The 57,671-nt window shown below is 48.0% G+C and carries 44 protein-coding genes (1 of these 44 cut by a window edge); 30 read left to right on the top strand and 14 right to left on the bottom strand.

The window, feature by feature from the left end:
- The 4 genes in view from HHL16_RS15015 to HHL16_RS15000 are tightly spaced (at most 26 nt apart) and all read right to left on the bottom strand, a layout consistent with a single transcriptional unit that may run on beyond the window.
- A protein-coding gene (locus HHL16_RS15015; protein ID WP_346766841.1) for a glycoside hydrolase family 3 N-terminal domain-containing protein crosses the window boundary here: on the bottom strand, positions 1 to 1,743 show its 5' portion. 663 nt of this gene lie to the left of the window's left edge; only the first 1,743 of its 2,406 coding nucleotides appear in the window; its start codon is at positions 1,741 to 1,743; its stop codon lies beyond the left edge, outside the window.
- A gap of 18 nt (positions 1,744 to 1,761) precedes the next feature.
- Positions 1,762 to 2,580: an ATP-binding protein gene (locus HHL16_RS15010; RefSeq protein ID WP_169425998.1), complete on the bottom strand. Its 819-nt coding sequence runs from the start codon at positions 2,578 to 2,580 to the stop codon at positions 1,762 to 1,764.
- A gap of 26 nt (positions 2,581 to 2,606) precedes the next feature.
- The gene (locus tag HHL16_RS15005; protein WP_206022439.1) at positions 2,607 to 4,757 is read right to left on the bottom strand and encodes an alpha-galactosidase; all 2,151 of its coding nucleotides are present in this window, start codon (positions 4,755 to 4,757) and stop codon (positions 2,607 to 2,609) included.
- Positions 4,758 to 4,770: 13 nt separating this feature from the next.
- Positions 4,771 to 5,637: an AraC family transcriptional regulator gene (locus HHL16_RS15000; protein WP_169425997.1), complete on the bottom strand. Its 867-nt coding sequence runs from the start codon at positions 5,635 to 5,637 to the stop codon at positions 4,771 to 4,773.
- A 681-nt stretch (positions 5,638 to 6,318) separates the two neighbouring features.
- Between HHL16_RS15000 and HHL16_RS14995 the strand changes: the two genes are divergently transcribed.
- The gene (locus HHL16_RS14995) at positions 6,319 to 7,977 is read left to right on the top strand and encodes a UxaA family hydrolase (protein ID WP_169425996.1); all 1,659 of its coding nucleotides are present in this window, start codon (positions 6,319 to 6,321) and stop codon (positions 7,975 to 7,977) included.
- Positions 7,978 to 8,018: 41 nt separating this feature from the next.
- A complete protein-coding gene (uxuA, locus tag HHL16_RS14990) occupies positions 8,019 to 9,191 on the top strand; it encodes a mannonate dehydratase (RefSeq protein WP_240966176.1) in 1,173 nt (390 codons plus the stop codon).
- 22 nt (positions 9,192 to 9,213) lie between these two features.
- Here the strand turns inward: uxuA and HHL16_RS14985 are convergent, their stop codons facing one another.
- Positions 9,214 to 9,648: a helix-turn-helix domain-containing protein gene (locus HHL16_RS14985; RefSeq protein ID WP_169425995.1), complete on the bottom strand. Its 435-nt coding sequence runs from the start codon at positions 9,646 to 9,648 to the stop codon at positions 9,214 to 9,216.
- 74 nt (positions 9,649 to 9,722) lie between these two features.
- Between HHL16_RS14985 and HHL16_RS14980 the strand changes: the two genes are divergently transcribed.
- The 6 genes from HHL16_RS14980 to HHL16_RS14955 all read left to right on the top strand — a co-directional run bounded on the left by HHL16_RS14980 (position 9,723) and on the right by HHL16_RS14955 (position 17,044).
- Positions 9,723 to 10,463: a 3-oxoacyl-ACP reductase family protein gene (locus tag HHL16_RS14980; RefSeq protein WP_169425994.1), complete on the top strand. Its 741-nt coding sequence runs from the start codon at positions 9,723 to 9,725 to the stop codon at positions 10,461 to 10,463.
- A 148-nt stretch (positions 10,464 to 10,611) separates the two neighbouring features.
- Positions 10,612 to 10,956, top strand: coding sequence for a hypothetical protein (locus HHL16_RS14975; protein ID WP_169425993.1), 345 nt, complete (start codon positions 10,612 to 10,614; stop codon positions 10,954 to 10,956).
- Between the two features lie 86 nt (positions 10,957 to 11,042).
- Positions 11,043 to 11,744 carry an ABC transporter ATP-binding protein gene (locus tag HHL16_RS14970; RefSeq protein ID WP_169425992.1) on the top strand — a complete coding sequence of 234 codons (702 nt, stop codon included), beginning with the start codon at positions 11,043 to 11,045 and terminating at the stop codon, positions 11,742 to 11,744.
- 15 nt (positions 11,745 to 11,759) lie between these two features.
- Positions 11,760 to 14,243 (top strand): TonB-dependent siderophore receptor, encoded by a 2,484-nt coding sequence (locus HHL16_RS14965; RefSeq protein ID WP_169425991.1) that lies wholly within the window; start codon positions 11,760 to 11,762, stop codon positions 14,241 to 14,243.
- An 11-nt stretch (positions 14,244 to 14,254) separates the two neighbouring features.
- On the top strand, positions 14,255 to 15,685 hold the full coding sequence (locus HHL16_RS14960) for a DUF3526 domain-containing protein (RefSeq protein ID WP_169425990.1): 1,431 nt from the start codon (positions 14,255 to 14,257) through the stop codon (positions 15,683 to 15,685).
- A gap of 3 nt (positions 15,686 to 15,688) precedes the next feature.
- Complete coding sequence (locus HHL16_RS14955) at positions 15,689 to 17,044, top strand: DUF3526 domain-containing protein (RefSeq protein ID WP_169425989.1); 1,356 nt, start codon at positions 15,689 to 15,691, stop codon at positions 17,042 to 17,044.
- 134 nt (positions 17,045 to 17,178) lie between these two features.
- Here HHL16_RS14955 and nagB read toward each other — a convergent pair whose 3' ends face one another.
- Both nagB and HHL16_RS14945 read right to left on the bottom strand, forming a co-directional pair.
- Positions 17,179 to 19,080, bottom strand: a complete 1,902-nt coding sequence (gene nagB, locus HHL16_RS14950; protein WP_169425988.1) for a glucosamine-6-phosphate deaminase — start codon at positions 19,078 to 19,080, stop codon at positions 17,179 to 17,181.
- Positions 19,081 to 19,209: 129 nt separating this feature from the next.
- Entirely contained in the window at positions 19,210 to 19,794 is a 585-nt protein-coding gene (locus tag HHL16_RS14945; RefSeq protein ID WP_169425987.1) for a sigma-70 family RNA polymerase sigma factor, read from the bottom strand.
- Between the two features lie 133 nt (positions 19,795 to 19,927).
- On the opposite strand from HHL16_RS14945, the gene HHL16_RS14940 reads away from it, so the two are divergent.
- From HHL16_RS14940 to HHL16_RS14930, 3 genes are all read left to right on the top strand, one after another.
- The gene (locus HHL16_RS14940) at positions 19,928 to 20,935 is read left to right on the top strand and encodes a FecR domain-containing protein (RefSeq protein WP_169425986.1); all 1,008 of its coding nucleotides are present in this window, start codon (positions 19,928 to 19,930) and stop codon (positions 20,933 to 20,935) included.
- 291 nt (positions 20,936 to 21,226) lie between these two features.
- Positions 21,227 to 24,736, top strand: a complete 3,510-nt coding sequence (locus HHL16_RS14935) for a SusC/RagA family TonB-linked outer membrane protein (protein WP_169425985.1) — start codon at positions 21,227 to 21,229, stop codon at positions 24,734 to 24,736.
- Between the two features lie 27 nt (positions 24,737 to 24,763).
- Positions 24,764 to 26,371 carry a SusD/RagB family nutrient-binding outer membrane lipoprotein gene (locus HHL16_RS14930; RefSeq protein WP_169425984.1) on the top strand — a complete coding sequence of 536 codons (1,608 nt, stop codon included), beginning with the start codon at positions 24,764 to 24,766 and terminating at the stop codon, positions 26,369 to 26,371.
- Between the two features lie 277 nt (positions 26,372 to 26,648).
- Here the strand turns inward: HHL16_RS14930 and HHL16_RS14925 are convergent, their stop codons facing one another.
- A complete protein-coding gene (locus tag HHL16_RS14925; RefSeq protein WP_169425983.1) occupies positions 26,649 to 28,553 on the bottom strand; it encodes a CocE/NonD family hydrolase in 1,905 nt (634 codons plus the stop codon).
- A gap of 63 nt (positions 28,554 to 28,616) precedes the next feature.
- Here HHL16_RS14925 and HHL16_RS14920 point away from each other — a divergent pair, with 63 nt between their 5' ends.
- Genes HHL16_RS14920 through HHL16_RS14910 form a run of 3 tightly spaced genes read left to right on the top strand, consistent with a single transcriptional unit; the run spans position 28,617 to position 30,871 of the window.
- On the top strand, positions 28,617 to 29,102 hold the full coding sequence (locus tag HHL16_RS14920) for a nuclear transport factor 2 family protein (protein ID WP_169425982.1): 486 nt from the start codon (positions 28,617 to 28,619) through the stop codon (positions 29,100 to 29,102).
- A gap of 30 nt (positions 29,103 to 29,132) precedes the next feature.
- On the top strand, positions 29,133 to 30,134 hold the full coding sequence (locus tag HHL16_RS14915) for a N(4)-(beta-N-acetylglucosaminyl)-L-asparaginase (protein WP_169425981.1): 1,002 nt from the start codon (positions 29,133 to 29,135) through the stop codon (positions 30,132 to 30,134).
- Positions 30,125 to 30,871: a copper homeostasis protein CutC gene (locus HHL16_RS14910; RefSeq protein WP_206022434.1), complete on the top strand. Its 747-nt coding sequence runs from the start codon at positions 30,125 to 30,127 to the stop codon at positions 30,869 to 30,871. The genes HHL16_RS14915 and HHL16_RS14910 overlap by 10 nt, the downstream gene beginning before the upstream one ends.
- 526 nt (positions 30,872 to 31,397) lie before the next feature.
- Here HHL16_RS14910 and pyk read toward each other — a convergent pair.
- The 3 genes from pyk to HHL16_RS14895 all read right to left on the bottom strand — a co-directional run bounded on the left by pyk (position 31,398) and on the right by HHL16_RS14895 (position 35,431).
- Complete coding sequence (gene pyk, locus HHL16_RS14905; protein ID WP_169425980.1) at positions 31,398 to 32,891, bottom strand: pyruvate kinase; 1,494 nt, start codon at positions 32,889 to 32,891, stop codon at positions 31,398 to 31,400.
- Positions 32,892 to 32,934: 43 nt separating this feature from the next.
- Complete coding sequence (gene pfkA, locus HHL16_RS14900) at positions 32,935 to 33,918, bottom strand: 6-phosphofructokinase (protein WP_169425979.1); 984 nt, start codon at positions 33,916 to 33,918, stop codon at positions 32,935 to 32,937.
- 403 nt (positions 33,919 to 34,321) lie between these two features.
- Positions 34,322 to 35,431, bottom strand: coding sequence for a DUF2911 domain-containing protein (locus HHL16_RS14895; RefSeq protein ID WP_169425978.1), 1,110 nt, complete (start codon positions 35,429 to 35,431; stop codon positions 34,322 to 34,324).
- A gap of 349 nt (positions 35,432 to 35,780) precedes the next feature.
- On the opposite strand from HHL16_RS14895, the gene HHL16_RS14890 reads away from it, so the two are divergent.
- Positions 35,781 to 37,211 carry a hypothetical protein gene (locus HHL16_RS14890; protein ID WP_169425977.1) on the top strand — a complete coding sequence of 477 codons (1,431 nt, stop codon included), beginning with the start codon at positions 35,781 to 35,783 and terminating at the stop codon, positions 37,209 to 37,211.
- A gap of 90 nt (positions 37,212 to 37,301) precedes the next feature.
- Here HHL16_RS14890 and HHL16_RS14885 read toward each other — a convergent pair whose 3' ends face one another.
- Positions 37,302 to 39,713 (bottom strand): transglycosylase domain-containing protein, encoded by a 2,412-nt coding sequence (locus HHL16_RS14885; protein ID WP_169425976.1) that lies wholly within the window; start codon positions 39,711 to 39,713, stop codon positions 37,302 to 37,304.
- A 181-nt stretch (positions 39,714 to 39,894) separates the two neighbouring features.
- Positions 39,895 to 43,014 carry a hypothetical protein gene (locus HHL16_RS14880; protein WP_169425975.1) on the bottom strand — a complete coding sequence of 1,040 codons (3,120 nt, stop codon included), beginning with the start codon at positions 43,012 to 43,014 and terminating at the stop codon, positions 39,895 to 39,897.
- Positions 43,015 to 43,152: 138 nt separating this feature from the next.
- Here HHL16_RS14880 and HHL16_RS14875 point away from each other — a divergent pair, with 138 nt between their 5' ends.
- The 5 genes from HHL16_RS14875 to HHL16_RS14855 all read left to right on the top strand — a co-directional run bounded on the left by HHL16_RS14875 (position 43,153) and on the right by HHL16_RS14855 (position 45,796).
- Positions 43,153 to 43,548 (top strand): hypothetical protein, encoded by a 396-nt coding sequence (locus HHL16_RS14875; RefSeq protein ID WP_169425974.1) that lies wholly within the window; start codon positions 43,153 to 43,155, stop codon positions 43,546 to 43,548.
- 45 nt (positions 43,549 to 43,593) lie between these two features.
- Positions 43,594 to 44,010, top strand: coding sequence for a polymer-forming cytoskeletal protein (locus tag HHL16_RS14870; protein ID WP_240966173.1), 417 nt, complete (start codon positions 43,594 to 43,596; stop codon positions 44,008 to 44,010).
- An 80-nt stretch (positions 44,011 to 44,090) separates the two neighbouring features.
- The gene (locus HHL16_RS14865; RefSeq protein WP_169425972.1) at positions 44,091 to 44,498 is read left to right on the top strand and encodes a hypothetical protein; all 408 of its coding nucleotides are present in this window, start codon (positions 44,091 to 44,093) and stop codon (positions 44,496 to 44,498) included.
- A complete protein-coding gene (locus tag HHL16_RS14860) occupies positions 44,491 to 45,120 on the top strand; it encodes a SprT-like domain-containing protein (protein WP_169425971.1) in 630 nt (209 codons plus the stop codon). Before HHL16_RS14865 ends, HHL16_RS14860 begins: the two co-directional genes overlap by 8 nt.
- A gap of 169 nt (positions 45,121 to 45,289) precedes the next feature.
- Positions 45,290 to 45,796: a hypothetical protein gene (locus tag HHL16_RS14855; protein ID WP_169425970.1), complete on the top strand. Its 507-nt coding sequence runs from the start codon at positions 45,290 to 45,292 to the stop codon at positions 45,794 to 45,796.
- A 258-nt stretch (positions 45,797 to 46,054) separates the two neighbouring features.
- Here HHL16_RS14855 and sucC read toward each other — a convergent pair whose 3' ends face one another.
- Positions 46,055 to 47,266: an ADP-forming succinate--CoA ligase subunit beta gene (gene sucC, locus HHL16_RS14850; RefSeq protein WP_169425969.1), complete on the bottom strand. Its 1,212-nt coding sequence runs from the start codon at positions 47,264 to 47,266 to the stop codon at positions 46,055 to 46,057.
- 76 nt (positions 47,267 to 47,342) lie between these two features.
- Here sucC and HHL16_RS14845 point away from each other — a divergent pair, with 76 nt between their 5' ends.
- From HHL16_RS14845 to HHL16_RS14800, 10 genes are all read left to right on the top strand, one after another.
- Positions 47,343 to 48,167 carry a purine-nucleoside phosphorylase gene (locus HHL16_RS14845; RefSeq protein WP_206022432.1) on the top strand — a complete coding sequence of 275 codons (825 nt, stop codon included), beginning with the start codon at positions 47,343 to 47,345 and terminating at the stop codon, positions 48,165 to 48,167.
- A 109-nt stretch (positions 48,168 to 48,276) separates the two neighbouring features.
- A complete protein-coding gene (locus HHL16_RS14840) occupies positions 48,277 to 50,325 on the top strand; it encodes a putative porin (RefSeq protein WP_169425968.1) in 2,049 nt (682 codons plus the stop codon).
- A 73-nt stretch (positions 50,326 to 50,398) separates the two neighbouring features.
- The gene (locus tag HHL16_RS14835; RefSeq protein ID WP_169425967.1) at positions 50,399 to 50,785 is read left to right on the top strand and encodes a hypothetical protein; all 387 of its coding nucleotides are present in this window, start codon (positions 50,399 to 50,401) and stop codon (positions 50,783 to 50,785) included.
- A gap of 71 nt (positions 50,786 to 50,856) precedes the next feature.
- A complete protein-coding gene (locus tag HHL16_RS14830) occupies positions 50,857 to 51,327 on the top strand; it encodes a cation transporter (RefSeq protein WP_206022430.1) in 471 nt (156 codons plus the stop codon).
- A gap of 27 nt (positions 51,328 to 51,354) precedes the next feature.
- Entirely contained in the window at positions 51,355 to 51,900 is a 546-nt protein-coding gene (locus HHL16_RS14825; protein WP_169425966.1) for a heavy metal-associated domain-containing protein, read from the top strand.
- A 10-nt stretch (positions 51,901 to 51,910) separates the two neighbouring features.
- Positions 51,911 to 52,771, top strand: coding sequence for a hypothetical protein (locus HHL16_RS14820; RefSeq protein ID WP_169425965.1), 861 nt, complete (start codon positions 51,911 to 51,913; stop codon positions 52,769 to 52,771).
- An 86-nt stretch (positions 52,772 to 52,857) separates the two neighbouring features.
- A complete protein-coding gene (locus HHL16_RS14815; protein ID WP_206022428.1) occupies positions 52,858 to 55,092 on the top strand; it encodes a heavy metal translocating P-type ATPase in 2,235 nt (744 codons plus the stop codon).
- 11 nt (positions 55,093 to 55,103) lie between these two features.
- Positions 55,104 to 55,673: an AraC family transcriptional regulator gene (locus tag HHL16_RS14810; protein ID WP_169425964.1), complete on the top strand. Its 570-nt coding sequence runs from the start codon at positions 55,104 to 55,106 to the stop codon at positions 55,671 to 55,673.
- Between the two features lie 195 nt (positions 55,674 to 55,868).
- Complete coding sequence (locus tag HHL16_RS14805; RefSeq protein WP_169425963.1) at positions 55,869 to 56,081, top strand: heavy metal-associated domain-containing protein; 213 nt, start codon at positions 55,869 to 55,871, stop codon at positions 56,079 to 56,081.
- A 55-nt stretch (positions 56,082 to 56,136) separates the two neighbouring features.
- Positions 56,137 to 57,483, top strand: a complete 1,347-nt coding sequence (locus tag HHL16_RS14800) for a hypothetical protein (protein WP_169425962.1) — start codon at positions 56,137 to 56,139, stop codon at positions 57,481 to 57,483.
- Positions 57,484 to 57,671: the final 188 nt, after the last annotated feature.

Below are 57,671 nucleotides of genomic sequence, written 5' to 3'. Positions count from 1 at the left end.
CGGCTTGCCTGTTGCCTGCATGGCCTGCAACAGTTGCAGCTGACGGGCTGGAAGATCAAGTCCCGTTCGGGTTTTGCTTTCTCCCACCATTTGTTCGTTCTCGCCTAACGCTACCACAATGGCATCTGACTTTTTCGCAAGTGCAACGGCAGAATCAATCGTTGCCTGTTCTGATTTTGTAATCGGAGAAGGAAGTATTTCGCTTTCCGGCCAGTTAGGATCTGTGATGTCGCAACCTCTTGCAAACTGCACTTTGAATTTGTTGCCGGCATATTGCTGCAATCCTTCGAGAACAGAGATCACATGCACGTTCGACGGACCATAACGACTGATGGAATGATTCGTCTCCGCTGCAAGCGGACCGGTTACCAGCAGATTCTTAATTTTCTTTACATCGAGTGGTAAGGTGTTGTTGTCATTCTTCAGCAATACCAGCACTTCTCTGGAAAGCTGCTCCTGCATGGCTTTGGCTGCATCATTAAAAACAATTTTGTCGGCATCTGCAGGGTTTGCCACATATGGATGATCGAACAATCCCAGTTTGAATTTTACACGCAATACACTCGCTACGCGCTGATCGATGGTCTGCATGCTCAACGATCCTTCGCGGATCAGTTCGCGAAGCGGCAATACATAATCTTCGGGTTTGGTGAAATCGGTTCTTACATCGAGACCTGCTTCCACTACCTGTCTGATGGCTTCTTTGTAATCCGCTGCCACCTTATGTTTCTTGTACAGGAATTCCACAGCACGGCTGTCAGAAACTACGTATCCGTTAAACCCATATTGCTGGCGCAGCAATTCGGTGAGAAAGTAATGACTGCCGGAGACGGGAACACCATCGTAATCGTTGTAACTGCTCATCACACCAAGTACATGGGCTTCTTCAATTACCCGGCGGAAAGGGTAGAGATGCATCTGATGCAGCTCACGTGGAGCAATATGCGGATCTGTTCTGGCATCACCATCGCGGCCACCTTTGGGCATGCTGTAAGCAGCAAAATGTTTTACTGTGCTGGCAACTCCCTGGCTTTGGATGCCCAGCGCCATTTGTTTGCCGAGCTCCGCTATATGGAACGGATCTTCTCCGTAGCACTCTACAACCCGCCCCCAGCGCGGATCGCGGGCCAGATCGAGAATAGGCGCGTATACATTGGTGTAGCCAGTGGCTGCTGCTTCGCGGCCTACGGTTTGTCCTGCACGGAATACGAGTTCTTTGTTCCAGCAGCTGCCGATGGCAATCGGTGCAGGAAGGAGCGTGGCTCTGTCGTGGTTGAGACCATGAATGCCCTCATTGGTGAAATCAACCGGAATGCCCAGACGTGTTTCTTCGATGAACCAGCGCTGAACAGTATTGATGGCATTGGCATGTTTGCTCTGCGGATAAGAATATTGTGAAACTGCTTTTTTGTTGTAAGGCAGACTGTTGAGGTGTTCGTCGATATTGGCGATGCCATCTTTCCAGAGACTTTGCTTCCATGCGTCGGTAGGCAGTTCGTCTTTCAACACACGACCGAACCCATACAGCGTGATCATCTGGCAGGTCTTTTCTTCTACATTCATCTGACTAATGAGATCGGCAATCCGTTTCTCGATGGGTTGCAGCTGATCTTCATACACATCGCGTTTTCCGTTCTTGTTGAAATCGATCCAGCCCTGGTGATAGATGGAACCAGTCTGCGCCTGCAAAAAAAATGGTACTGCAATCAAAGGCAGTACCATCGCGAACAAATGTTTCTTCACAATAACTTGAATTGATGATTATTTCAATTGGTAAGCAGCAACGGTTTTTCCGTTGAAAGTGGGTACGTACACTATTTTTTTAAGTGGATCGTAACCGATATCTGCTGTGTTCTTTTTCTGTGGATGCGTTTCGAGCAGGGTATCTACCTTGCCATCTTTGTGCACGTAGAAAATATATCCGGCCCATGCTGTTACGATGAAATCCCCGTTGCCAACAGGTTCTACGCCATCACCGCTTTGTGGAAGTTCTGCTATGGGAGTGATTTGTTTGCTGGCATCTGCCTTCACGAAATTCTTTCCGGCTGCGATGTAGAGATCACTGCCGATTGCTTTCAATCCGTTCACCCCTTTCTGATTTTCGAGATAGAGAGTAGCAACATCATTCTCCAGTTTGTAGATGTTTCCGGCACGGGAGTCGGAGATGAATACGATGCCTTTATCGTTCACGGTTATGTCGTTGAGCGCTTTGGCGCTGTCGATTCTGATCTTCTTTTCAACGGCTCCTTTTTTGATATCGATGATCACCACATCGTTGATGTCTGCTACGAAGAGACGATTGCCGGAAATGCCCATGCCTTTGGGAGCGTTCAGGCCGGTGATCCAGTTGCCGTCGTATTTCTTTCCGTCGAAACTCAGCTTGCCTACGCCGCCCTTGCCGTCGGCCACCCAGCCGGGTCCGTCGATGAGCGACACAAACATTGTTTTTCTGGTGAAATCAGGATATACAGATTCGGGAATGGCAACGATTGTATCGGTCTCCCAGATCTTCTCCAGCTTTTGCTGTGCAGATGCGGTCAGGGAAATAGATGTGATCGCAAGGAATAAGAGCTTTTTCATATAAAGGTGTTTATGGTTAACCCAGACTATTGTGCAATGATCTCAAACACGTTGCTGGTCATTGCTAATCCTCTCGGCGCAATATTCAGGCCAATGCTCATCAGGTATTCGCCCGAATAGGTTTTATCGTTCTCAGGGTTATTGCTCTTTGTACCGGGATAAAGATTGATCTCGCGAATGCGATAGTTTTTCCCTCCATCAAGCCCCTGCAGTTTCACATTGGTAAATATATTCTTTCTTCTCGGTGTAGTGAAGTACTGGAACAGGATAGCTTTTTCTTTCTTTTCTTCTGCGTACATCACCACGGCACGATCTTCTTCGTAAGGAGATACCAGTCTGTATTGGTCTCCCTGCTGAATAACCGGTGAAATCTGCTTGTAGGTTTTGATGGCGTTGTTGGTGAACTCGATATCTTCTTTGGTGAAATTGTTGGTGCGGATATCGTATCCGAGTCTTCCCATCATAGCCACATCTGTTCTGAATTTCAGGGATTGGTTCTTGCCCATGCTGGTTACATGCGCAGAGATGGTGTTGGCAGGGAAGAAGTAAGAATATCCCCATTGAATGAATATTCTTTCGAGTGCATCGGTATTGTCGCTGGGCCAGAACTCCGTGAAATATTTCATGGCGCCGTAATCTGTTCTGCCGCCACCGCCTGCGCATAACATAATCGGCAGCTTCGGGTATTTGGCGCGGATGCGCTCCAGAATTTTGTACAGCGATCTGGTGTACTCGATGTAGAGATGCGATTGTTTTTCTTTGAGGTAAGGAGCATAGGCATTGGTCATGCTGCGATTGCAATCCCATTTGATATACGCCAGTTTAGGGTTCTGAGTGAGGAGGTCGTTCACGAGATTGTAAATGAAATCCTGCACTTTGGGGTTGGTGAGATCGAGCACCAGCTGGTTTCTTCCGTAGTTCTCTTCGCGGTTGGGAAGCTTCAGGATCCAGTCGGGATGCGCTTTGTAGAGATCGCTTTTGGGGTTCACCATTTCTGGTTCGAGCCAGATGCCGAAATGGATGCCTCTTTTTTCAGCTTCGTTTACGAGGTAACCGATGCCGCTGGGAAGTTTGGTTTTATCGGGCTGCCAGTCGCCGAGACCGGTTTTGTCGTCGTTGCGGGGAAAGGTATTTCCGAACCAGCCATCGTCGAGCAGGAAGAGATCAACGCCGAGTTTTTTGCCTTCGTCGAATAATTCTGTCAGGCGTTTTTCGTCGAAGCTGGTATGGGTGGCTTCCCAGTTGTTGAGCAGCACCATGCGTTCGCCTTTTCCGTCGAGTACGGCATAGTTGCGCGCCCATCGGTGGAGATTGCGGCTTGCCTGTCCTTTTCCGTTGCTGCTCCAGGTGAACACCATTTCGGGAGTGGTGAAAATTTCATTGGGAGCAAGGTAGTATTCGGAGGCATAGGGGTTGATGCCACTGCGAACGCGTAATGCATTGCGCTGATCTACTTCGAAGGTGAACTGGAAATTGCCGGTCCAGTTAAGGGTTCCGGCGATCAGCTCTCCGTTATTTTCGTCGGAAGGTTTGTTGAGGGAGAGAAAGAAGAACTGGGTTTGATAGAAATTTGTTCTGGCACCCAGCTTGCTGTCGAGCGATTTGATGCCGTGCGTAAGTTTTTCGTCCACCATATTCACTTCGCGTGCCCAGTCGCCATGAAACTGTGTAAGCCAGTATTCATCGGCATTGAAGTGAAGCATGCTGGATGCATACTGCGTAAGCATCACTGGTTTTTTCTCCTGATGTTTGATGATGGCCTGGCAACTGAAAACGTCTTCAGCTTTGTAGGCGGTATAGTGGAGTGTTACATCCACAGGATACACGGGATCGCGCATCACCACATCCGTAGTAATTACATTGCCGTTGGTTTGTGAGCTATGAGAAACGTAACGCAGTTCCAGCGAAGGATTGCCATCGTTATGCACCATGCGGATAGCGGGTTCGAACTGGTTTTCCATCCCTGCGGTGAGGTAGGCCTCGCGTCCTCCGCCGAGTTTGTCGATGATCGGCTGGTTGATTTTTTTGCCCAGATATGCCTGCTGCACGCGCTGGTTCCCGGATACTGTAAGCACCAGGCTGGCATTTTGAGTTTCAATTACGATAGGTGCAATGCGTTGAGCCTGGAGCCGGATGCAGGTGAATGCAGCCAGCAACAATACCGGAAATCTGATCATAAGGGATAGTTAGTTAGGCCATAAATTCTTTCTGATAGTTCAGCGGACTCTTGCCGGTGATCATCTTGAAATATTTATGGAAGCTCGTGAAATTATTGAAGCCGCTTTCATAGCAGAGCTGCTTGATGCTGAGGTTGTTTTCGATCAGCAGTTTGCAGGCCTGGCCCACTCTGATCTCAATCAGAAACTGTGAGTAGGTTTTGCGGGTTCTCGATTTGAAGTAGCGGCAGAACGAATTGGGACTGATATTCGCTACAGCAGCAATTTCTTCCAGCTGTATTTTTCTTTTGAAGTTCTTGAGACTGTAATCGTAGATGGCGTTTACGCGGTCGCTTTCCGCTTCTACCAGTTCCTGCTTGAATCCGATGGAAGAGAGCGAGTCGAGCTGCTTGCATTCTGCGATGGTATTGAGTGCTTCCATCAGCAGCATGATGCGCATGGTGCCGTCGGTGTTGAGCAATGCTTCGAGCAATTCGCCCACGTGCTGGCGGGTTTTGCCGGAGATCTGCAAACCGCGTCTCGCTTTTTCGAGCAGGGTTTTGATATTGGTGTTCTCCGGCAGTTGCAGAAACTGATCTCCCCAGAAGTTCTCGCAGAAATGCACTACGCGAACATCTGCCTGCAGGGTATTGCCTTCTTCGAAATAGGTGTCGTCGAAACGCCAGTAGTGGGGAAGCTGTGCACCCACCATCACAATATCGCCGGATTTGAACCTTTTGATATTGTCACCGATGAACTGGGTGCCTTCACCCTTCTTAAAATGGATCAGTTCAATTTCTGGATGGTAATGCCAGCGGTTGTTCACATAAGGAACAATGTCTTGTCTTACGCTGAATGAGTGCCGTGGCGCTTTTGATACTTTCAGTAGTTGAGGTCTCATTTCAAAAGGGTTTAGTGGTTAAACCAGTTTGGTGAATGCCAGACCCGAATTGCCGTTGAGCAGTCTGCTGGTCCGTAAGTGGAGCAGGAGGGGAGAATAAATGGGGATACCAAAGCAGTCCCGGTTGCCGGGTGGCTGAAGCAGGTTTTCGCGATGGTTTCCGTCTGTAATTTTTCTCGTTGCATGGCAAGACGGTTTGATGCTGGTCGATGTAATAATCTCTCCCTACAAATTGAAATTTTTTTTGCCAGAGATAGTCAGTTTGCCTCCTCTTTATTTATGCAAACGTTTTCGTACCAAATGTGCATAAAACGTTCAAAACCTTGACGGTAGGCTTTGTTTGGGCTTGCAGGTTTTCGGAAACATGCCCATTTTCGCAATTTTTGGGAGAAGAAAACAATCGCAACTATTAACCCCATCGGACAAGAAAAATGATAGAAACAGTAGGTTAATAAATGAACAATTGAGGTTAAAAACAGATTCGGTTGTGTATATGGGTTAGTGTGATGTTTCAAGTGCTGTTCTGCAATAGTTCCGAGCTTCGCTGCAATTGGGTAATTTTGCATTACGCAAACGATTGATCAGGCTGCTGCCAATTCAGCTTATAATTAGGATAATTGCATGGGTTTTTCAACAGCTTGATAGTTATTTATTTGTATTAAGTTTACTACAACCATGATTATGCAGGCTACTTACAAATATCTTCAGATACACCCCGATGACAATATCCTCGTTGCATTACAGGATCTTCCACAGGGCACTCCGGTTCAACACAATGGCAAGGAATTTTCTCTCGTGGAAAAAGTTGCCGGCAAACATAAATTCACTATGAGCGATCTGGCTCCCGGTGATGAAATTTATATGTATGGCGTACTGGTAGGAAAGGCCGATAAACCCATTCCGCAGGGCGCTGCCATCACAACAGAAAATATCCACCACGCTACCAACGATTTTACATTGGGCGAAAGAAAGCTTCAGTGGAAACAACCCGATGTTAGTCAGTGGAAGAATAAACAGTTCATGGGCTATCACCGTGCCGACGGATCAGTTGGTACTGCCAACTACTGGGTAGTTATTCCACTCGTATTCTGTGAGAACAGAAACGTGGAAGTGCTGAAAGAAGCCCTGATCGAAAAGCTCGGTTACAGCAAAGTGAAAGCATTTGAGAGCGATGTGGAAACCCTCGTAAATATGTACCAGCAGGGCGTTTCGGAAGAAGAGATCCTGAACCTTGAATTCACCGAAAAACCTGCTGTTGTAAACAATAAGAAGATCTTCAAAAATATCGACGGCATTAAATTCCTCAATCACGAAATGGGTTGCGGCGGTACCAAGATGGATGCAGAAGCTTTATGCGGACTGCTTGCCGGTTATGTTACGCATCCCAACGTTGCAGGAGCTACCATACTCAGCCTTGGCTGTCAGCACGCGCAGGCGAGCATTCTGAAAAAAGAGATCATGAAACGTGATCCCAATTTCAGCAAACCCTTCATTTTGCTGGAACAGCAGAAAGAGGGCACCGAAAGCCAGCTGCTGACGAAAGCCATCAAAAAAACATTCGCAGGCCTGATGCAGGCCAATAAGAACGAGCGCAAGCCCGCTCCCCTGAGCAAATTGTGCATCGGTTTGGAATGCGGAGGCTCAGACGGGTTCTCCGGCATCTCCGCCAATCCTGCAGTTGGTTATGTTTCTGATATACTTGTTACACTGGGATCGTCTGTGATCCTTTCCGAATTCCCTGAGCTTTGCGGCGTAGAGCAGGAGTTGAGCGATCGTTGTGTGGATGCTCCTACAGCACAGAAGTTCATGGATCTGATGCGTACCTACAATGCCCGTGCGGAGGCTGCGGGTTCGGGCTTTTACGCCAACCCCTCGCCAGGCAATGTGCGTGACGGACTCATCACCGATGCCATCAAATCGGCAGGTGCAGCCAAAAAAGGCGGCACATCACCGGTAGCGGATGTACTGGATTATCCGGAAAGAGTAACCAAGCCCGGACTCAATCTGCTTTGCACTCCCGGTAACGATGTGGAAAGCACAACAGCTGAAGTGGGTTCAGGCGCCAACATTGTTTTGTTCACTACGGGGCTGGGAACACCCACCGGCAATCCTGTTGCTCCTGTAGTAAAACTCAGTACCAATACAGCTTTGTACAAACGCATGCCGGATATTCTCGACATCGACTGCGGAACAATTATCGAAGGCACAGAAACCATACCCGAAACAGCTTCCAGAATAATGGACTATATCATCGATGTGGCCAGTGGCAATGCAGAACCCAAAGCAGTAAAGCTTGGCCAGGATGATTTCATTCCATGGAGAAGAGGCGTATCACTTTAATTTTCATCAGAACTTCTAAATAATTCAATCAACATTCTTCTATGAACGTTGCAATGGAGCAATCATTCCGCTGGTTCGGTCCTTCAGACCCGGTAAGCCTCGCGGATATCAGACAGGCAGGAGCTACAGGGATCGTTACGGCGCTGCATCATATCCCTAACGGAGTGGTATGGACGAAAGAGGAAATACTCGCGCGTAAGAAAGTGATCGAGGAGGCAGGCCTCATCTGGAATGTAGTGGAAAGCATTCCTGTACACGAACATATCAAAACACAGCAGGGAGAGTACCTGCAATATATTCAGAACTATCAGCAGAGCATCCGCAATCTGGCGGAATGCGGCATACATATCGTTACATATAACTTCATGCCTGTGCTCGATTGGACGCGCACCGATCTGGCATATGAAGTGGAGGACGGATCAAAGGCACTCCGCTTTGAACGCGCCGCCTATGTTGCGTTCGATACACTGATGCTGCAACGTAAAGGAAGCAAAGACGAATATTCAGCCGCTGAACTGGCTGCTGCTGCAGCGCGTATGGACAGTATGAGTTCCGAAGAAAAACAGTTGCTGCAACGCAACATCATTGCCGGACTTCCCGGATCTGAGGAAAGCTTTACGCTGCAACAGTTTCAAAGCGCGCTGGATCAGTACGAGGGAATTGATGCGGCAAAACTTCGTTCCAATCTGATCTTCTTTTTGCAGCAGATCGCACCTGCTGCGGAAGAAGCGGGCGTACAGCTGGCTATCCATCCGGATGATCCTCCGTATCCCATCTTCGGATTGCCACGCGTAGTGAGTACCGAAGCCGATGTGAATGCTTTGTTCGAAGCCGTGCCATCAAAGGCAAACGGATTGTGCTTCTGTACGGGATCTTTCGGCGTACGTGCCGATAATGATCTGGCGGGCATGGTAGCGCGACTGGGCAGCCGCATACACTTCATTCACCTGCGCAGTACGCAGCGTGATGAAGCCGGCAATTTCTACGAAGCCAATCACCTCGAAGGAGATGTAGATATGTACAGTGTGGTAAAGAATATCATAACAGTGATGCGCAGTCGTAAGGCGTCAATTCCTATGCGTCCGGATCATGGACATCAGATGCTGGACGATCTGAAAAAGAAAACAAATCCGGGTTACTCGGCCATCGGAAGGCTGAGAGGGTTAGCCGAACTGAGAGGTCTCGAACTCGGCATTGCCCGCGGACTACAATAGTTTCTCTGACATCAAGCATTGATTAGGCGACAGCTTCCTTTTTGGAGGCTGTTGTTTTTTTTACACCAACAGCAGGCAGATTGTGTACCGATTCCGAATCGTCTGATTGTATTATCTGGCGGTGCTTGTTACCCCATGCGCTCATATGACGGAGCATCGGTGCAGTTTCCATGCCCATGGTAGTAAGTTCATATTCCACTCGGGGTGGTACTTCAGGATAAATGATGCGTTTTACCATTCCATCGTCTTCCAGTTCGCGAAGCTGCGCTACAAGCATCCTTTCTGATACTCCGGCAATGTTTTTCCTCAGTTCGCTATACCGCATTTTTCCTTTCAGCAGGGTAAAAAGGATAGCTGGTTTCCATCTTCCACCAAGCACGGAAAGCGTGTAACTCATGCCACATCCGTGTTTCAGGGCTTCTTCGTTGATGGAATTGGTGGAGTTTTTCTTACGCATACTTACTTTTTTGTTAGTACTTAACAATTTTAGCTGTACCTGCAAATATACCAACAGCATTTTAGATTTGCGGTATGAAAAATTTATCAAACAAAACAGCCCTGGTAACAGGAGCAAGCCGCGGAATAGGAGCGGCCATTGCAAAAAGACTGGCAAGAGAAGGTGCGAACGTTGCCATCACATATAATTCCTCACCGGATCGCGCCGAAGCAGTAGTAAAAGAGATCGAAGCAGCAGGCGGTAAAGCCATTGCCATCAAGGCAGACAGTTCCGATCCCAATGCAGTGAAGGCAGCGGTTGACAAAACAGCTGAAACATTCGGAGGATTGCATGTGCTGGTGAACAACGCAGGCATCGCCATGCTGAAATCGGTGGAGGATTTTACTCTGGAAGATTTCGATCTGCACACTTCAGTAAATATCCGTGCAGTGTTTGCGGGTTCACAGGCGGCGATCAAACATCTGCCCCGTGGCGGACGCATCATCACTATCGGCAGTTGTATGGCAGAACGTGTTGCTGGTCCCGGTGGTTCTGTGTATGCCATGAGCAAAAGTGCATTGATCGGTCTCACCAAAGGAATGGCGCGCGATCTCGGCCCCAAAGGAATCACCGTGAACCTGGTTCATCCCGGACCAACAGATACCGACATGAATCCTGCGGACGGTGTAGGTGCTGACTGGCAGCGATCCATGAATGCACTCGGAAGTTTTGGTTCTGTAGAAGATGTTGCAGCAATGGTTGCATTCCTCGCCGGACCTGAAAGCGGCAATATCACTGGAGCCGGCATGCTGGTGGATAGCGGCAACAATGTATAAGAATAATAGTCATGAAAAGCACAGGACTGTTTCGGAAGAGGCAGTCCTGTTTTTTTTTGATGATGTATGCAATTCTAAAAAATATCTGAACGGGTGTTGGAGGAATACTGATTACCTCTATATTTGCAACATTGATGCAAAATAAAATTTGAACATCCGCAAACGATACCGGTTCCTTCTTGCAGTTTTTCTCACTGCGTTGTATGCGTTCATTGCAACGCCGGTACAGTTATGGCATCATCATGCAGACAGGCAGTTGCGTACCGAAAAACTTACTTCACCATTTGCTGCAATTTCGAAAACAGTGGTGGATGCTGAAGGAGGTGATTGTTCTGTTTGTTCGCATCATTATTCTGTGTACGCAGATGATGCATCTTTCTCCGTTGTTTTCTTTCCACAACAATATGCGGTACTGAAAGCATTTGATCAGCTCACGGTTGCTGATCCGCTCTGGTACTGGCTTTCCAACAAAGGGCCTCCTTCGGTGGCATAATGCATTTTCTTTTCTGAGCAACATGCAGCAGGCGATCCGTCTGCCTGTATTGCTTTCTACCTGATACATTTCAAAATCAAAACATCATGGCAGTATTGCAAGCGATCTCGCTTGGCAGGCAGTACAATGGTATTGCTGCGCTGAGCAATCTCAACTTATCGGTTGAGAAGGGGGAAGTATTTTGTCTGCTTGGCCAGAATGGCGCAGGAAAATCCACCACCATCAATTTGTTTCTGGGTTTCATTGAACCAAGTTCAGGATCGGCATTGATCAATGGAAGAGAGATCTCCCGCAGTGATGCGGAGGTGAGGCGGGCACTGGCCTACATACCCGAAGTAGTACAGTTGTATGGAAATCTTTCAGGTATCGAAAACCTCGATTTCTTCAGCCGCATTGCAGGATTCAGGTATACGGAAGATGAGCTGCGCGCCTTTCTGCTGAAAGCCGGATTACAGCAGGATGCGCAGGCGAAAAAACTTGGAGCCTACTCCAAAGGCATGCGGCAGAAAGTAGGCATCGCCATTGCTTTGGCAAAGAATGCAGATGCCATTCTGATGGACGAACCTACATCCGGTCTCGATCCGCAGGCTACTGATGGTTTTACGCAGATCTGCAAAGAACTGGCAGCCGATGGTAAAACCATCTTCATGGCAACACACGATATTTTCAATGCGGTGAATGTGGGTGCGAGAATCGGCATCATGCGTCAGGGAACGCTTGTGCACACTGTGGCTACACACGATATTTCCGCCAGCGAATTGCAGCAACTCTATCTCCGCACCATCTAAAACCGATTCATCAACATGAAATATTTTTTCTGCGTTATCAGTTGCTGGCTGATCAGTTTTGCATCAAGGGCACAAACTCCGCTTGCAGGACGTGTGGTTGCAGAAAGCGGCGAACCGGTTCCCGGAGCCATCATCTTAATGCTGCAAAAGAAGCAAGAACTTAAAACTGTGAGCGATGAACAAGGGTATTTTCAACTGACAATATCCGCCAGATCGAACTGCAGGTTGCAGGTATCTGCCATGGGATTTGAAACATGGAGTGGAATTGTTGTTGCTTCGACTGAACAGGATTCAATGCTGATAAGGCTTACGTCGATTCCCAAAGAACTGCAGGCCATCGAAGTGGTGGGCAGAACATCCCGCAAATACAGCAGTGACTATTCTTTCAGCGCTACAAAATTCGCGGTTCCGAACAGAGAGATACCGCAGGCAGTATCGTCGATCACCAAAGAACTGATTGCCGATCGCAATGCATTTCAATTGTCCGATGCAGCGAAGATGGCGAGTGGAGTGATCCCATCGAGTTACTACAATCAGTTTTCGATAAGAGGCATCAGTCAGAATGAGGAAGGACAAATTGTGAATGGCATGCGTACGCGCCAGTATTATTTTCTGCAACCACTCACTGCAAATATCGACAGGGTGGAAGTGGTGAAAGGTCCGGCCAGCGCCACATTCTCCAGTGTTGATCCCGGAGGCAGCATCAATATCGTTACAAAGAAACCATTACCGGTTGCACGAAGAGAGATCAGTTTATCGGCCGGAAGTTTCAGCACTATTCGCGGTGCGCTTGACTTTACAGGACCGCTGAGCAAAGACAGGAAATTACTCTACAGATTGAACGGCGCTTATCAGGAAGCAAAAAGTTACCGCGATCTGGTGGGCAATAAATCGTTCCTGCTTTCTCCTTCTTTTTCGTGGGTGCCCGATGCGCGAACCTCGCTGAACACCGAGCTGATCATCAGCAGCATGAATGGAAATCTGGACAGAGGTCAACCCATCTTCGGAGCAGTAGCAGGCGCAACAGATCTGAAAAGTACGCCCATCAGCCTCAACCTCGCAGGTGCGGATGATCATTTCATTTCAAAAGAATTGATACTGATGGGGAACTTCTCGCATAAATTCAGCGATCGCATCGCACTGAACCTCTCGTACATGAAACAAACATGGAAAGAGGATTTGCAGGAACACCGCACCACCAATGCATTTGGTCCCGATATCAACAATAACCCGGTGTCTTCTTTGGCTGCAATGCAATTCGTTCAAAGACGGCAAACATGGAATACGGATAATCTTAACAGTTATATCAGTTTTCGTTTCTCTACCGGTCCCATCACACATACATTGCTGTTTGGCTACGATCTGCATCGATGGCAAAAGCTAAAAGGCGGAGGACAAAACGCAGCACGAGGATTTATGCTAAAGAACGGGCAGGTGGCCGCAGCATTCGACCCCGTACGTGCTTCAGAGTATCAAACTGTCGCATACGGAAATCTTACATTGCCCAAACCGAACGTACCACATTTCGATCTGAACAGGTCCGATTATTTCATTCGCAATAGCAGCGATTATGTATTCAATAACAGAACAGCATTGCCGGCTGCGCTGACAACTACACAGGCTGTATATGTGCAGGAGATGTTGCAATGGAAACCTTTTACCTTATTGCTGAGCCTGCGTAAAGAATGGTTTGAAGATATCACCAATTACAAATCTCCCAATACCATCAAAGCCAGCAACACTGCGTTGCTGCCGAGAGTGGGGCTCACATGGTCAGCCACCAGAGACTTGAACTTCTATGCCAGTTTTATGAAAGGGTTTCAACCACAATCCAACACGGTTACGCTGATGCCAAACACCGGGAGTCTCAAGCCTGGTGCACGTTTTGAGCCATTACTCAGCGAACTGAAAGAGTTCGGAACAAAAGCACAACTCTTCGATAATACCATCAGTGTAAGTGCGGCTGTGTATGAGATCGGGCAGCAGAATATTCTCATCAATGCGAACATACCTGCATATCCTGATTCTCTCATAACGCGGGGGGAGGAGAGAAGTCGTGGATTCGAAATTGAAGTTGCTGGATTTGTTTTACCCGGATGGCAGGTGAACGCGAGCTACAGCTATATCGATGCACGGATCATCAAAGAAAAAGATGCTGCGCTCGAAGGTGCACGCAAACAGAACACACCATTCCATAGCGGCAATCTCTGGACGCGCTATAATTTCTCCGGCAATAGTTTGTTCAAAGACCTGGGTATCGGGCTTGGACTGCAATACAGCGGCAATAAAGTTCCCTGGTTTACCCGCGCGTTTACTGTGCCTGCGTATACATTGCTCGATATGGCTTTGTACTATCAGCCGGCGAAAAGCAATATCCAGCTGGCATTGAATGTAAATAATCTGCTCAACGAAACCTGGTGGCTGGGCGCACAAAGTTATCTGCGTCTTTTCCCCGGATCTCCGCGGAGCCTGATGTTCACGGCCACTTATAAATTCTGATAAACATTTGTATGCGAAAAAATACATTGTTCCTGTTTGCCCGGCAGGGATTTTCAAAAGCCTTTGCAGGCAGGGCGAATAAAGTATTGATGTGTGTACTAAGCATGCTTATTGTGTATGCAACATGGAATGGATTATCAGCCTACACGCAGCAAACAGCAATTCGTAAAACCTACGAGCGTGAGGTTCGGCATAACTGGGAGAAGATGCCCGACAAACATCCGCACCGGATGGCTCATTACGGTTATCTCGCCATCAGACCCAAACACCCGCTCAGCTTTTTTGATCTGGGGATGGAAAGTTATACCGGTAATATTATTTTTCTGGAAGCGCATAAACAGAACAGCGCCAATTTTTCCGAAGCCGGTATGAGTACAGGTTTGCTCCGGTTTGGTGAGATCAGCATTGCCATGATTTTGCAGGTGCTTCTTCCGCTAGTCCTCTTCTTCATAGGATTCAGCACCATTGCGGGCGACAGAGAAAACGGCACATTGAAAATATTGCTGTCCCAGGGCGCTTCGTGGAAAGAGATCATCTTCGGGAAATCCATAGGGCTGCTTGCTGTAGCTATGGTATTTCTTTTGCCGGTGATAGCGCTGCTGCTGGTTGTGTGCATGGCAATTGGTGAAGCATCGGCAGATGTGCTGAGCAGAATCGGCTGGCTGATGTTGTTCTTTCTGCTCTACTACGCCATCGTGAGTTTGGTTGCTGTGTTGATCTCTGGTATCAGCCGAACAGCAAAACTGTCGCTGGTTTCACTGATCGGTATCTGGCTGTTGTTTACCATCATCACTCCCAGAACAACACAGGCCATTGGAGGATGGTTGCATCCTGCGCCCTCGCGCATTGCATTTGAATCGGGCATCGAAAAAGAACTGATCAAAAAAGGTGATAGTCACGATCCCGATGATCCATACTACAAAGCGCTGAAAGATTCTGTGCTCCGCGCCAATCAGGTCGATTCCGTACAGCAGCTGAGCTTCAACTACAGCGGATTTCAGATGAGAGAAGGTGAAAGGATCAGTGCTGAGATCTACAATCGCCATCTGAAAAACCTGATGCAGATCTACTCGCAACAAAACAGGGTATCTGCCATCAGCTCCTTCATCGATCCGTTTATTGCACTGCGCAATATTTCGATGGCATCGAGTGGGACAGACTTCATCAGTTACACGCATTTTCAGCAACAGGCGGAAGACTACAGATACAGGCTTGCACAGCACATGAATGAGTTGCAGATAAAACTCATCAGCAACGATAAGAAGGCTAGTCAGCAGATCAGTCGTGAGTTCTGGAAATCATTGCCTGCGCTGGATTTCAGGCCGTTGTCGCACAGTGAAGTTTTAAGGCAGGAATGGATATCGGTTTCTGCACTACTCGGTTGGGTGCTGGGATTGACTTTGGTGGTATTGATTTTTTCCGGAAAGTTTAAATCTGTTTAGCATATGTTCAGATTACAATTCATTAGTTTTTTGAGATCGAGGCTGGCGATAGCCGGACTGATGATCATTCTGCTCACAGGCTGCATCAGCATCTTCACCGGAAGGCAGCATCTGAAAAAGCAGCAGCAATCCGTTGCAATGACCGAATTGCAGCAGCAACAGCATATTCAGCGGAATGTGCAGTTCTTTCAAAAAGAAATGGGCCTGCTGTTGTATTACCTGCGTTTCGGACTGGCCAATGAAACATCGGCACTGAATGCATTGTCGATGGGGCAACGCGATGTAAACAGCGGTGTTCAGAGTCTCACCATCCGTGGACTGGAGAACCAGCGATACGATACGGATCTCTTCAATCCGGCCAGCCTGCTGGCGGGCAATCTCGATTTCAATTTTGTGCTCATCTATCTGTTCCCCTTGCTGATAGTTGCATTCACGTACAATCTGCTGTCGGAAGAAAAGGAGCTTGGCACCTGGAAATTGGTGTCGGCTCAAAGTTCAAGGCCAGTAAGGGTTTTGTGGCAGAAACTGCTGGTTCGGATTGCTGTGGTTGCGGGTGCTTTGGTTACACTTTTAATGTTTGCGGCTGTGGTGGTTCCTGTTCCGATCGATGCTGCATTTTTTGCCGCAGCGATGATTGCACTAATGTATCTGCTCAGCTGGTTTGCTATCAGTGGATGGATTGTGTCTCTGGGCAAAAACTCCAATGTGAGTGCCGCTGCATTGCTGGGAATCTGGATCATGCTGGTATTTGTGGTGCCCGGTGCTGTGAACAATTTTCTGGTGAAAAAATATGCAGTGCCTGAGGCAATGGCAACGGTTGTGGAGCAGCGGGAGGGCTATCACGAGAAATGGGATATGGATCAGCAACCAACCCTGGATAAATTCTACAGGCATTATCCTCAATTCAAAAAATATGGACAGCCCGATTCTTCTTTCAGCTGGCTCTGGTACTACGCGATGCAGCAACTGGGTGATGATGATGCGCGTGAACACACTGATGCCATGTATCGTAAACTGCATCAGCGCGAAGATGCCAGCGCATCCATTGCACGATGGTTCCCATCATTGCATGCACAGCATCAGCTGAATTCCATTGCGGGTTCCGGACTGCGCAATCAGTTGCTCTTTTTGCAGCGTGCTGCTGCATTTCATGAGCAGAAGCGATTGTTCTTTTATCCTTTGATCTTCGATAATGCTCCGGTGAAGAGTGTTGACTGGCACCGGTTTGGCATGGAGTATTTTTCTGAAGAAGTTAATCTGAACTGGTTAAATATGCTGTTGCCGTTTGTGCTCACCATCGGATTGTTTACCGGTCTTGCATGGTGGCGGCTCCGCAAATCAATTTCGTCTTTGCAGTAGGTTAAATAAAGAACGCCTCAACGGTTAGTTGAGGTTGTTCTTTTATTGTTTTGTAATGGAAAGCTATAGAATTACTTGCAAAAAAAATGCACCGGTGATGTACCGGTGCATATATGCTGATTGCAATGATCAGTTTAGTAATGCCATCTTACAAATGCCTCCATCGCTGCATACTTGGTGAGACCAAGCTGCGCGTAGAGTCCGGCTGTATTGGCGTTGCGGTCTTCGGCACGCTGCCAGAATTCGCGGCTGTCCGATCCCTGGAACGGAACCATGTCTTTCTGACTCTGGTGGATGAAAATGCCGTGGCGTTTCTTCATTACCTGATCGGGGCTCATTGGTACAGCCATTTCGATCTCAGAAATATCCCACTCCTGCCATGCGCCTTTGTAGAGCCACATCCAGCAATCTTTCACCCATGGTTCATTGGCTTCTTTCAGTCTGCGCATTGCTTCGAATACGATCTCCAGACAAACTTTGTGCGTGCCATGCGGATCGGCCAGGTCGCCTGCGCAATAGATCTGCTGTGGTTGCAGTTTGCGAAGCAGTTCCATGGTGAGCAGCACATCTTCTTCACCCATCGGTTTCTTTTCGATGGTACCTGTTTCGTAGAAAGGCAGGTTCTGGAAATGATAATTATTGTCGCTGAGACCTACATAACGGCAGGTAGCTTTTGCTTCGCAACGGCGGATGAGGCCTTTGATAGCGCGGATATCTGCAGTATCGATCTCGTTTGTTTTTTTATCCTTGAGGTAGGCTCTCGCCTGTGCGAGAATTTCGTTCGACTTGGTAGCATCGATGCCGAACATTTCTTCGAACCCTACCGCGAAGTCCATGAAGCGTGTAACAAACTCATCGGTAACGGCAATGTTGCCGGAAGTCTGGTAAGCTACATGCACATCGTGTCCCTGATCGTGGAGGCGCTGGAAAGTGCCACCCATGGAGATGATATCATCATCAGGGTGAGGGGAGAAGATCACGCAGCGTTTTGGATATGGCTCGCTGCGTTCCGGATGATTTGGCAGGTTGGCATTGGGTTTGCCGCCGGGCCATCCTGTGATGGTATCGCGCATCATGTAGTAAACCTTCAGGTTGATCTCGTAGGCATCGCCTTCTTCCACCAGCAGTTCACTGAGACCTGCATCGCGATAATCGTTGTTGGTGAGGCTGAGAATGGGTTTGCCGGCTTTCAATGCCATATTCACTACGGCTTTGCGAACGAGGGCAGGGGTCCAGTCCATTTCACCGGTGAGCCATGGGCTCTTATAACGGGTAAGCTCAGCTGCTGCTGTTTCGTCCACTACAAAAGAGCAATCGTTATGCTGTTGCAGCAATGATGCGGGGATCTGTTCATCTACATGGCCTTCTACTGATTTCTGTACTACCGGCGCTTTTGCAGGGCCCCATGCCATGAGTATGATGCGGCGTGCCTTCATGATGGTGCTGATGCCCATGGTGATGGCGAGACGCGGTACCTGAGAGAATGTAGCGAACTCATATGAGTTGGCAATACGGGTTGAGTTATCGAGTGTAACCAGGCGTGTTTTGCTGAAGATGCTGGAGCCGGGTTCGTTGAATCCGATATGTCCGTTATTGCCGATGCCGAGGATCTGGAGATCGATGCCACCTGCTTTGTCGATCAGTTCTTCGTACTGAATGCAGTGTGCTTTGATGCCTTCCTTGGCAATCTCTCCATTAGGGATATGAATATTTTTAGGGTCGATATCGATGTGATCGAAAAGATTTACATGCATGAAGCGGTTGTAGCTCTGCAATGCATCGTGTTCGATCGGATAGTACTCATCCAGGTTGAAAGTAATTACGTTTTTGAAGCTGAGTCCTTCCTGTTTATGCAGGCGAACCAGTTCGGCGTACAAAGATTTCGGGGTGGAACCCGTAGCCAAACCCAAAACACAGTTTTCTTTGCTGGCTTGTTTACTACGAATGAGGGTGGCTATCTCCCGCGCAACAGCTGCAGAACCAGCTTTGAGGTTCGGGTGGATGTTCACCGGGATTTTCTCAAATGAATCAACCATACTTGAAATGTTTTTTAGAAGTTGCACGAAATTAGCAGCTTCTTACAATATTTTGGCAATAAAAATTCATGCAAACGAGTGCATAAAATATACGAATGTGCTGAATTACAATGCTAACGAATGATCGTGTCAGAGCAGGAAAGCGAGCAGGGAGTAGTGCCGGAGCAGAATTTTCTTCATGGCTTTTACAGCCTGATAGAGCAGGTTGCGGGCCACCTGATAATTGATATTCATGATCTCGCTGATCTCTTCGTATCCGAGATTCTGGTAAAACTTCAGGTAAACGATCTCCTTCTGGCGATTGGTTAACTGGTTCAATGCCTGTACCACTTTGCCTGTTTTTTCTTCCGATTCCTGCTTTCCTATAATAAAATCTTCATAACTGATCTCGAATGCCGAATGGTCGGAAATTTCTGAATGGAGTTGCGTATTTCCCTTTTTACGAAGTATTTTGAGCAGCTTGTATTTCATGGCCTTGAGCAGATAGGCCTTTACTGAAATGGTGGGAGGTGGGTTTTTGCTTTGCCATAACTCAATAAAAAGCTCCTGAATACAGTCTTCCAATATCGCTGTATCCTGACAAATCTTGTGACCGTATCGGTAAAGGTCCGGGTAGTATTCACGAAATAACCAGCCCAGCGCCTCACGGTCACCCTGGATAAAGTTCTGCCAGTACTGAATATCTGGCTGGTGTTTCATATGCACTTTGTCCATTAGTAGTGGTGTAGCAAGCAAGTAAACCTACCGGTAAAAATGCTCAAAACCAATTTTTGGTAAAAAAAATTTAAAAAAAACTTCATTACAAATCTGGTAGTAAGGACACTTATTTCCGGTATAACGCTGTGTTATGGATAAAAACTTTTCAAATATCGAGGAGATCATCGCAGACGAACAGTTCCTGGCCTGGTATTTCGGGTCGGAGAATTCCGGACGTCAACAATGGGAGCAGTGGCTGGCTTCCAATCCGCACCAGGCCTCACTGGTGGCAGAAGCCAGGGAGTACCTCGATCAACTGGTAATCAGAGAAGAAACCGTGCCCGAAGCACAGGTGAGCAATGCAGAAAAAAAACTGATGAACAGTATTGAAGAGTGGGAAACAACTATTGCTGCTATGCCATTTGCAGAAAGAGCTCCTGTAAGAAGATTGGCCCGCTGGTGGTGGACAGCCGCTGCAGCAGTGGTAGTAGCCGTATCGGCGATATGGTTGTTCAGAACAGAAGAAAAACCTGCATTGGTGCAGACTGCATTCGGAGAAATGCGCGAACAGCAATTGCCCGATGGATCGAAAGTTACACTCAATGCCAATACAGAAGTAACCTATACGCATGGATGGGAAAAAGGAAAGGAACGTGAAGTATGGATCAAGGGAGAAGCATTCTTTCATGTGGCCAAAACACCGGAGAAGAGCAGGTTTGTAGTGCATACCAGCAAGTTTGATATTGTAGTTACAGGCACACAGTTCAATGTGGTGAACAGAGAAGATAAGGCCAATATCATGCTCACCGAAGGAAGTGTAACACTGCTTACATCAGATGGCAAATCGATGAAGATGGTACCGGGAGATTTTGTTGAAGTGAACAAGCAGCAGATCGAAAGAAAGGCAGGCCGCGAAGAGAATGTACTGGCATGGAAAGAAAAGAAATTGTTTTTCGATAATACACCGTTGTATATCGCATTGGAAAAGATCGAAGAGCACTATGGTGTGAAGGTCACAATCGGCAACGTCAATTGCAGGAATGTTCCAATCAGCGGTATTTTACCCAATGATAACCTGAATGTATTGCTGGATGCACTGGATGCACTCTACGAATTCCATGTAATACGAAAGAACGGAGAGATCATTATTACACAATAGGCGACATTACAGATCAGGCCCTCTCTTTTGCATATCAGACAGCACAACATTATTGCATTGAAAGCACAACCTCTTTCAATGACAAGTAAGTTATTGCCATGAAGATAGTAGCACGGGTTTCGTCACAGATCAAAAGGATGCAAACCTGCTGTTGGGGACACAGCAGGTGAGGCATCCGGGATGGGTGGTACGTCCTCACCACCCGTCCGGGTCAGTGAAAAGAGCGGGAGGAGATCTGGATTTTCATAAAACCCAAAACCAGTAACATCACTATTAAAAAAACGCCGCATTATGAGAAGTTTTCAGCTAAGAACTGGATCTCTTGCGATTGTGCTTGGCATACAACTGGCGTGTTTACCTGCTGCGGAAGCGCAGGAGTCGTATGCCTATCTGGACAGGCACAAGAACAACACCAGGCAAAGCGATGCCATTAGAAATCAGGACGATACCAATCGTCGTCAACAAACCTTATTCAAAGTATTAAAAGAACTGAACCGCACCAAGGGCGTATTCTTTCTGTTCTCCGATCAGAGCCTTGGTGAAAAACTGGTAAACCCGGTTAAGAACGAAAGCGCAGACATAGAAAAGATATTGACGCAGGTATTGGAAAATACCGGTCTCAAATACAAAAAGGTGAACGAAAAAACATTCGTGATCCTTGCAGTGAAGGAAACCCCAAAAAATGAGTACAACCTGGCGCCGGTTACATTCAATGAAAATGAGCGGCATTCCACTGCAGCTCAGGCAGCGGAAGTAGTGAAAGGGGCAGTAACCGATTCGACAGGAGCTCCTGTTAATGGTGTGAGTGTAACAGTGAAGGGTACACGCAGAGGTACTACTACCAGCGCCACCGGTGACTTTTCCATTGAAGTGAACAAGGGGGAAACCCTGGTGTTCTCTGCCGTTGGTTATGGAGCGAAAGAAGTGGTAGTAGGTGATCAGAATGTGATCAATATCACTCTGGTGGCGTCAGGTGCGCAACTGAACGAAGTGGTGGTAACTGCCCTCGGTATCAATCGCCGTTCGCGCAGCATCACGTATGCCACACAAAAAGTAAGTGGTGAGCAGCTGACAACAGTAAAAGATCCCAACCTGGTGAACAGCCTCAACGGTAAAGTGGCTGGTTTAACCATCAACAGAAGTGCATCAGGTGCAGGTGGCTCCGTGAAAGTGGTAATGCGCGGTAATAAATCTACACAGAACAACGCTCCGCTGTATGTGATCGATGGTATTCCCATGTACAACGGGCAGATGGGACAACCAGACAACGTTTTCGGTGAGTCCAACGGATCGGGTAGTCCCGGCCGTGATGGTGGCGATGCTATCTCCAACATCAACCCCGAAGATATCGAAAACATGCAGGTGCTGAAAGGCGCTTCCGCAGCGGCTCTCTACGGAAGTCAGGCTGCCAACGGCGCTATCATCATCACTACCAAAAAAGGCAGATCAGGAACTGCCCGTGTGAATGTGAGCAGCTCACTCACTATGGACAATGTGATGCTGAAACCCGAAGCTCAGTTCAGTTATGGTCAGGGCAAAGCCGGTGATCAGGACGGATGGGGCGCCAAAAACGGTAAAGGCGATTACACCAGCGACTTCTACAAAACAGGAGTAACCTGGATCAACAGCCTTACCCTTACAGCAGGTAACGATAAAGCACAGACTTATTTCTCTTACAGCAATACCGACAATAAAGGGGTTATTCCAACAGCAAAATTCAATCGTCACACATTTACTTTCAGAGAAACTGCAAAGTTCTTCGATGAGAAACTGAGTGTCGATGGATTTGTAACCCTCACCAAACAGTCGGCGCATAACCGCCCTGTGTCTGGTTTCTACAACAACCCACAGATCGGTCTGTACTATTTCCCCAGAAACCTCGATTTCGCCAGCTACAAAAATCAGTTCGAAGTATTGTCTCCCAAACGCAGACTCTATGTACACAACTGGTGGAATGTAAACTACGAAACGGATGAGCAGGGGAACGACTTCTCTCAGAACCCTTACTGGATCCTCAACCGCAATACACGCGACGACAGCCGCGACCGTGCATTCACATCGCTGTCGCTGAAATACACACTGGCTCCATGGCTTTCCGTGCAGGCCCGTGGCAACTACGACCTTGCGGTGGATGATTACGAAAGCCGTTACTACGCCAGTACGCACAACTCCATTGCAGATGCGAATGGCCGTTACATATGGAGCAGAGGCAAAGACAAAGTAGCCTATGGCGATATCCTCCTGCTCTTCAACAAAGAGCTCAGTCAGGATCTCACCCTCAATGCAACATTCGGCGGTGTTATCAACGATGCCCGCGTAAATGATCTCGCAGTAGTGGATTCTTATCGTGCAAAAGATATGAACGGAACAGGTACAGGTCTGAGCATCGCCAATGTATTCAGCCTGCAGAATGTGCTTGGAACCAACTCCAACCGCAATCAGTCTGTGGTAAGATATCAAACACAGTCTGTGCTGGGAAGTGCATCACTTGGTTACAGAGACTTCCTCTTCCTTGATCTTACAGCGCGTAACGACTGGTCTTCGACCCTCTCCAACACCAACAGCAACAGCTTCCTTTATTATTCAGCTGGTGCAACCGTGGTGCTGAACGATCTGCTGAAACTTCCATCCTTTGTTGATCTGGCCAAAGTAAGAGGCTCTTATGCAAAGGTGGGTAACAGTGTTCGTGCATTCGCATCCAACCGCCCTGCTTATACCATCGATCCGCAAACCGGTCTTCCTGTAATTGTGGTGCAGGCGCCTTTCCCCGGAAAAGTGCTGAAACCCGAAGACAACAGATCGCTGGAATTCGGTACAGAATGGCGTTTCCTGAATGGTCGCTTAGGTGTGGACGTTACTTACTATAAGAACGACAACTACGATCAGTATTTTGAAACAACAGCAGCGGCCGTATCGGGGCTCACCACCTTCTTCCTCAACCTGGGTCATATCCAGAACAAAGGATGGGAGATCATGGTGAATGCAGCGCCTGTGAAGCAGAAAGATTTCGAGTGGAATACCTCTGTGAACTTCGCTACCAACAAGAACAAAGTGGTAAACCTCAAAGCTGAAGGAGTGAACAGTGCACCTGGTACCATCCGTCAGTTTCTGCTGGCTCCGTTCGATAACACATTCGGAACAGTAGTTCGCGAAGGTGGCAGCTATGGAGACATCATTTCATTTATTGCGAAGAAAGCTGAGAATGGCAAGATACTGCTGGATAAAGATACCAAGCTTCCTATCCGCGACGATGGCAAAACACGTGAGATCGTTGGCAACCCCAATCCGGATTTCACAGCAGGATGGAGCAACAACTTCCGCTACAAACAATTCACCCTTTCGTTCCTCATCGATGGCAGATTCGGTGGCAAGGTGATGAGCCTTACACAAGCTGAACTCGATCTGAATGGATTCAGCAAAAACGCAGGCAATGCCCGCGATGCAGGTGGTGTGGATGTTTCCGGAACGCTCACTGATGGGAAAGACTGGTCTGGCAAAGTAGATGCACAGAAATGGTACAGCGCTATCGGCGGCAGAAACGGTATCGGTGAATTCTATCTCTATGATGCTACTACCATCCGCATGAGAGAAGTATCTCTCGGCTACGTAGTACCGCTGAAATGGAAAGGAATCAGAGATCTCAGCCTCTCTGTTGTAGGTCATAACCTGTTCTTCCTGAAACGCGATGCACCATTCGATCCTGAAGTATCGATGAGCACTGGCAACAGACTGCAGGGTATCGATGTTTTCGGATTACCGGCTACACGCAGCTTAGGTCTTAACCTTAAAGTAGGATTCTGATCTGTTAACCAACGCAACTAAAAAATTATGAAACGCAAGCTTACATTCAATAAAGCTCTTTTGTGGGTGGTTGCCGGATGCAGCATTACGATCGCTTCCTGCACCAAAAGGTTTGAATCGATCAATACCGACCCATACGGACTCAGCGAAGAAGACCTGGCAGGTGATTTCAAACAATTTGCCCAGGTTCAGCTGAACATCCACCAATACGCTCCCGACTGGCAATATCAGCGTGGTAAAAACCTCGGCTCCGATATCTGGTCTGGATTTATGATGACGCCCAATGCATTTGCAGGCAATGTTAACAACACCAACTATGCGATGATCGATGAGTGGAACAATACCGGTTGGGTAACTGCTTACGCCGCTGTAATGGCTCCTTTGAAAGCCATCGCAAACCGTGCAGCAAAAGACAATCTTCCTCAGTTCGAAGCATGGGCATTATTGCTGAAAGTAGTGGGCATGCACCGCATCACAGATACCTACGGCCCAATTGTGTACAACAATTTCTCCAAGATCAATTCAGACGGAAGTGTAACATATGAAAGTCAGAAAGACGTTTATTATGCTTTCTTCAAAGATCTGGATGATGCACAAACAAAACTGGCGCCGTTTGTAGACAAGCAGCTCGCCAATCCCGAAGGTTTCAAGAACGATTATGGTGTGAACGATCTCGCCTATAACGGAAGCTTCGACAACTGGATGCGTCTGCTCAATTCCACCCGCCTCCGTCTCGCCAACAGGATTGCGAAAATCGATCCTGCCAAAGCAAAAACGGAAGGAGAGAAAGCGCTGGGCAACAAATACGGACTGCTCGAAACAAATGCGCAGGATTTTATCATCAACAGTAAGACCATCACCAATCCAATCGAGATCATTGCCATTGGCTGGGGTAATATCAGAATGAATGCATCCATGGAATCTTTCCTCAATGGATATGCAGATCCGAGAATGAAGAAGTATTTCCTGCCCGCTACGGATCCTGATTTTGCAGGTCAGTACAGAGGCATCCGCAGTGGTATCACCATCACCGGAAACGAGTATACCAAATTCTCTTCCATTGCACCGCTGGGCACTAAAATGCCACTGATGACGGCTGCTGAAACATGGTTCCTGCGTGCCGAAGCTAAACTGCGCGGATGGACGGATGCAGGTGTAAGCACTGTAAAAGAAGCATACGAAAATGGTATCAAACTCAGCTTCTCCCAGTGGGGTGTTGCAGCTTCAGAACTGACCGCCTATCTGAACAGCAACGCTACACCAAGACCATATGTGGATCCTAAAAACCCTGCGAACGATGTTAATGCCGGCAACCCGATCCTCAGCACCATCACTCCGAAGTGGGACGACGCTGCTCCTGAAGCTGTAAAGCTGGAGCGCATCATCACTCAGAAATGGATCGCTACCTTCCCTGAATCTGGTGAAGCATGGGCAGAACAACGCCGTACAGGTTTTCCAAAGATCTTCCCTGTTGTGATCAATAACAGTGGTGGCGTAATTCCTAACGGACAATTCATCAAACGCGTTCCATTTGTGATCTCTGAACGCGAAGCCAATCAGGCAGGGTATCAGAGTGCATTGAAAGTCCTCGATGGAGACGATAATGCAGGTACCCGTGTATGGTGGAACAAATAGTTTTGATGTTCATTTCAGAATAGTTCTATAACCTTAGACCAAACGATCAATAGGGTAAGTCAGGCTGTCCTTTTTCGGGACGGCCACTTTTTTTTGTTATAAGGTAATCTTCTTCGGGGTCAACCCTGAGAATAAAATGGTGGATTGCTTCGCGGGCGACGGGTTGGATGCAAGGTGCAAATTGGTTCGCGAGCGACTGGGCACCCGCGAAAATAAATTGGGGCTGACTCAAAAGGTCAGCCCCAATTTATTTATCAGGACAACGTCCTCGCTATGATTAAGGAATTACAGGCAGAATAATGCTGCTGCTGTTTGCGGCATCGTGATGGATCTTAATGTTCGCTTTTTTGAAATCTGCATCACTGCATTTGTAGATGTCTACAAACTGTTGCGGGTTTCTGTCGAACAGCGGGAACCAGCTGCTTTGGATCTGGATCATCAGGCGATGGCCTTTTTTGAAAGTATGTGCTATGTCGGGCAGTTCGAATTTCACGCGTTCCACTTTGTTTGGCTTGAATGCTTCGGGTGTTGCAAAACTGTTGCGGAAGCGGCCGCGCATGATCTCGCCACGAACCAGCATCTGATAACCTCCCATTGGATAATCGCCCGTACCTGCTGTGCGGCTGGTATTGTCTACAAAACCTGGGTATTTGAAATCATCAGGAAATACATCGATCACTTTCACCACAAAATCTGCGTCGGTGGTAGTGATGCTGGCGAGCAGATCGGCAATTACTGTCCCGCCGAGTGTGAGGTCGTTTTCGAGCACAGGTGTTTGAAAAGTGAGTACGTCCGAACGGTGTGCAGCAAAACGCTGATCGTCCGTCATGTAATCGCGCGTGCGTGTGTAATGAATATCTTCCGTGTAAGGGACCGGTGTTTTAGGATCACTCACATATTCGCTGAAACTGGCTTTGGCCGTGGGTTTGCTCCAGCTCAGCAATCCGCTCTCCTGCAGGTAGATCGGCTGATCTTTTTTCTCCGCTACCGGCCACTGCGGCAGATTCTTCCATTCATTGGCTCCTGTGAAATACACGGATGCTTCGGGTATATGAGAGATATCGCCTTTTCCTTTCAGGTAATAGTTGAAGAAAGGGATCTCGATCTGATTCTGATAATAATGTGAAGTGTTGTCGCCGAAACGAACATGGCCGAGATGGTCGCCATCCTGCATCATCCATTGCCCATGATACCAGGGCCCCATCACTACCTTATTGTTGTTCTTTGCTTTCTTTTCGATGGCTTCGTATGTTCTCCATGCACCGAAGCAGTCTTCTGCATCGTAGGTGCCACCTACCACAAGCGATGCAGTGTTTGCAGGGAAATGTTGCAGTGAGTTGCGGGCATCACGTGCTTCCCAGAATGCATCGCGGTTTGGATGTGCGAACATATCTTTCCAGAACTGAATGCTGTCGCCGGTGAGTGCAAGGAAATTCTTCAGTGCACCGATGCGCAGGTAAGTTTCGTAGTTGTCGTTCTTAGGAAGTTTGAGTGTTACATTCGGACGTGCTGTAGTGGGCTGTGGACGCGGATGTCCGAAGCCTGCGGTTACGTAGAATGCGAATGCATCCATCAGACAGAAAGCGCCGTTATGGTGGAAATCGTCTCCCTGGAACCAGTCTGTAACAGGCGCCTGCGGACTCACTGCTTTGAGTGCAGGGTGGCCGCTGAGTCCGGCCATGGTAGAATAGAAACCGGGATAGGAGGTGCCGAACACGCCTACATTGCCGTTGTTGTCCGGCAGGTTCTTTACCATCCAGTCGATGGCATCGTACGTATCACTGGCTTCATCGATTTCATCATTGGTTTTCTTATTGGCATTGAACGGACGAACATCCACAAATTCGCCTTCGCTCATCCATCTTCCTCTTACATCCTGAAACACAATGATGTAGTTCTCGCGCGCGAAGTAGCGGTAATCGAGCATCCAGAGGCGGGGACTGAAGGCCGTTCCGTAAGGTGCAACCGTGTAAGGCGTTCTGGTGAAGAGGATAGGATGCTTTTCTGTAGCATCTTTCGGAAGATATACGCTGGTAAACAGTTTTTTACCATCCCGCATGGGGATTTGAAATTCTTTTTTGGTATAATTGTTCAGGATCCAGGTGGAGTCCTGCGCAAACTGTTGCGCAAGCCCTGCCTGAGCCAGACAAGAGGCAATGATCAGAGCTAAATATTTTCTCATGGTAAACCGTATTTTTAGTGGCCTAAAAATAGCTAAGTTGACCAAGATAATCCCCGGAAATGTATGCAACGGTACGAACAATTGATAGAAAACTTTTATGCGGCACTCAACAGGCGCGATTACCGGACGATGGCGGAATGTTATCATCCCGATGTGATCTTTTACGATCCTGTGTTCGAGAACCTGAACTTTGAAGAAGTGAAAGCCATGTGGGAGATGCTCTGCAAGCGTGCAACAGATCTTCGTGTAACAGTCAGCAATCTTGATTCTGAAAAACTGAATGAAGACGAAGAGTACGGCTCCTGCCGATGGGTAGCCGAGTACACTTTCACAGGTACAGGCAGAAAAGTGATCAATGTTGTGGAAGCAGATTTCCGTTTCAGGGATGGGCTGTTCATCGAACATATGGACAGCTTCGATTTATACAAATGGAGCAAGCAGGCATTGGGGTTACCTGGCCTGTTGCTGGGATGGAGCGGATTTATTCAGAATCCCATCAGAAAGAAAGCAAAGAAAAGTCTCCGTCAGTTTATGGAGAACCGACAATAGACATCGTCCACAGATCATAAAAAACATCACATGAGTACACGCAGGAAATTCCTGTTTCGTTCTGCCGCCGCATCAGTTGCTGCGCTCGCAGGGAAAAATCTATTCGCAGCAAATCATTCACCTGTAATCAACGATCCCATTGTGATCTCCACCTGGGATTTTGGTAAGGAAGCCAATGCCGAAGCCTGGAAAACCCTTGGCAGTGGCGGATCTGCACTCGATGCAGTAGAAGCAGGTGTGAAGATCCCCGAAGCTGATCCCAATAATCATACTGTAGGATATGGCGGCATGCCCGATCGTGAAGGGCATGTTACGCTCGATGCCTGCATCATGGATGAACAATACAGATGCGGATCTGTGATGGGACTTGAGCACATCGTTCATCCCATTGCGGTGGCAAGGCTGGTGATGGAAAAAACACCACACGTTGTACTCATCGGAGATGGCGCTCTGCAGTTTGCGCTGGCCAACGGATTTCAGAAAGAAAACCTGCTCACCCCCGAATCGGAGAAAGCCTGGAAAGAATGGCTGAAAGAATCGAAGTATGAGCCGGTGATGAATATCGAGAATGCAAAAAATCTTCCCGGAGGGCCATACAATCATGATACTATCGGCATGCTGGCGATGGATGCGAAAGGCCATCTCAGCGGAGCCTGCACCACCAGTGGCATGGCATTCAAAATGCGCGGCAGGGTAGGAGATTCACCGATCATCGGAGCGGGATTGTATGTAGACAACGAAGTAGGTGCAGCCACTTCCTCAGGAGTTGGAGAAGAAGTGATCCGCATTGTTGGTTCACATCTTGTAGTAGAGCTGATGCGTCAGGGGTACAATCCCAAAGAGGCCTGTAAAGCAGCGGTAGAGCGGCTTATCAAGCGCAATCCAGAAAAAGCGAAGACCATTCAGGTGGGCTTTCTGGCGATCAACAAAAAAGGACAATACGGCGCATATGCATTGCAGAAAGGATTCACCTATTCTGTGAAGAGCAATAAAGAAGAAAAAATTTACGAAGCAGAAAGCAAATGGAAGTAGAACAAACAATAACCAGCTCGGTGCTGGAGATCTGTGCATACAATATTCAGTCGGCCATTATTGCACAGGAGGCGGGAGCTGCACGCGTAGAACTCTGTGCCAGTGCGCCTGAAGGTGGCATCACGCCAAGTGCTGGCGCATTGAAGCTTACGCGTGAAAAACTGAGCATAGAATTGTATCCGATCATCCGTCCGCGCGGCGGAGATTTTTTATATGATGATAATGAGTGGCGCATTATGCGTCACGACATTCTGTTGTGCAAATCCATCGGCTGCGAAGGCATCTCCACCGGAGTGCAGCTTGCAGACGGACGAATCGATACCGATGGCATGAAGCGCATCGTTGAATGGGCATGGCCGATGCAGGTGACTTGTCATCGGGTGTTCGACAGTACGCCCGATGCATTCCAATCGCTCGAAGAGCTGATCGGCTGCGGATGCGAGCGAATACTCACCAGCGGACATCAGCCTACTGCGCCGCAGGGCGCTGCGTTGCTGAAGCAACTGATTGAGCAGGCCGATGGCCGCATCATCATCATGCCGGGAGCGGGTGTGCGGGCATCGAATATCCGTGCACTGAAACAGGCAACGGGTGCAAACGAATTTCATACATCAGCGAAGAAGCTGATTCAATCTGCCGTTACGTATCAGAATCCGGAGATCAGAGATACCGGAGATGTGTTCATGGCAGATGCAGAAGAGATCAAAAGAACACTCGAAGAGTTAAGGGCTGTATAACAATTGTTGTGATTGATATGCACGGGCAGCAAAGGGTTGTGATCAATCCGGCTGAAAAATGTGCCCGGCAGTGTAGAATCACAGATCAACTGGTATGGGACCGGATTGGGCAGCGGAATACAACCAGGCTTTTGCGCAACACATTTTAAGGCCTGGATTGCTCACACCCATTGCTGCCCGGTTACAGCATGTGCAACTGCGTAAGGGTTTCCGTCTGAGAGCGGTTGTTGGGCAACGTTACTTAACGATCAGCCCCAAAGCAAAGGTGCTGAAAATCTGCACAATCAGCGGTCAGGCCGCAATGGGATATGATAATCCCGTCCTTAAAATGTGTTGCACAGGCTTTGAAATATATTCTATTGTTCCATCCTCCCAACAAAAGTCTATCGGAGATACAACTCTGTCCGGCACATTTTTCAGACGGATTCTCATATCCCTTTGCGGCCGGTAAAAACAAAAGCAACAGCTACAATAAAAAATCCGGTGCAGCATGCTGCACCGGATCTGTATTTCATCACGTCTATGCTTAGACTATCTTTGTGATCTTGATCACGTTGGTAGGCAGGTGCTCCTTTACTGGGGTAGAACCTGTGTTAACGATAACATCTCCTGTTTTCGCAAATCCGCGCTCTTTAAGGATCTTATGCTGGTCGTGGATGATCTCATCCAGACTTTCTTCTTCATCATAAAAGAAGGCACGTACGCCCCAGCTGAGGCTCAGCTGATTCACCAGAGAACGTTCCTTCGTGAAAATATACAGAGGCGCTTTCGGGCGATAGCTGCTGAGCATAAAGGCTGTGTAGCCGCTCTGCGTCATGCCAATGAGGCCATCAGCCTGTGTGTCGTCGGCCAGCTTACAGGCGTTGTAACAGGCTGCATCGCTGAGGAAGCTGGGAGAGTGAGGCTGTGGTTTGAGATCGTCTTCGCGGTTGTAGCGGTATTCGGTTCTTTCCACTTCGAGAATGATCTTGCGCATGGTTTCCACAACGAGGGGAGGATGTTTGCCGGTAGCAGTCTCGCCGCTGAGCATTACTGCGTCAGCGCCTTCGAGAACGGCATTGGCTACGTCTGTGATCTCGGAGCGGTTTGGTTTTACGCGGTCGATCATGCTCTCCATCATCTGGGTAGCTACGATAACGGGTTTGGCGCGGTGGATACATTTGCGGATGATGTCGCGCTGCGCCATAGGTACTTTCTCTACCGGCAGCTCAACACCGAGGTCGCCGCGGGCAACCATCACACCATCCGATTCGATAATGATATTGCGGAGATCAACCAGTGCCGAAGGCATTTCGATCTTGGCGATCACTTTGGTTTTTGAATTCTTTTCTGCAAGCCTTTTCTTGAGGTCTACAATGTCTTCTGCTTTGCGAACGAATGAAAGTGCCACCCAGTCGAGCTCCTGCTCGATGATGAAAGCCAGGTCGGCAATGTCTTTTTCGGTCATGGATGGCAGTGAGATGCGGGTATCGGGCAGGTTAACGCCTTTCTTGGGAAGGAGAGTACCGCCATACGTTACTTTCACTTTTACATCGCCGTCTTTGGTAACGTCTACCACTTCTACTTCGAGCTTGCCATCGTCGATGAGGATTTTGTTGCCGATCTCAACATCTTCGTGGAGGTTTGGATAAGAAACGTAGATCCTTTCTTTGGTGCCTACTACTTTTTCTTTGGAAGAGAAAGTGAGGATGTCGCCGGGAACAATGGGCAGTGCGCCGTTCTCGATTTCACCAACACGGAGTTTTGGTCCCTGAAGGTCGCCGAGGATGGCAATATTGTAGGGTTCTTTTTTATTGATCTCACGGATAAAGCCGATGATCTTCGCTTTATCTTCCTGACTTCCGTGAGAGAAGTTCAGACGGAAGATGTTAACACCTGCTTTCACCAGTTCGAGCAACTTCTCGTATGTGTCGCAAGCCGGACCAACAGTAGCTACAATCTTTGTACGATGGGTGCTATGGTCCTTACCTGCGGCTTTGTTCATTTCGCCATGCAGATATTTAGTAATGTCTCTAGCCATTTGTTTAGTTTAGATTTTCACCTTGTTCAAATATGTTACGGGGTTAGCTGGCGAGGATCTTCACCATCTTGATCCAGTCTTCACCGATGCGTTGTTTGCTTTTCACGGCTTTTTCGAGCAGTGTGTACTGAAGGCGGTTGTTTACGATGCCTACCATTACATTGTGTTTGCCTTCGATGAGGCAATCCACGGCTGCGTAGCCCATGCGGCTGGCAATCAGCCTGTCCATGCAGGTAGGAGATCCGCCGCGCTGAATATGTCCGAGTATGCAAACGCGTGTGTCTGCCGATGGAAGTCTTTCTTTGATCACTTTAGCCAGTTCATTGGCGCCGCCGAATTCTTCGCCTTCGGCAACCACCACCATGTTCACGAGTTTCTTGCGTCTTTCTTTTTCCTGCAGTGATACAATCAGTTCTTCGATATCGGTTTTGCGTTCGGGGATGAGAATGTGCTCAGCTCCTGTTGCGATGCCGCTATGGAGGGCGATATAGCCGGCGTCGCGGCCCATCACTTCGATGATGAAGAGTCGGTCGTGTGCGTCTGCGGTATCGCGGATTTTATCGATGGCTTCAACAGCGGTGTTTACAGCTGTATCGAAACCGATGGTGAAATCGGTTCCCGCAATGTCTTTATCGATGGTTCCGGGTAATCCGATGCAGGGGATATCGAATTCGCGGCTGAAGATATCGGCGCCGCGGAAAGAACCATCACCACCGATCACTACCAGGCCGTCGATGCCCAGGGCTTTCAGGTTATTGTAGGCTTTCTGACGGCCTTCGGGAGAAAGGAACTCTTTGCAACGGGCTGTTTTCAGCACCGTTCCGCCACGCTGAATGATATTGGCCACACTGCGGGAGTGCATCGGAACAATATCGTTTTCAATGATGCCGGCATAGCCGCGCATGATGCCAAATACTTCCAGCCCATGATACAGACCCGTTCTCACAACAGCACGGATGGCGGCATTCATACCGGGAGAATCGCCACCGGAAGTTAGAACTCCGATTTTCGAGACCTTCTTTGCCATGAATTTAATTCTATTAGCAGTTTGTTATTAATCTTCCAAAAAGAGATAGAAATCGTTAAAAACTTTCTACGTTTTTGCGAAATGAGGTTCAAAAATAAGGTTTTGTTTCCGATACACAAACGTACAAAGCTGAATCGGTGCGAAGTATTATTCGTTATAGTTTTTCAGTATTTATAACGAATGGTTGTAAGCTTTTGTTTGATGATGCAGATACAGTGGATGTTAAAAGTGTGGCGATTTTGCATCCGCTGAAATGCTGTGGCGGTAAGGTTTAGCGGGATTTGCATTTATGACGTCTGTAAAATAGACGATCATTTTCACAAAAGGAAACGGGATAGATCCCCGCAGGTTTTCTGCAAAAGATCCTATCCCGTTTTGAAACAGGTGACTATTTCATGGAAATTTAATTCATGTCTTTACCGTCTCCGAGCAGTTTGATGTACCATTCAATGTTTTTCTGAACGGTTTTATCCGTTGCCTGCGGTAATGCTTTGTTCGCATACTCCAATGCTTTTTTGTAATTGCCGAGCGCAGAGTAGCCGCGCATCAGACCAACATTGGTGGTAAATGTATTTGGACTGCGATCGTAATTCAATTTGAATACATCGAAAGCTTCTTTCGGTTTCTTTTCCTGCACCAGCAATCTCGCATAGTTATGCAGTTCGTCGGAAGTGCCGAGAGAGAGTGCATCTTTCATAATCGCTTTCGCTTCTTCACCGCGATTGAGTTTTTCCAGCAGCTGTGCTTTCACGCTGAGGTTGGGGAAGTTCTTTACACCCACGTACATGCCGGTGAGAGCGTAATCGATCCAGCGAAGCCCTTCGTCGAGATTGGTATTGTTGGTGAGGCAATAAGTGGCGGCCTGGTTGTAAGATTGCCATCCGGGATTGTAACTTCTCTCACCACGCAGTTCATTTCTGAAGGAAGCAATCTGCAGGTTCACCAAATCTGTTTCGATGCGGAGGGGGAAACGCAGTTTCTCCCATGCCAGTTCAAGCGTGGCGCCCGCTTCGGTTTGATTGATGAACTGATATTGCAGCCATTCCACACTGTGGTCATTGGCTACTGGTTTTATTTTTACACGAAGTGCATCTTCTTTCGGATCATAGAAAAAACTGCCCCACGATGTACTGTTTTTTGAGAAGATCACAGTGCTTTCGTTGGGGCCATATGCAATGAAGAATCCGTATTTGCCGGCGGGAAGCGGCTGGCCTTCTACTTTCACATCGGTGGAGAATTCAACGGTGGTATTTTCATTGGCACCTGCGCGCCAGGGAGCAGCTTTGCTGGAACCAAAACCGAGATCGGCAAAACCTTCGTATACCAGTTTGCCGTAAATGGCGCCGTCTCTTCCTTTTACACCGGGACGGTCGTAGTGAACGGTAACATCGGTGATGCCGATGCGTTCTCCAACCATCGCTTTTTTGTTGCCGCCTTCGGGAGTGGTGATGAGTTGTGAAAATGCAGCAGATGCCCAGAGCAGGGCAGAGCAGATAAGTAAAGGCCTTCTCATGTTGTACTGTTTTTAGAATTCTAATTTACCCAAATACATTGGTGGAACGCGGAGTATTTTGATCGTATGCAATAATAAATGGATGAAAGGCTGTAATGAACGGCTGATCCGGAGAGTCGATGAAATTGGCTATGGGAGCGGGTTTGAGAGGATGTTGCTTCTTTGATGGTGATGCATTACCGGAATGAACCTATCAACTGCAGGGTTTGTGGTATGAATGAAATCCTGCAATATTTTCCCACACAAAAATGAAAAAAGACTGCACACTTACTAAATGAAATTGATGATAATATAGAGAACAATTATATTACGCTGCTCAATTCGCCTAAATTCCTTAAACTAATCAGAAATGTTGAAACAATTTTTTGTGATGGCCGCCTTATCCGCCATCCCATGTGCAGGTTTGATCGCTCAGAATACCAATCCATGGCCAGCTACCGGTAAAGTAGGTATCGGTACTACCACTCCGCTTGCCGACCTTCATATTCATGATACCAGTAATGCAACCCTTATCCGTTTGAGTAATCCTATGTATTATTCAGAGATCTATCAGGCCGGGTATAACACTACCATCAAAGCATCTGCGGGTTTTGAAACCTATTTCGGTAACACCAATCCTCAATCATATTTTAGGCTTGGGGGTACAAGTACAGGAACCCAGGGAAAAATTTGGTTTGCCGGAGTCTATGGTGCTTTTATTAACGGTTATCAGGGATTCAAAATAGGCCATGGTGAAAAATATGGCTTCTATACTAATGGAACAACCGGCCAGTTCTATGGTATGGGAGCAGTTTTTACGAATAACGACAACTGGGGTCTTTCTTTCTTCTCTAAAAATGCGACTGTTGATCAGGAATCCATCCGCATTACCAGTACGGGAAGAGTAGGTATCAATACAATTAACCCCGCAACCCAACTGCATGTGAATGGTAATGCCACAGTGAATAATATTCTTTATGGTGATACCACTCACGCAAATTTGCTGCTCAGTAAAACTGGGGGTTCCAAACTTTCATGGGGTACAGACGCAAGCCTGTCTCAGGTAATGTGCGGAGGTCCGGTAACATTGTGGACTGCCGGCGTAGAACGCTTCAGAGTGAACCCTAATGGAGCGATAGGGGTAGGAACTTCATCTCCCGGAGCCATGTTTCATGTAAAAGGAACCATCAAGTTTGAAACGCTCACCGAGAACACCACGCCTGCACGAGTGATCGTATCCGACGTCAATGGCAACCTCGCATGGCGCGATGCAGCCGGAATCGGTGGCAGCGCCAATTCGTGGACGCTGGATGGCGCTACTGTAGGAGCCATAAAAAATTTCGGGACTACCGATAATTTCGACCTTCCTTTCATTACCAATAACACCGAGAAAATGCGCATCAAAGCTGATGGCAGTGTAACTATCGGTACTGCAGCTCCCCGCGGTATGCTGGCAGTAAATGGTGATGTATATGCTAAAAAAGTAAAGATCACGGCTACAGGATGGGCGGACTATGTTTTTGCTGACGACTACAAACTGCCTTCACTGAAAGAAGTGGAAGCCTTCATCAGAAAGAACAAACACCTGCCTGAAGTGCCCACTGCTGCTGAAATTGAAAAGAATGGCGCTGACGTTGGCGAAACACAGGTTACGTTGCTGAAGAAGGTAGAAGAGATGACGCTTTACATCATCGAACAACAAAAACAGATAGAGCAGATGAAAGCCAGTGAAAAAGTTACTTTATCTGTGATCGAACAATTGAAGCGCGATATGGAAGAACTGAAGAAAGCTAAGAAGTAATGCAGAAGTGCATCTTTTCAAGAGTATGACCGATAAAAAAAAGAGCGGCCCGGCAGATCTGCCGGGCCGCTCTTTTTATGCTGAATCATTTTACTCTTTGTCTTTCTTTCCTCCGAAGATGCGTTTGAAGAATCCAGGCTTCTTCTTTTCTTCCTGCTTTGGCTGCGTTGCATTTTCTTTCTTCTCTACAGGCACCTGATTCTTTGCGTTAGTGGCTTCCTGCAATACCTTCTGCTCTTCCATCGCCTGTTTCGATTCTGTAGGGATGTTCTGCGTATCCGGTGTTCCGAGGAAATCATCTGCACCGCCGCTTCCTACATTCTCGCCTTCTGCACCCGGAGGTGGTGTTTTATCGATGATATTGTAGTAGTCGTAGAAGCTTTCGGTTTTCATATTCTCCGGCTGTACAAACTTGGCTGATCTGTCGAGCCCCAGTGTTTTGTCTGCAAATGCTTTCTGGAAGAAATACTCCCAGATAGGACGTGCAGCCTGTCCACCTTCTCCCAATCCATTGTCGAGTCTGATGAAACGATCGTCGCAACCAATCCAAACACCGGCGAGGAGCTGAGGCGTATACCCCATGAACCATGCATCGGAGTTATCGTTGGTGGTACCTGTTTTACCGCCCATTTCGGCTACGCCTAAACGTGAACGGAGGCCGGCTGCTGTACCGAAGTCGGTTACGCCCTGCATCATGCGAGCCATGGTGTAGGCGGTAGCCTGACTGATCACTTCTTTGCGATCGGTATCGAAGCGGGCCAGTATATGTCCATTCTTGTCTTCAATGCGGGTGATGTATACGGGCTTTGCTGAGAAGCCGCCTGTTGGGAACATGGAGTAACCCCACATCATTTCAAACAAACTCAGGTCGCAGGAACCCAGTGCAATACTGGGGTAGGGATCTACTTTCGTTGGAATATTGATCTGCTTCAGAAACTCCGCAAAACGCTGAGCAGTTGTCTGCTTGATAATGTACGCCGCTACTTCGTTCACAGACCAGGCCAATCCGCTCGCCATGGTGCGGGTGCCGGTTTTGCCACGATTCTTTGCAGGCACATAACCGAAGCCAGGGAAATATTGCTGGGTGGCTTCACACTGTGTTTCGGGTGTGAATCCGTATTCTTCCACTGCCAGCGCATAGAGGTAGGGCTTGATAGATGAACCCACCTGACGCTTGGTTCTCAGATTGGCGTGGTCGTACTTGTAGTTCTTGAAATCGATACCGCCTACCCATGCTTTCACCTGTCCGTTCTGAGGATCGGTTACCATAAAGGCAGTCTGCACCATTTCGTGATGATACTTGATAGAATCGAGTGGCGACATCACTGTATCTTTCTCACGTTTCGGATTCCAGGCAAACACTTTCATGCTCACTTTGGTGTTGAAGCTCTTGCGGATTTCATCGTCACTCATGCCTTCCTTCTTCATGTTATCCCAGCGGTCGCTGGCTTTCATGGCTGCTTCCAGCACTTTTTCCTTTCCTTTCCATACAGCATCGGATTTGATGTTCTGCTGGCGGCTGAGTGCGCGTTGCAGCACAGGCAGGTGTTTGGCCACCGCTTCTTCTGCATAGAGCTGCATGCGTGGATTGATGGTGGTATAGATGCGGAGACCATCTGCATAGAGATCATAAGGTTCTCCGTTCTCTTTCTTGTTCTCTTTGCACCATGCTTTGAGATCGCCACGGAGCACATCGAGGAAGTAAGGAGCGATACCATTGTTCTCATCCATTTTATTGTAGTTGAGACGGATGGGTTCCTTCTTCATATCATTTGCAGATGCTGCGCTGAGATAGTTGTTGCGCACCATCTGATCGATCACCGTATTTCTTCTGTCGAATGCCAGTTTGTAGTTGGTGCGTGGATTGTAAGTGGATGTTGCTTTCTGCATGCCCACCAGTACTGCTGCTTCGGGAACGGTGAGGCGATCCGGTTCTTTTGAAAAGAATGTGCGCGATGCATTGCGGATGCCGTAAACGTTATCCGAGAACGAAACGGTATTGAGATAGAGCGCCAGTATCTCCTGTTTGGTGAAGTTGCGCTCCAGTTTGATGGCAATGATATTCTCCTTTATCTTCTGAATGATGCGGAGGAAGATATTGGTAGCCCGGCTGTCGAACATATTCAGCGCCAGCTGCTGTGTGATGGTACTGCCACCACCGTCGCGGCCCAGTTTCAGAATGGCGCGCGAAAGGCTTCTGCCGTCGATGCCGGAGTGATCGTAAAAGCGTTCATCTTCTGTGGCCACCAGTGCATCCACCACGTGTTTGGAGATGTCTCCGTATTTCACGTAGCTGCGGTTGCCGCGGTCCCGGAAATATTTTCCCATCGGAGTACCGTCGTCGGCAAATACTTCGGTAGCCAGCGTAATGGATGGGTTTTCCAGCTGGGCCAGTGAAGGCATTTTACCAAATACTCCGAAATTGATCAGCACCAGCAGCAGTATCACTGCCAGTGTTCCGTATAAAAAGATGCGCCAAAAGATCCGTACTGCTCGGGTCATATAAAGAAAATTAACATTTTAATCTGCTATCAGGGTTGCTACTTCAAAGCAAAAATTGCACCCGAAAGATATATCAAACGGTTTCAGGTGCAAAGGCGATCCGCGAAAATGCGTAAAATATTGTTAATGCTTTAAATCTGTCAGTTTACGGAAAGGGTAAACTGACAGATTTGCGAGTATTTTAGAATCGTCCGGGGAAGGATTCAGCCAGCCATTTTCTGTAGGCTTCCACATCTTTGGTCTCTCTCAGCAGTTCCAGGTTCGGATTGGTGATGATAATGAAATTGTATTTGCTGGTTGGCAGCCAGGGGATTTCAACCGGTGCCGCTTTGCGGGCTTTATCCAGATAATCCAGTGCAACGGCTGCGTTCTCGAAGCTTTGCATCACTACCAGTTTCACAGTGTCGTTCACTACTTCATTGGAAATGCTGATCGGCTTATTGTAGAACTTCTCTTTGTTGTAACGGTTGTAGGCGTTGCGCGCTTCGGTTACATACACATGATCTACTTTGGTGAGCACAATGGCTACCGCATATTTGGTGTGCAGATCGAGCACATAAGATTTTTTACCTGCTGATTCTGCGTCGTAGTTCACATGCAGGGTATCGAGCGGATTGATGTAAGGAAGCTCTTTCTTCACCAGTCCGGGTATGGCCGTACTTGGCGCTACGCCTGGCTTGATGGAGATGGTATCTTTTCCTTTCGCAGGTTCTTTCTGTCCTTTGATCTTAGTGGATGAGTAGTCTTTATCTGCAATAGGTTTCTCTTCTTCCTCTTTCTTTGGTTCTTCAACTTTCGGCGGCTCAGGTTTGATCGCCGGTTTCACCACAGCCAGTTCGTCGGAAGGCAGTGCGAGACTATCGTCTTTCGGTCTTTCGATTTTCAGGTTGGTGAGATAATCTTCAATTTCTTTTCTTCTTCCCAATACATCTATCAGCGTCTGTGCTTTGGCAGCCATGGGCGTACCGTTGTAGAGACTTACGATCTGTCCCAGTACAACTTTGGCGGTATCATCCTGACGGGCATGGATATGATAAACGCTTTCGATATAGAGCAGCTGGGGCGTCCAGTAATTGGTTCCATAGATGCTGTCGGCGGCTTTTTTCTGCGTGAGCGCTTCGTTGAAATTGCCTTCGATGAAGAGATTGTAAATGTTCTCGTACTTGCGAGTGGCGGCTACTTTCTCGGCATTGCTCTTAGGATCGCCATCGGGATGGCTGAGCTTCTTCTCAAAGTCGGAGCCGGGATATTGCTGCTTCAGCGTTTGCGCTATTGAAGTGGCTTTGGGCTGCTGACCTGTTTTGAGGTAGCAATAATACAAATGATATAATGCTTCGGCTTTGTTTTCGCTGTATTGGAAGCGCTGGAGGAAATGTTCCAGCACATCGATAGCAGAGTAGTAATCTTCAAAACCTTCCTGCAGCAGGATGCCCAGTTTCAGTTCCGCTGCTTCGATGGAGTCGAGAGAGACTTTCAATTGCGGTTCTGTGAGCGGGATATTTTTCATCAGGCCATCGAAAGAAATGGCTGAGTTTTCGTCGGTAGCTGCATTTCCGTTGTTCGCGGAAAGATCGCCGGTATTGTTGGGGTCGTTGCCTGGGGCATTGCCCGCGGATTGCTGCATGGCAGCGGCTCTCCGCCAGTTGTCCACGTTTTTGCGGTTGCCCCATCTGCTTCGGAAAGCAGTGAATCCTTTCGATTTGAGCGATGAATTGTAAAAGTACCACTCACCTTTTTCATTGCTGCTGCCAAAGAGATCCGGGGCAGGTGCATTGTTGTCTTTATTGAGGCCGATCGCCTGGTTCTGCGAAGCGGCACCGAAGTTCTCTTCCTCGTCTTTCAATCCCTGTTTCTTGCGGAGCTGGCGGGCCAGTTTTTTTACAAAAGCATTGCGTTCTGCTTCGGGAAGAGCGGCGAGTTTCTGCAGACTGTCTTGTCTGGAAATGATGTTCTCCTGATCTACCAGTGTGGCCAGTTTGGATCTTCGGTTGGCGAATGCTTCGATACCCAGCGGGTGCAGGTCGGGGATGGTTACACTATCGTAGAAGTTCTTGCTTTCTGCATATTTCTTTTCGCCGTAAGCAATATCGCCGAGCTGCATCCATGCTCTGGAATTGACGTCGCTGGCGGTTTCCGGATTTTTGAAGCGGGTAGCGATAAGCAGCAGTTGTTTGGCTCCATCGAAATTGCTTCTTTCCAGTTCGATCTGTGCGGCTGTGAAATAAATGATGTCGCGGTAATTGCGGTAGCGTTCTCTGCGCGCCATTTTCACCAGCGCTTCGATATTTTCATTGATTATTTTATCGTCTCCTTTTTGCTGGCGGATGCTGTTGAGGCGCGCATGCACTTCCAGTACCGGATTGAGTGTATGGTTCACTACACGGTTGTAGAAGTCGGCTGATTGCGCATGTTTGTCCGATCTTTCGTAGAGCTGCGCAATGAGGTATTCCCAGCGAGCTTTCTCTTCTCTGTTGCCGGCATTTTCGAGCGCGAGTTCGAGATGCACCGCTGCACTGTCGTACATCTGTTGCTGATAGAAATAGAGGGCATGCACTTCTTCGAGTGATGGATGAAGGCGTGCAGGAAAGAAAGGATCATGGCGAAGCGTTTCGATCAGCCCCGCAGCTTCGGGCATTTCGTCTTTGGCAATCTGTGTGCGCACCTGCCAGATGAAAGACTCGTTGCGGCTGGGCGCCCTGCTCCATACTTTCTGAGCGAGGGTGCGGTTCTCTTTGGTAGAGATGGTAAATGCGTTGCCTCCTTCGGAAGCGTTGCTGCCGATGGGAATATCGTATCCGTCCTTCTCCTTGGGAGCGAAGGCGTAGTTGATGTATTGAAAGGTGAAATAGGCGGTGTCGAAATTCTTCTGGAAGTAGAAAGCCTGACCGAGAATCATATATAAATTATCGATCCAGCTGTTTCTGAGGTCGTGAATGAGAATACCGGCATTAGCTTTGTAGAGAACCGAGTCTAAATCCTGATCCGCTGCAGTTGTTTCCAGGTCGTAATTATAGAAGGAGAGGAGTTTGTTGTAATCGTCGCGGTGTGCGAGCTTGGCTCTTTCGAGCAACTGGGCCAGCCTTTCTTTGGCGTTGAAATGCCAGTTGAATTTGGTTACACCGTTTTGGGTGAACTTCCGCCAGAGGGTAAATTTCTTTTCTTCCGTTTTTTCGGAAGGAAGTTTTTTGTCCTCATATTTGGCAGGTTTTTTCAGATTGAAAGACCATGCCTGGGCGGCCAGTTCCTGATGAAGGAAGCAGCAGCAGCTGATTATGATGGTTAACCGGTATAATGCCTTCATTGATAACGCAAACTAAATCCTTAATAACGAATAGAGAATTAATTAATTACTTAAAGATAAGCCTAATTTTTTTTGTTCACGGGTTAGCAGTCAATTCATTCTAAACTATTACCTTTAAAGCCAAGAGAAATCCTGTGTATGGCCAAATTCGATGCCAATTCCACCCTGAAGCGCTTGCAGAATCGCTACCGCCTGGTAGTGATGAACGATGATACATACGAAGAGGTGGTAACTTTCAAATTATCAAGATTGAGCGTTTATATTGTACTCAGCACAATATTTGTGCTGCTGACAGGTTTAACAGTAGCGCTGATTGTGTTCACGCCCCTGCGGATGTATATTCCGGGTTATGGCGATGTGAATGCAACCCGCGAACTGAGAGAGCTGAAGGTGAGAACCGACTCGCTTGAAAATGCGATGCAGTACAAGGATAAATACCTGGAGAACGTAAAAAACGTTTTACAGGGTAACGTAACCGTTAACCGTGATACTACAGCCCTCGATATTCCCAAACCCGAAACAATTGACGATTAAAACCGATATCGTATGTTCAATAGCAAATCCAAATCCGAAAACCAAATGGAACAAAAACCCTCAACCCCCGCAACCGGCGCCACCATTATCGCTGCCGGCACTACACTGAAAGGTGATATCAACAGCTCAGGTGATATCCGAATCGATGGCAACCTCGAAGGCAATGTAAATTGCACAGCCAAGGTAGTGATCGGTTCAAACGGAGCCGTAACCGGAGATATCAATGGTCAGCAGGCCGATATCATGGGAAGGGTAACCGGCACCATCCGCGTAAAAGAACTGCTTCAGCTGAAAGGCGGCTCTCAGGTTCAGGGTAACCTGCATGCAGCCAAACTGCAGATCGAACCCAGCGCCAATTTCAATGGCCAGTGTCATATGACCGGAACGGAGAAGCCTGCCATGTCGGTAAGCTCCAACGGACTGGCCGACAAGAAGACCGAGAAACTGGCTGCCCAGGCATAAATTTCTACTTCATTTAATATTACTGCACAGCAGTACCGGAGATGTGGTGCTGCTGTGATTCTGTTTTGTACCTTTGTAGTATGCAACCAACATCCGTTTCCAGATCATTTTTGCCCATCACTGTTATTTTTGTTATTTCCACAGCGCTGCTGCTGACCCTTCGCAGCACTTTTGAAAGCTGGGGCATCAGTGTTAACGTAATGATCGTAGGCAATGTGATTCTCTTTTTTGCGACCCTCGCTTCTTTTCTGCTGTACTACAAGTCGCTTCGCAACAACAATGTGCAGGTATTTCTGCGCATGATTTACGGAGGCATGTTTCTTAAAATGATGATCTGCCTCATCACGGCTTTTGTGTATATTGTAACTGTAAAAAAAGGCGTTAGCAAAGGCGCTGTATTTGGATGTATGTTCCTCTATTTCCTCTACACCTTTGTAGAAGTGGCCATACTGATGAAACTGAGTAAGCAACAAAAGAAGAATGTCTAAGAAGGAAGCTCCGCTGGAGTATCTGCAACAATTCATTCCGCCGGCAGCGGTACCAAGGGTGCTCGAATACCTGCAACAGTACAGGGTTCACTTAACCATCACCCGCGAAAGGAAGTCCATTTTGGGCGACTACCGCCATGCCACCCTCTATAAAACCCATCGTATCAGTGTAAACGGCAATCTCAATCCATTTTCATTTCTCATTACCCTCATTCATGAGCTTGCCCACCTGGTAACATTTATTCAATATGGAAACCGTGTTCAGAGTCACGGTAAAGAATGGAAAGCCCTGTACGCTATGCTGCTGAAAGATTTCATGGGAAAGCAGCTGTTCCCGGCCGACGTGGAGCAGGCTTTGCAAAAGTCTATGCACGATCTGCCCGCCAGTAGCTGCGCCGACGAAAACCTGATGCGCATCCTTAAAAACTACGATCCCAGACAGCAGGGAGTAGTGATGGTAGAACAGTTGCAGGAAGGCCAGTTATTCGATATCGGAGAAGGAAGGATCTTCCGGAAAGGAAAGAAACTCCGCAAGCGATATCAGTGCATCGAAGTAAAAACAGGAAAACTCTATCTGTTCAGTCCCATCTACGAAGTAAAGGAACTCAGCAACGCAGGTTAGCTCACCAGTACCAGCAGACCGTATAGCAAAATGTAACTCACCAGCAGTAATCCAAAAAATACGCGTGTAGCGTATGCACCGTCGTTCATACAATAATTAATTGAAGTATCAGATAGCTGTGCCTTGACGAAAACTATGCCAGATATTGTTCACACTTCATTCGATTGTTATGAAACAACAACTGTTACTGATCATCATCTGCTGCGCGGCGCTGTCGGTTTGGGCACAGAGTCCGCGCAATGCAGCCGGATTGTTCGAGTATGCTCAGTTCGTTACTCAGGATGATGCCGGCACAGACTCTCTCAATCTCAGAGCAAAGAAATTCTTCACGCTTCCATTGCTGGTGCACTGGGATACCATTTATTCTGCAGAGAAAGGTGGCAAGCAGGCCCAGGTGGCAGATGGGTATGTGGATATAGAACTTCCTACCAGCATGTGGGGTTCGTACATACGCGTGGCCATGCAGTATGTGATATTACCTTCAGATAACGGATATTACTATACGATAAGACACCTCAAAGGTGGAGGAGGAAGCGGCCCACCGGAATTTCCACTCGAAGAGAAACCTACTGAAATGAAAGGCAGGCATTACGATCAGCTGCTCACCAGAACCCATAAATATCTGGAGGGAGTGATTGGGTATATGAAGCAGGAGATGAGCGGGCAGGAAAACTGATGAGCGCCCGGTTTCTTATCAGCGGGAATCAGGCATTGGAGAACGCATATACTCTCATAAAAAGGGGAGGGCAAACACTGAATAAGGGCAGATTAATGGCTCCGTAATGGCTCATTACTGGCTGGCTTCCCCTTTAAAAACGCTGCAAACAGGCTGAATAATGGCTGAAGATAGGCTGAAACGCGTGTGTTCGACACAAAGCAAAAGGTCCGGGCTTTACAGCTCCGGACCTTTTAAGTATATAGTCGCTTTCGCGCCTTATGCCACAGCTTTACCAACGAGTGCAGCAGCTTCGCTGAGCAGAATGGCCGACTGAACTTTCAGTCCGCTTTCTTCGATCAGTTTCTTTGCTTCTTCTGCATTGGTTCCCTGCAAACGTACAATGATAGGCACTTCGATATTGCCGATCGATTTGTACGCATCGATCACACCCTGTGCAACCCTGTCGCAACGAACGATACCACCGAAGATGTTGATGAGGATCGCTTTTACTTTAGGGTCTTTCAGAATGATGCGGAAACCGGCTTCAACGGTTGTTGCATTTGCGGTACCACCTACGTCGAGGAAGTTCGCAGGCTCACCACCACTCAGTTTGATCATGTCCATAGTGGCCATGGCCAATCCTGCTCCGTTAACCATGCAACCTACGTTGCCATCGAGTTTCACGAAGTTGAGGTTGTATTTTCCTGCTTCCACTTCTGTAGGATCTTCTTCGCTGATATCACGAAGTGCTTCCAGGTCAGGATGACGCATCAGTGAGTTGTCGTCCAGATTCATTTTGCAATCCACTGCAATGATCTTCTCATCGGAAGTTTTGAACAGCGGGTTGATCTCGAGCATGCTGCAGTCGAGCCCTACGTAAGCATTGTACAGGTTTGTTACAAACTTAACGCAGTTCTTGAAAGCTTCGCCTTTCAAACCGAGGTTGAAAGCGATCTTGCGCGCCTGGAAGGGGAGCAGTCCGCCACTGGCGTGTACCCACTCTTTGAAGATCTTGTCTGGTGTGTTGTGAGCAACTTCTTCGATATCCATTCCACCTTCGGTGCTGTACATGATCACGTTCTGACCTTTTGTACGGTCGAGCAGAATAGACAGATAGAATTCTTTTACAGGGTTGGCTCCAGGATAATATACATCCTGTGCTACCAGCACCTTGTTCACCGTTTTACCGGCAGGTCCGGTCTGGATAGTCACGAGGGTTCCGCCGAGGATATTGCTGGCGATCTGTTTGATCTCTTCAGCGCTCTTGCCTACAGCTACACCGCGTTGTTCGGTGCCCTGGATCTTGCCTTTACCGCGGCCCCCGGCGTGGATCTGTGCTTTCACCACGGCGAAGTTATTGCCGAACTGTACTTTCAGATTTTTATAGGCTTCTTCAGCTGCATCTGCCCTGTCGACAGGAATTCCTTCCTGAACAGGTACATTATACTTTTTCAGTAATTCTTTCGCCTGGTACTCATGGAGATTCATGCGGGGAAATTTTTGGCGAAAATAGGGAAAACACACAAATGTTACGAGTAGAATAGTGACCTATATTTGCGCATCTATGAATAACATCATCCGGCAACTGGAAGAAACTACCGCCTGGCTGCGTGCCAGATATACGCAAACTCCCACCGTAGGCATCGTTCTGGGCAGCGGTTTGGGCAATTTTGCCACCCATATCAAGGCCGAACTGGAGATCCCTTACGAAGAGATCCCCCATTTTCCCGTTTCTACCGTGGAAGGCCATCATGGCAGATTAATTTTTGGTGAAGTGAACGGAAAGAAAGTGGTGGCCATGGCCGGACGCTTCCATTTTTATGAAGGATATACGCCCGAACAGGTAGTATTCCCCATCCGTCTGATGAAGTTCCTCGGCGTTCAGCAGGTGCTGATCTCCAATGCCGCCGGCGGCGTGAACCCCGCATTCGCAGTGGGCGACCTGATGGTGATCACCGATCATATCAGCTTCGCCATCATCAATCCGCTGCTCGGCAAAAACGAAAAAGAACTCGGCCCCCGCTTCCCCGATATGAGCGAGCCATACAATAAAGGTCTGGTGAAACAACTGAAAGAGATCGCCGCTGCCAATAATATCAAACTGCAGCAGGGTGTGTACTTCGGCGTTACCGGCCCCACTTTCGAAACCCGTGCCGAATACCTGCTGATCCACCGCCTCGGCGGCGATGCCGTAGGCATGAGCACCGTACAGGAAGTGATTGCGGCTATCCATACCGGTATGCAGGTAGTGGCTGTGAGTGTGATCACCGATTTAGGTATAAGAGAAGAAGATAATGTGATCACGCACGAAGAGGTGCTGGAAGCCGCTGCTGCAGCAGAACCCAAACTTACCACGCTCTTTACTGAGCTGATCGGCAAACTGCCTTAACCCGTTGCCGCGCCAACTTTCTGTTAATTGAAATAAATTAACGATCCCGGCAACAGAGAAACTTATTTTAATCACTAATTTGATGCCCCGTAAATCTGGGCGAAATATTTTGAAGACGAGATATTTATTCATCGCAGTACTGTTGATACTTTCAGGATGGTTTAACCAGGCTGAAGCCCAGGGCGGATTACTCCGCAGGGCACAAGGCGGATTTGGCGGCGGTGGAGGCGGCAAAGCAGATTCCGTAATTCATCGTACCGGCCTCGAAGATTCACTCACCATCCGTTTCAGGTATCTCGACAGCAGCAGGCTGCGCGGCTTCGATTCTTCCATCACCGATTTCTACGAACGTTTTCCCACACCCTGGCATTCGGTGAACCTCGGAAACCTGGGTACGCCAGCAAGAAACCTCATCTTCACTCCCCGGCTGAAACCCGGATTCGATGCCGGTTTCCACGCACTGGATAATTATCTCTATAACGCAGAAGAAACAAAGTTCTACACCACCACCCGCCCGTTCTCCGAAGCAGACTACGTGCTGGGTGCAAGGTCCGAACAGTTCATTCAGCTTACGCATACGCAGAATATCAGACCCAACTGGAATGCAGGTTTTCAATACCGGCTCATCAATTCACCCGGACTCTTCCAGAACCAGGCTGTCAATCACAATAACTACCGCTTCCACAGCTGGTACCAGAGCAAGAACAAACGATACCAGAACTTCTTCGTTATCGTGGGAAACAAAATGCAGGCAGGAGAGAACGGTGGTATCAAAACCGACGTGAACTATCTGGATAGCGCTGCCTTCTCGGAACGTTCAACCATACCCGTTAATCTTGGTCCGGATATGCCCAACAGCCGCAACTTCTTTACCACCAGTATCGGAACCGGCTCGTTTCTTACCACCGGCACTTACATGATGCGTCAGCAATACGACATAGGACAGAAAGACTCCATGATCGTGAACGACACATCGGTAGTAAAACTTTTCTATCCAAGGCTCCGCCTCGAGCACACCATCAGATACGATACCTACAAATACCGTTTCAGAGATGCCGTGGCAGACAGCGCCTACTACAGCAACGTTTACAATATTTTCTTCAACCAGTATACGGCCTCCGGAGACAAGAAAACCGGCAACTGGTTTACGCAGGATTACTGGAAAGTGCTCACCAACGATTTCTCCATCTACCAGTTCCCCGATGCAAGAAACCCGCATCAGTTCATCAAAGTGGGAGCGGCCTACGAAAGCCTCGACTTTCTGTCGGTGCATGGCGATCAGAAATGGGGGAGGATAAAAGACAATAACCTCTATCTGCACGGCGAATACCGCAACCAAACGAAGAACAAGAAATGGGATATCGAAGCCAACGGTAATTTTTATGTAAACGGAATGAACTCCGGCAACTACACCGCTTACCTGAGCCTGCAACGCTTGCTCAGCAAAAAAGTAGGTTACCTGCAGGTGGGATTTCAGAATACCAACCGCACTCCATCTTTCGTATTCGATTTTTACAGCGGCTTCAACCGTGTGCCATCGCAACCGGCATTCAACAAAGAGAACATCACCAATATATTCGGTTCTGTCATAGTACCCAGCCTCAAAATGAAGCTGAGCGCAAACTATTACCTCATCAGCAACCTGGCGTACTTCAAAGAAATGTACAAGCCCGATCAGGCAACTACGCCATTCAATATTCTTCAGATCACAGCCGAGAAGCAATTCAAAGTTGCCAAACACTGGAACTGGAGAACATGGATTGTGTTGCAGCAGCGTGCAGGTGACGGTCCGGTTAACATGCCATTGTTTACTACACGCAATCAGTTTGCTTACGACGGCAATCTCGGATTCAAGAACCTGCTTGCCAGCATGGGCGTCGAGTTCCGTTACTACACTGCCTACAATGCAGAGAACTATTCTCCGCTGATGGGCCAGTATACTTATCAGAATGCGGCGAAGATCAAACTGAAGATGCCCGATATAAGCGCCTTCATTCACTTCCGCATCCGCACATTCACGGCCTATATCCGTGCTGAAAACCTCAATGCACTGAAGCTCCCTGCGGGAACATTCACCAATAACAATATTCCCACGTTCAACTATCCTTATCCCGGCTTACAGATCAGGGTAGGCATATTCTGGAGCTTTATCAACTAGGCAAAAAGTTAAAAATCAACTAATTGATACCCGGAGTTTCTTTTTAAGAAAATTCCGGGTATTTTTGTTTGGAATGAAAAAGGCCGTTATTGCCATATTAGCCGTTTTGTATGTAACTGTTACCTCCGGGATAACAGTGAACATCCATTACTGTATGGGCAAACTCGCCAGCGTTGAATATGGTTACGACGACCATGACGCCTGCGGCCTCTGCGGCATGACGGAACAGCGGGAAGGCTGCTGTCATACCGAATACAAACTGGTGAAAGTAGACGACGCACACCAGCTGGTTCCCATAGCGGACCATAATTTTCAGATGCCGGTGGCCATCCTCCCCTACGAAATCGTCTGGATCGATGAAGCGCCGGCAAAAGCAGTTCAGATAAGTCCTTCCGGTAACGATCCACCGGATCAGCACGATACACCAGTCTATCTCCGCAATTGTGTTTTCAGAGTCTGATACAAGTTTGTACAAACACGCATTTTTTGTTTGCAACAACTTTTATTACTCATTATTTAATTGATTCTATCATGAAAGCACAATCAATCTTCTTATCAGTATTCGTATTATTCGCCTCTTTCGCTGTAAACGCACAAACTGCCAAAAAAGAAACCATCAAAGTATGGGGCAACTGTGGCATGTGTAAGAAAACCATCGAGAAAGCAGCTATCGCAGGTGGCGCCACCACAGCTAACTGGAATACCGAAACCAAAGTGCTCGCAGTAAGCTTCGATGCTAAATCCACCGATAACAAAAAGATTCAGCAATCAATAGCAGCCTCCGGCTACGATACGCAGGATTTCACTGCCAATAACGAAGCATACGACAAACTGCACGAGTGCTGCAAGTACGACCGCAAACCCGAAACACCAGCCGCTAAAAAAGACGGAAAGAATCTGAACGCAGGAAATGAGAAAGAAGAAAAATCATGCTGCAGCAAGGAAGGCGATGCAAAAGCATCCTGCCATAAAGAAGCGCAGCCTGAAGTGAAGAAGAACTAATCATTCCATCGTTTAAATTATTCTGTTATGAAAAAGCTATTGATGCTGGCAGTGGCCACACTGCTGGCTTTTACGGGCATGGCGCAATTCAAAAGCGCCGGTTTGCAGGCAGCAGGTTTAACCTGCGCCATGTGTACCAAGGCTATCAACACCTCACTGGAGCAATTGCCTTTCGTTAAAGACATCGACGTAGACATCAAAAGTTCTACCTTTCTCATCAACTTCAAAGACGGCGCTGATGTAAACTTCGACGAAGTGAAGAAGGCCGTGGAAGATGCAGGTTTCTCTGTAGCCAAACTCAGTGTAACCGGGCAATTCGATAACGTGAAAGTGCAGAACGATGCCCATGTGCAGATCAGCGGAAAGAACTATCATTTCCTGAATATTCAACCCCGCACCCTGAATGGTGAACAGACCATCGTGCTGGCCGACAAAGATTTTCTGAGCAACAAAGAGTTCAAAAAAATCAGCGGTCACACAAAAATGAGCTGTGTGCAAACCGGCAAAACCGCAGACTGCTGTGGTAAGGACGGAATGCCCGCCAACAGCAGGGTTTATCACGTAACGATCTAACACAGGGGATATGAAGCGAATTTTATTCGGAGCAATATTGCTCATGACAGGTCATGCACTCACAGCACAGGAATTGTATGTGTTTTCGGAGCCGGCATCCAATCCGCCGGCAAAAAGCATCAGCACAAAATATACGGGCAAATTTCTCCGTTCGGATCATACAGATCGGATAGAGCAACGCCATATGGCCGAAGCCATGCTGGGACTGAGTAAAGAATGGATGCTCCGCGGATCAACCACGCTCTCGGATATGTATTCGAAGAACCTGCGTTGGGAAAGTGCAAAGCTCTACACCAAGTACCGTTTCTTTTCCAATGATGAAGTGCATAAACATTTCAGGATGGCGGCATTTGCAGAAGCAGCCTACAGCCGTAACGAAATGGCTTTCGATGAGCTGAGTCTCGATGGAGACAACAGTGGTGTACAGGGTGGTGTGATACTCACGCAGCTCTGGGATAAACTGGCCGTGTCGGGCACCTTCGGGTATCTCTACACATTCCAGCGTTCTTCACCGGGCAAACTGCTGCATCCTGATTTTCATCATCAGCCTGTGTTTGAGAAATGGCCTGAGCAGGCATTCAATTACAGCATCAGTGCAGGCTACCTGCTGTTCCCGGTTCATTACACCAGTTACAAACAAACTAACGTGAACCTGTATGCTGAATTGATAGGTCAGAAGAGTCTCGACAGGCGCTATTTCTATTACGATCTGGCCCCTGCCATCCAGTTCATTTTCAACAGTACGGCCAAGCTGAATGCCGGTTACCGCTTTGAGCTGAACAGGCATAGCGATATGTACCGGATGAGCAATAACCGTTTGCAGGTAAGTTTCGAATACGTATTTCTCAATGCGCTGAAAAAGAAGCGTTAAGCACACAATTGTGTAAACAGTTCCGGTAATTGTGTAACAGCCGCGGGGGCGATGTGTGATAATTTTGTGGTATCAATTTTATCATCATGGAAACCGCAACACAATCAACCATCAGCAAAGTGTTACCCGTAACGGGCATGAGCTGCGCAGCCTGCGCAGTAAGCGTGGAGTCGATGCTGGCAGCACAGGAAGGCGTTCAGGAGGCAGGAGTAAATTTTGCATCATCCTCTGTAAAAGTGGTGTTCGATCCCGCAAAGATCGATACAGCAGCCATGCAGCAGGTGATCCGCAGTATCGGGTACGACCTGATCATCGACGAAGAGAATGCCACGGAAAAGCAGGAAGCTATCCAGGCATCATCATATAAGCAGCTGCAAAAGAAAACGCTTGCAGCTGCTTTACTCACCATACCGGTGGCAGTGATCGGCATGATCTTCATGGATATGCCCTACGGCAACTACATCATGTGGGCCCTCACCACTCCGGTATTGTTTGTATTCGGAAGATCTTTTTTTATCAACGCATGGAAGCAGGCGAAGATGGGCAAGGCCAATATGGACACCCTCGTAGCGCTCAGTACCGGTATCGCTTACGTGTTCAGCGTGTTCAACACCCTGAATCCGCATTACTGGCATAGCCGCGGACTTCATGCTCACGTGTACTTCGAAGCCAGCGCAGTAGTGATCGTATTCATCATGATCGGCAAGTTGCTGGAGCAGAGAGCCAAGAGCAATACCAGCGCTGCTATCAAAAAACTGATCGGCATGCAGCCGAAAACAGTCTGGATTATTCAGAACGGAGAACCAGTTGAAGTGCCCGCAGCACAGGTGCAACCCGGAGACATTATCCTGGTTAGATCAGGAGAAAAGATCCCGGTAGACGGAATAGTGGAAGAAGGCGAATCTTATGTGGATGAATCCATGATCTCCGGCGAGCCCGTAGCTGTTCATAAAACAGCGGGTGCGCAGGTGTTCACGGGAACCATCAACCAGAAAGGCAGCTTCCGTTTCAAAGCACAGAAAGTAGGCAGCGAGACCATGCTGGCCAATATCATCAAAATGGTGCAGGAAGCACAGGGCTCCAAAGCGCCCGTGCAGAAACTGGTAGATAAGATCGCAGGCATATTTGTACCCATCGTAATTGTGATTGCCATTGCAGCTTTTGCGGTATGGGTGATTGCAGGCGGTGAGAACGCTGTAACACATGGAATGCTCGCACTGGTGACTGTACTGGTAATCGCTTGTCCCTGTGCGTTAGGACTGGCTACGCCAACCGCCATCATGGTAGGAGTGGGCAAGGGCGCTGAACATGGCATCCTTATCCGCGACGCAGAAAGCCTCGAACTGGGTCATAAAGTGAATGCCATCGTGCTCGATAAAACCGGTACCATTACAGCCGGAAAGCCAGTGGTAACCGATATGATCTGGAAGTCCGAAGCAAAACCCATGCAGCCCGAACTGGAGAACATCCTGCTCTCTGCAGAGCAGCAATCCGAACATCCGCTGGCAACAGCTGTAGTACAATATCTGAAAGACAGGAATGCAACTCCTGTAACTTTAAGTTCTTTTGAAAGCATCACAGGCAAGGGCATTCTGGCTCAGCACGGCAACATCACCTACAAGGCCGGCAGCTACAAAATGGCGAAGGAAGATAACATGAACATCCCCGCCGAATTAAGATCAGCCGCCGACCAGTGGAGCAATGAAGCCAAAACCGTGATCGTATTTGCGCAGGATAACGAAGTGCTGGCTATTCTGGCCATCGCCGACGAAGTGAAAGCCGGTTCCAAAAAAGCAGTGGAAGCACTGAAGCAAATGGGTATCGATGTGTATATGTTCACGGGCGATAACCAGCAGACCGCCGCAGCAGTGGCAGCACAGGTAGGCATTCAGAACTTCAAAGCCGAAGCCCTGCCTGCCGACAAAGCCAACTTTGTGAAATCACTGCAAGAGCAGGGCAAAGTAGTAGCGATGGTAGGAGATGGCATCAACGATTCGCAGGCGCTGGCACAGGCTGATATCAGCATCGCCATGGGTAAAGGATCGGATATCGCCATCGATACCGCAGGCATGAGCCTGATCTCATCGGACCTGCAGCAGATCCCGAAAGCGCTGGCACTGAGCCGCAGCACGGTAAGAGCGATTCGTCAGAACCTGTTCTGGGCTTTCATTTACAACCTTATCGGTATTCCGCTGGCAGCGGGTATACTGTATCCTGTGAACGGGTTCCTGCTCAACCCGATGATCGCCGGAGCCGCCATGGCACTCAGTTCTGTGAGTGTGATCGGCAACTCTCTGCGACTGAAATGGCAGAAATTCTAAAATCCCTCAGTATGTTATTGCACATAAAGAACATGGTTTGTAACAGGTGTAAATGGGTAGTGAAAACGGAATTGGAAAAACTAGGACATAATGTAATGGTGATGCGACTCGGAGAAGTTGAACTGAAAGATGAACCGTCTGCCCAACAGGTGGGCGAGATCGAACAAAAACTGAATGAGTTCGGTTTCGAACTGATCGGAGACCGCTCTTCGCAGCTCATCGAAAGCATGAAGACCACCCTCATCAAACTGGTGCAGGAACCCGATCAGCTGGAGAAAATGAATCTCTCCGAATTCCTCAGCAGCAGCCTGCACCGCGATTACTCTTCGCTCAGCAAACTGTTCTCCGAAGTGGAAGGAATTACCATTGAGCAATTCTTCATTTTGCAGAAAATAGAGCGGGCAAAAGAATTGCTGGTGTACGATGAGATGAGCCTCACCCAAATCGCCTACGAGCTGGGATACAGCAGCGTAGCGCATTTGAGCAGTCAGTTCAAAAAGGTAACCGGACTCACCCCCAGCCATTTCAAACAATTGCGCGGCGAAAAAAGAAAGCCGCTCGACGAAGTAAGTGAAGACTGATAACTTTCAATAGCAGATCGCAGCCACGATCGTTTGATTTTTACCTCACCCCATCCCGTAGACGAAAGGATACAGGCATGGGGTGTGTTGTTTTACATCGTACCCAACATTCTGTTTAAGTATAAAACGCAGCCATAATCATACAACAGTCCGGCAGAATGGCGCCATAGCTTTGAGGTATTAAAACAAACAAAAATGACACACTCTTATAACGTATCAGGAATCACTTGTGCAGGCTGTGTAGCCAATGTTAAAAAGGCCATCGAATCGGTACCAGGCGTAATCAGCGCAGAAGTAAAACGCGAAGCGCCACAGGTTACCATCACCATGGAGAAACATATCAACACTCCATTATTCCAGGAAGCGTTGAAACAATACGGCAACTATCAGATCTCCGATCTGCATTGATCAGTTGCAGCCCCAATGCCTGAAAAAAATTGAATCACCAGAAAGAACTAAAACAATGAAAAAGATTTTACCGATAGCCCTTTTTAATCTGATTGCGTTGGGTGCTGCTGCACAACACGAGCACCATAACATGCAGCGCGATACGGTGCCCGCTAAAAAAGCAATGGACACCACTATGCAGATGGATCATTCCTCTCCCTCCATTATGTCGCACGCCTTCAGCCGCAATCTCAGCATGAACCGCAACGGTTCAGGTACGGCCTGGCTGCCCGATAATGCACCGATGTACGGATATATGTTCCATACAAAGAAATGGATGTACATGCTTCACGGCAATCTCTTTCTCCGTTACAATAATCAGGACATCGCCAGAAGTGGCAGCCGCGGTGGCTACAAATTCGATGCACCTAACTGGGTGATGGGAATGGGACAAACAGCCGTAGGTAAGAAAGGCCTTTTCCGTTGGAGTGCGATGATTTCCTTCGATCGTCCTATCATGGGCGGCAACGGATATCCGCTGCTCTTCCAATCCGGCGAAACATGGAAAGGCCAGCCACTTGTTGATCGTCAGCACCCGCACGATATGTTTGCTGAGTTGTCTGTAGGTTACTCACATGCCATTAATAAAGACCTCGATGTATTCGGTTACTTCGGTTATCCCGGTGAGCCTGCGCTGGGTGGTACAGCTTTCATGCACCGTCCATCGAGCCTCTACAATCCGGATGCGCCACTTGGTCACCACTGGCAGGATGCTACGCACATCACTTTCGGAGTAGCCACATTTGGTGTCCGGTACAAGAACTTCAAACTCGAAGGTAGCAGCTTCACTGGCCGCGAACCGGATGAGGACCGCTACAATTTCGACAAAATGCGTTTCGATTCATGGGCAGTGCGTTTGAGCTATAATCCTACCAAAGAACTTAGCCTGCAGGTATCTCAGGGTTTTGTGAAGAGTCCTGAACCTTTACATCCCGATGAAGACGTTAAAAGAACCACTGCTTCTGTGATCCATGCAAAAAGATTCAGCAATGGCGCGATGCTCAACTCCGCCGCAGTATGGGGATATAACAGAGTAGACAAGAATCATCAGGAACATTCTTTCCTCGCAGAATCTGCATTCAGTTGGAAGAAGAATGCCATCTACGGAAAATATGAGTTCGTGGAGAAATCAACGGAAGAGCTGGTGCTCGACGAACATAAGTATGGCCATGATGGGAAATTCCCGGTGAGTGCAGTTACACTCGGTGTAAACAGAAAGATCTTCAACATCGGTAAAACCGATTTCTCGATAGGAACACAGGCAACTTTATACTTTCCTGAAAAACCATTGCAAGGCATTTATGGGAAGAATCCATGGGCTTATCAGGTGTTTATCAGAGTGAGTCCTGGGTTAATGAGGTAATATTCTTTATGTGCAATTTCCGATACTGGAAATGGGGCCGGCTGTTTAGCCGGCCTTTTGTTTTCGGCAATTGCTTTGAAGAGCACTCCTGTTGAGTTATGGTAGAGTTTTGTTCCAGGCTGTTCAAATGGTTTCGAGAGGATGTTGTGTTGTTGTTTGTTGAAGGTTGCTTCGCGAGCGCACAAGCA

Origin of the sequence: Pseudoflavitalea sp. G-6-1-2 (genome assembly GCF_012927185.1) — a bacterium.
In the GTDB taxonomy this organism is placed as follows: Bacteria; Bacteroidota; Bacteroidia; order Chitinophagales; family Chitinophagaceae; genus Pseudobacter.
Note: the sequence above shows the minus strand (reverse complement) of the source record. Positions and strands in the feature narration are given on the sequence as shown.

Excerpts from the sequence above, each read along its gene's own strand:
- HHL16_RS15010 (WP_169425998.1), bottom strand. The coding sequence starts at position 2,580 with ATGAAAAAGCTCTTATTCCTTGCGATCACATCTATTTCCCTGACCGCA.
- HHL16_RS15005 (WP_206022439.1), bottom strand. The coding sequence starts at position 4,757 with ATGATCAGATTTCCGGTATTGTTGCTGGCTGCATTCACCTGCATCCGG.
- HHL16_RS15000 (WP_169425997.1), bottom strand. The coding sequence starts at position 5,637 with ATGAGACCTCAACTACTGAAAGTATCAAAAGCGCCACGGCACTCATTC.
- HHL16_RS14995 (WP_169425996.1), top strand. The coding sequence starts at position 6,319 with ATGCAGGCTACTTACAAATATCTTCAGATACACCCCGATGACAATATC.
- uxuA (WP_240966176.1), top strand. The coding sequence starts at position 8,019 with ATGAACGTTGCAATGGAGCAATCATTCCGCTGGTTCGGTCCTTCAGAC.
- HHL16_RS14985 (WP_169425995.1), bottom strand. The coding sequence starts at position 9,648 with ATGCGTAAGAAAAACTCCACCAATTCCATCAACGAAGAAGCCCTGAAA.
- HHL16_RS14980 (WP_169425994.1), top strand. The coding sequence starts at position 9,723 with ATGAAAAATTTATCAAACAAAACAGCCCTGGTAACAGGAGCAAGCCGC.
- HHL16_RS14970 (WP_169425992.1), top strand. The coding sequence starts at position 11,043 with ATGGCAGTATTGCAAGCGATCTCGCTTGGCAGGCAGTACAATGGTATT.
- HHL16_RS14965 (WP_169425991.1), top strand. The coding sequence starts at position 11,760 with ATGAAATATTTTTTCTGCGTTATCAGTTGCTGGCTGATCAGTTTTGCA.
- HHL16_RS14960 (WP_169425990.1), top strand. The coding sequence starts at position 14,255 with ATGCGAAAAAATACATTGTTCCTGTTTGCCCGGCAGGGATTTTCAAAA.
- HHL16_RS14955 (WP_169425989.1), top strand. The coding sequence starts at position 15,689 with ATGTTCAGATTACAATTCATTAGTTTTTTGAGATCGAGGCTGGCGATA.
- nagB (WP_169425988.1), bottom strand. The coding sequence starts at position 19,080 with ATGGTTGATTCATTTGAGAAAATCCCGGTGAACATCCACCCGAACCTC.
- HHL16_RS14945 (WP_169425987.1), bottom strand. The coding sequence starts at position 19,794 with ATGGACAAAGTGCATATGAAACACCAGCCAGATATTCAGTACTGGCAG.
- HHL16_RS14940 (WP_169425986.1), top strand. The coding sequence starts at position 19,928 with ATGGATAAAAACTTTTCAAATATCGAGGAGATCATCGCAGACGAACAG.
- HHL16_RS14935 (WP_169425985.1), top strand. The coding sequence starts at position 21,227 with ATGAGAAGTTTTCAGCTAAGAACTGGATCTCTTGCGATTGTGCTTGGC.
- HHL16_RS14930 (WP_169425984.1), top strand. The coding sequence starts at position 24,764 with ATGAAACGCAAGCTTACATTCAATAAAGCTCTTTTGTGGGTGGTTGCC.
- HHL16_RS14925 (WP_169425983.1), bottom strand. The coding sequence starts at position 28,553 with ATGAGAAAATATTTAGCTCTGATCATTGCCTCTTGTCTGGCTCAGGCA.
- HHL16_RS14920 (WP_169425982.1), top strand. The coding sequence starts at position 28,617 with ATGCAACGGTACGAACAATTGATAGAAAACTTTTATGCGGCACTCAAC.
- HHL16_RS14915 (WP_169425981.1), top strand. The coding sequence starts at position 29,133 with ATGAGTACACGCAGGAAATTCCTGTTTCGTTCTGCCGCCGCATCAGTT.
- HHL16_RS14910 (WP_206022434.1), top strand. The coding sequence starts at position 30,125 with ATGGAAGTAGAACAAACAATAACCAGCTCGGTGCTGGAGATCTGTGCA.
- pyk (WP_169425980.1), bottom strand. The coding sequence starts at position 32,891 with ATGGCTAGAGACATTACTAAATATCTGCATGGCGAAATGAACAAAGCC.
- pfkA (WP_169425979.1), bottom strand. The coding sequence starts at position 33,918 with ATGGCAAAGAAGGTCTCGAAAATCGGAGTTCTAACTTCCGGTGGCGAT.
- HHL16_RS14895 (WP_169425978.1), bottom strand. The coding sequence starts at position 35,431 with ATGAGAAGGCCTTTACTTATCTGCTCTGCCCTGCTCTGGGCATCTGCT.
- HHL16_RS14890 (WP_169425977.1), top strand. The coding sequence starts at position 35,781 with ATGTTGAAACAATTTTTTGTGATGGCCGCCTTATCCGCCATCCCATGT.
- HHL16_RS14885 (WP_169425976.1), bottom strand. The coding sequence starts at position 39,713 with ATGACCCGAGCAGTACGGATCTTTTGGCGCATCTTTTTATACGGAACA.
- HHL16_RS14880 (WP_169425975.1), bottom strand. The coding sequence starts at position 43,014 with ATGAAGGCATTATACCGGTTAACCATCATAATCAGCTGCTGCTGCTTC.
- HHL16_RS14875 (WP_169425974.1), top strand. The coding sequence starts at position 43,153 with ATGGCCAAATTCGATGCCAATTCCACCCTGAAGCGCTTGCAGAATCGC.
- HHL16_RS14870 (WP_240966173.1), top strand. The coding sequence starts at position 43,594 with ATGGAACAAAAACCCTCAACCCCCGCAACCGGCGCCACCATTATCGCT.
- HHL16_RS14865 (WP_169425972.1), top strand. The coding sequence starts at position 44,091 with ATGCAACCAACATCCGTTTCCAGATCATTTTTGCCCATCACTGTTATT.
- HHL16_RS14860 (WP_169425971.1), top strand. The coding sequence starts at position 44,491 with ATGTCTAAGAAGGAAGCTCCGCTGGAGTATCTGCAACAATTCATTCCG.
- HHL16_RS14855 (WP_169425970.1), top strand. The coding sequence starts at position 45,290 with ATGAAACAACAACTGTTACTGATCATCATCTGCTGCGCGGCGCTGTCG.
- sucC (WP_169425969.1), bottom strand. The coding sequence starts at position 47,266 with ATGAATCTCCATGAGTACCAGGCGAAAGAATTACTGAAAAAGTATAAT.
- HHL16_RS14845 (WP_206022432.1), top strand. The coding sequence starts at position 47,343 with ATGAATAACATCATCCGGCAACTGGAAGAAACTACCGCCTGGCTGCGT.
- HHL16_RS14835 (WP_169425967.1), top strand. The coding sequence starts at position 50,399 with ATGAAAAAGGCCGTTATTGCCATATTAGCCGTTTTGTATGTAACTGTT.
- HHL16_RS14830 (WP_206022430.1), top strand. The coding sequence starts at position 50,857 with ATGAAAGCACAATCAATCTTCTTATCAGTATTCGTATTATTCGCCTCT.
- HHL16_RS14825 (WP_169425966.1), top strand. The coding sequence starts at position 51,355 with ATGAAAAAGCTATTGATGCTGGCAGTGGCCACACTGCTGGCTTTTACG.
- HHL16_RS14820 (WP_169425965.1), top strand. The coding sequence starts at position 51,911 with ATGAAGCGAATTTTATTCGGAGCAATATTGCTCATGACAGGTCATGCA.
- HHL16_RS14815 (WP_206022428.1), top strand. The coding sequence starts at position 52,858 with ATGGAAACCGCAACACAATCAACCATCAGCAAAGTGTTACCCGTAACG.
- HHL16_RS14810 (WP_169425964.1), top strand. The coding sequence starts at position 55,104 with ATGTTATTGCACATAAAGAACATGGTTTGTAACAGGTGTAAATGGGTA.
- HHL16_RS14805 (WP_169425963.1), top strand. The coding sequence starts at position 55,869 with ATGACACACTCTTATAACGTATCAGGAATCACTTGTGCAGGCTGTGTA.
- HHL16_RS14800 (WP_169425962.1), top strand. The coding sequence starts at position 56,137 with ATGAAAAAGATTTTACCGATAGCCCTTTTTAATCTGATTGCGTTGGGT.